This is a genomic window from Baaleninema simplex PCC 7105 (assembly GCF_000332355.1).
Taxonomy (GTDB): Bacteria; Cyanobacteriota; Cyanobacteriia; order Cyanobacteriales; family Geitlerinemataceae; genus Baaleninema; species Baaleninema simplex.
This window is the reverse complement of the sequence record NZ_KB235959.1, coordinates 564,021-611,526: the sequence shown is the minus strand read 5'-3', so window position 1 is coordinate 611,526 and position 47,506 is coordinate 564,021. Positions and strand designations below refer to the sequence as shown.

At 52.2% G+C, this 47,506-nt stretch carries 47 protein-coding genes; 20 read left to right on the top strand and 27 right to left on the bottom strand.

All coding sequences use genetic code 11. The annotated features are described in order from the left end of the window. The 4 genes from GEI7105_RS31945 to acsF form a co-directional block, all read right to left on the bottom strand. On the bottom strand, positions 1-1,189 hold a 1,189-nt coding region (locus GEI7105_RS31945), incomplete at its 3' end, for an RNA-guided endonuclease InsQ/TnpB family protein (protein WP_017662692.1). A 268-nt stretch (positions 1,190-1,457) separates the two neighbouring features. Further along, positions 1,458-1,952 carry a type I restriction-modification system subunit M N-terminal domain-containing protein gene (locus tag GEI7105_RS0122625; RefSeq protein ID WP_017662691.1) on the bottom strand — a complete coding sequence of 165 codons (495 nt, stop codon included), beginning with the start codon at positions 1,950-1,952 and terminating at the stop codon, positions 1,458-1,460. A gap of 75 nt (positions 1,953-2,027) precedes the next feature. Continuing rightward, positions 2,028-2,261, bottom strand: coding sequence for an Arc family DNA-binding protein (locus tag GEI7105_RS37750; RefSeq protein ID WP_144053988.1), 234 nt, complete (start codon positions 2,259-2,261; stop codon positions 2,028-2,030). Between the two features lie 307 nt (positions 2,262-2,568). Further along, positions 2,569-3,645: a magnesium-protoporphyrin IX monomethyl ester (oxidative) cyclase gene (acsF, locus tag GEI7105_RS0122615; protein ID WP_017662689.1), complete on the bottom strand. Its 1,077-nt coding sequence runs from the start codon at positions 3,643-3,645 to the stop codon at positions 2,569-2,571. A gap of 124 nt (positions 3,646-3,769) precedes the next feature. Between acsF and mnmL the strand changes: the two genes are divergently transcribed. Both mnmL and GEI7105_RS0122605 read left to right on the top strand, forming a co-directional pair. Then, positions 3,770-4,729 carry a tRNA modification radical SAM protein MnmL/YtqA gene (gene mnmL, locus GEI7105_RS0122610; protein ID WP_017662688.1) on the top strand — a complete coding sequence of 320 codons (960 nt, stop codon included), beginning with the start codon at positions 3,770-3,772 and terminating at the stop codon, positions 4,727-4,729. A gap of 80 nt (positions 4,730-4,809) precedes the next feature. Beyond that, positions 4,810-5,745, top strand: coding sequence for an undecaprenyl-diphosphate phosphatase (locus GEI7105_RS0122605; RefSeq protein WP_017662687.1), 936 nt, complete (start codon positions 4,810-4,812; stop codon positions 5,743-5,745). Between the two features lie 221 nt (positions 5,746-5,966). Here the strand turns inward: GEI7105_RS0122605 and GEI7105_RS0122600 are convergent, their stop codons facing one another. From GEI7105_RS0122600 to glcD, 4 genes are all read right to left on the bottom strand, one after another. Further along, entirely contained in the window at positions 5,967-7,349 is a 1,383-nt protein-coding gene (locus GEI7105_RS0122600; protein ID WP_017662686.1) for a DUF3086 domain-containing protein, read from the bottom strand. A gap of 44 nt (positions 7,350-7,393) precedes the next feature. Beyond that, on the bottom strand, positions 7,394-7,783 hold the full coding sequence (locus GEI7105_RS0122595; RefSeq protein ID WP_017662685.1) for a DUF3119 family protein: 390 nt from the start codon (positions 7,781-7,783) through the stop codon (positions 7,394-7,396). Positions 7,784-7,980: 197 nt separating this feature from the next. Then, the gene (locus GEI7105_RS31940; protein ID WP_017662684.1) at positions 7,981-9,048 is read right to left on the bottom strand and encodes a hypothetical protein; all 1,068 of its coding nucleotides are present in this window, start codon (positions 9,046-9,048) and stop codon (positions 7,981-7,983) included. A 133-nt stretch (positions 9,049-9,181) separates the two neighbouring features. Next, entirely contained in the window at positions 9,182-10,654 is a 1,473-nt protein-coding gene (gene glcD, locus GEI7105_RS0122585; protein ID WP_017662683.1) for a glycolate oxidase subunit GlcD, read from the bottom strand. Positions 10,655-10,937: 283 nt separating this feature from the next. On the opposite strand from glcD, the gene GEI7105_RS0122580 reads away from it, so the two are divergent. The 3 genes from GEI7105_RS0122580 to GEI7105_RS0122570 all read left to right on the top strand — a co-directional run bounded on the left by GEI7105_RS0122580 (position 10,938) and on the right by GEI7105_RS0122570 (position 13,285). Continuing rightward, the gene (locus GEI7105_RS0122580) at positions 10,938-12,041 is read left to right on the top strand and encodes an AAA family ATPase (protein WP_017662682.1); all 1,104 of its coding nucleotides are present in this window, start codon (positions 10,938-10,940) and stop codon (positions 12,039-12,041) included. Beyond that, positions 12,038-12,556, top strand: a complete 519-nt coding sequence (locus tag GEI7105_RS0122575; protein ID WP_017662681.1) for a hypothetical protein — start codon at positions 12,038-12,040, stop codon at positions 12,554-12,556. The genes GEI7105_RS0122580 and GEI7105_RS0122575 overlap by 4 nt, the downstream gene beginning before the upstream one ends. Before the next feature lie 114 nt (positions 12,557-12,670). Further along, positions 12,671-13,285 carry a Uma2 family endonuclease gene (locus GEI7105_RS0122570; protein ID WP_017662680.1) on the top strand — a complete coding sequence of 205 codons (615 nt, stop codon included), beginning with the start codon at positions 12,671-12,673 and terminating at the stop codon, positions 13,283-13,285. Between the two features lie 75 nt (positions 13,286-13,360). On the opposite strand, the gene GEI7105_RS0122565 is transcribed toward GEI7105_RS0122570, so the two are convergent. After that, positions 13,361-14,671, bottom strand: coding sequence for a homoserine dehydrogenase (locus GEI7105_RS0122565; protein WP_026097881.1), 1,311 nt, complete (start codon positions 14,669-14,671; stop codon positions 13,361-13,363). Between the two features lie 307 nt (positions 14,672-14,978). On the opposite strand from GEI7105_RS0122565, the gene upp reads away from it, so the two are divergent. Together upp and GEI7105_RS0122550 are read left to right on the top strand one after the other, a co-directional pair. Beyond that, positions 14,979-15,635 (top strand): uracil phosphoribosyltransferase, encoded by a 657-nt coding sequence (gene upp, locus GEI7105_RS0122555; protein WP_017662677.1) that lies wholly within the window; start codon positions 14,979-14,981, stop codon positions 15,633-15,635. A gap of 92 nt (positions 15,636-15,727) precedes the next feature. Next, complete coding sequence (locus GEI7105_RS0122550) at positions 15,728-16,051, top strand: ssl2009 family thylakoid membrane protein (protein ID WP_017662676.1); 324 nt, start codon at positions 15,728-15,730, stop codon at positions 16,049-16,051. Positions 16,052-16,095: 44 nt separating this feature from the next. On the opposite strand, the gene GEI7105_RS0122545 is transcribed toward GEI7105_RS0122550, so the two are convergent. Then, the gene (locus tag GEI7105_RS0122545) at positions 16,096-17,271 is read right to left on the bottom strand and encodes an RNA-guided endonuclease InsQ/TnpB family protein (protein WP_017662675.1); all 1,176 of its coding nucleotides are present in this window, start codon (positions 17,269-17,271) and stop codon (positions 16,096-16,098) included. Between the two features lie 210 nt (positions 17,272-17,481). On the opposite strand from GEI7105_RS0122545, the gene GEI7105_RS0122540 reads away from it, so the two are divergent. Then, a complete protein-coding gene (locus GEI7105_RS0122540; protein WP_017662674.1) occupies positions 17,482-17,760 on the top strand; it encodes a YggT family protein in 279 nt (92 codons plus the stop codon). Between the two features lie 234 nt (positions 17,761-17,994). Here GEI7105_RS0122540 and GEI7105_RS0122535 read toward each other — a convergent pair whose 3' ends face one another. Beyond that, on the bottom strand, positions 17,995-18,429 hold the full coding sequence (locus tag GEI7105_RS0122535; RefSeq protein WP_017662673.1) for a hypothetical protein: 435 nt from the start codon (positions 18,427-18,429) through the stop codon (positions 17,995-17,997). A 198-nt stretch (positions 18,430-18,627) separates the two neighbouring features. Here GEI7105_RS0122535 and GEI7105_RS0122530 point away from each other — a divergent pair, with 198 nt between their 5' ends. After that, positions 18,628-20,175, top strand: coding sequence for a bifunctional aminoglycoside phosphotransferase/ATP-binding protein (locus GEI7105_RS0122530; protein ID WP_026097879.1), 1,548 nt, complete (start codon positions 18,628-18,630; stop codon positions 20,173-20,175). 168 nt (positions 20,176-20,343) lie between these two features. Here GEI7105_RS0122530 and GEI7105_RS0122520 read toward each other — a convergent pair whose 3' ends face one another. After that, positions 20,344-20,607, bottom strand: coding sequence for a phage tail protein (locus GEI7105_RS0122520; protein WP_017662670.1), 264 nt, complete (start codon positions 20,605-20,607; stop codon positions 20,344-20,346). A 130-nt stretch (positions 20,608-20,737) separates the two neighbouring features. On the opposite strand from GEI7105_RS0122520, the gene GEI7105_RS0122515 reads away from it, so the two are divergent. Further along, positions 20,738-21,199 (top strand): hypothetical protein, encoded by a 462-nt coding sequence (locus GEI7105_RS0122515; RefSeq protein ID WP_144053987.1) that lies wholly within the window; start codon positions 20,738-20,740, stop codon positions 21,197-21,199. 253 nt (positions 21,200-21,452) lie between these two features. On the opposite strand, the gene GEI7105_RS0122510 is transcribed toward GEI7105_RS0122515, so the two are convergent. The 3 genes from GEI7105_RS0122510 to GEI7105_RS38750 form a co-directional block, all read right to left on the bottom strand. After that, the gene (locus tag GEI7105_RS0122510; protein ID WP_017662668.1) at positions 21,453-21,881 is read right to left on the bottom strand and encodes a secondary thiamine-phosphate synthase enzyme YjbQ; all 429 of its coding nucleotides are present in this window, start codon (positions 21,879-21,881) and stop codon (positions 21,453-21,455) included. Positions 21,882-21,922: 41 nt separating this feature from the next. Further along, positions 21,923-23,032, bottom strand: coding sequence for a hypothetical protein (locus GEI7105_RS0122505; RefSeq protein ID WP_017662667.1), 1,110 nt, complete (start codon positions 23,030-23,032; stop codon positions 21,923-21,925). A gap of 129 nt (positions 23,033-23,161) precedes the next feature. Further along, positions 23,162-23,326: a hypothetical protein gene (locus tag GEI7105_RS38750; RefSeq protein ID WP_017662666.1), complete on the bottom strand. Its 165-nt coding sequence runs from the start codon at positions 23,324-23,326 to the stop codon at positions 23,162-23,164. Positions 23,327-23,362: 36 nt separating this feature from the next. On the opposite strand from GEI7105_RS38750, the gene GEI7105_RS0122495 reads away from it, so the two are divergent. The 3 genes from GEI7105_RS0122495 (at position 23,363) to GEI7105_RS33850 (ending at position 26,686) form a co-directional block, all read left to right on the top strand. Further along, complete coding sequence (locus tag GEI7105_RS0122495) at positions 23,363-23,479, top strand: photosystem II reaction center protein I (RefSeq protein WP_017662665.1); 117 nt, start codon at positions 23,363-23,365, stop codon at positions 23,477-23,479. A 141-nt stretch (positions 23,480-23,620) separates the two neighbouring features. Next, the gene (locus tag GEI7105_RS0122490; RefSeq protein ID WP_017662664.1) at positions 23,621-26,125 is read left to right on the top strand and encodes a DUF3769 domain-containing protein; all 2,505 of its coding nucleotides are present in this window, start codon (positions 23,621-23,623) and stop codon (positions 26,123-26,125) included. Positions 26,126-26,185: 60 nt separating this feature from the next. Next, a complete protein-coding gene (locus GEI7105_RS33850; protein ID WP_017662663.1) occupies positions 26,186-26,686 on the top strand; it encodes a hypothetical protein in 501 nt (166 codons plus the stop codon). 166 nt (positions 26,687-26,852) lie between these two features. On the opposite strand, the gene GEI7105_RS0122480 is transcribed toward GEI7105_RS33850, so the two are convergent. Further along, complete coding sequence (locus tag GEI7105_RS0122480; RefSeq protein ID WP_035493839.1) at positions 26,853-28,556, bottom strand: iron uptake porin; 1,704 nt, start codon at positions 28,554-28,556, stop codon at positions 26,853-26,855. A gap of 496 nt (positions 28,557-29,052) precedes the next feature. Between GEI7105_RS0122480 and GEI7105_RS33845 the strand changes: the two genes are divergently transcribed. Continuing rightward, the gene (locus tag GEI7105_RS33845; protein ID WP_144053986.1) at positions 29,053-29,631 is read left to right on the top strand and encodes a DUF3122 domain-containing protein; all 579 of its coding nucleotides are present in this window, start codon (positions 29,053-29,055) and stop codon (positions 29,629-29,631) included. 44 nt (positions 29,632-29,675) lie between these two features. On the opposite strand, the gene GEI7105_RS39310 is transcribed toward GEI7105_RS33845, so the two are convergent. Together GEI7105_RS39310 and GEI7105_RS38745 are read right to left on the bottom strand one after the other, a co-directional pair. Continuing rightward, positions 29,676-30,641, bottom strand: coding sequence for a pentapeptide repeat-containing protein (locus tag GEI7105_RS39310; protein WP_017662660.1), 966 nt, complete (start codon positions 30,639-30,641; stop codon positions 29,676-29,678). 31 nt (positions 30,642-30,672) lie between these two features. Next, positions 30,673-31,743, bottom strand: a complete 1,071-nt coding sequence (locus GEI7105_RS38745; RefSeq protein ID WP_017662659.1) for a hypothetical protein — start codon at positions 31,741-31,743, stop codon at positions 30,673-30,675. Positions 31,744-32,193: 450 nt separating this feature from the next. On the opposite strand from GEI7105_RS38745, the gene GEI7105_RS0122455 reads away from it, so the two are divergent. Beyond that, on the top strand, positions 32,194-33,783 hold the full coding sequence (locus GEI7105_RS0122455) for a glycoside hydrolase family 57 protein (protein ID WP_026097876.1): 1,590 nt from the start codon (positions 32,194-32,196) through the stop codon (positions 33,781-33,783). 325 nt (positions 33,784-34,108) lie between these two features. On the opposite strand, the gene GEI7105_RS0122445 is transcribed toward GEI7105_RS0122455, so the two are convergent. Continuing rightward, the gene (locus tag GEI7105_RS0122445) at positions 34,109-35,563 is read right to left on the bottom strand and encodes an IS200/IS605 family accessory protein TnpB-related protein (RefSeq protein WP_017662655.1); all 1,455 of its coding nucleotides are present in this window, start codon (positions 35,561-35,563) and stop codon (positions 34,109-34,111) included. Between the two features lie 200 nt (positions 35,564-35,763). On the opposite strand from GEI7105_RS0122445, the gene GEI7105_RS0122440 reads away from it, so the two are divergent. Continuing rightward, entirely contained in the window at positions 35,764-36,447 is a 684-nt protein-coding gene (locus GEI7105_RS0122440) for a uridine kinase family protein (RefSeq protein ID WP_017662654.1), read from the top strand. On the opposite strand, the gene GEI7105_RS0122435 is transcribed toward GEI7105_RS0122440, so the two are convergent. Further along, on the bottom strand, positions 36,444-37,019 hold the full coding sequence (locus GEI7105_RS0122435) for a VOC family protein (protein WP_017662653.1): 576 nt from the start codon (positions 37,017-37,019) through the stop codon (positions 36,444-36,446). The two genes, GEI7105_RS0122440 and GEI7105_RS0122435, sit on opposite strands and share 4 nt — an antisense overlap. 278 nt (positions 37,020-37,297) lie before the next feature. Here GEI7105_RS0122435 and GEI7105_RS0122425 point away from each other — a divergent pair, with 278 nt between their 5' ends. Beyond that, positions 37,298-37,990 carry a hypothetical protein gene (locus tag GEI7105_RS0122425; RefSeq protein ID WP_017662651.1) on the top strand — a complete coding sequence of 231 codons (693 nt, stop codon included), beginning with the start codon at positions 37,298-37,300 and terminating at the stop codon, positions 37,988-37,990. Positions 37,991-38,059: 69 nt separating this feature from the next. Then, positions 38,060-39,076 (top strand): tetratricopeptide repeat protein, encoded by a 1,017-nt coding sequence (locus GEI7105_RS31915; protein ID WP_017662650.1) that lies wholly within the window; start codon positions 38,060-38,062, stop codon positions 39,074-39,076. A gap of 616 nt (positions 39,077-39,692) precedes the next feature. Here the strand turns inward: GEI7105_RS31915 and GEI7105_RS0122415 are convergent. The 3 genes from GEI7105_RS0122415 to GEI7105_RS0122400 all read right to left on the bottom strand — a co-directional run bounded on the left by GEI7105_RS0122415 (position 39,693) and on the right by GEI7105_RS0122400 (position 43,472). Continuing rightward, positions 39,693-41,396, bottom strand: a complete 1,704-nt coding sequence (locus tag GEI7105_RS0122415) for a GH3 auxin-responsive promoter family protein (protein WP_017662649.1) — start codon at positions 41,394-41,396, stop codon at positions 39,693-39,695. Positions 41,397-41,440: 44 nt separating this feature from the next. Further along, positions 41,441-42,664: an MFS transporter gene (locus GEI7105_RS0122410; protein ID WP_017662648.1), complete on the bottom strand. Its 1,224-nt coding sequence runs from the start codon at positions 42,662-42,664 to the stop codon at positions 41,441-41,443. A gap of 379 nt (positions 42,665-43,043) precedes the next feature. After that, complete coding sequence (locus tag GEI7105_RS0122400; protein WP_017662646.1) at positions 43,044-43,472, bottom strand: NUDIX hydrolase; 429 nt, start codon at positions 43,470-43,472, stop codon at positions 43,044-43,046. Between GEI7105_RS0122400 and GEI7105_RS38740 the strand changes: the two genes are divergently transcribed. Further along, positions 43,471-43,611 carry a hypothetical protein gene (locus GEI7105_RS38740; RefSeq protein ID WP_158413249.1) on the top strand — a complete coding sequence of 47 codons (141 nt, stop codon included), beginning with the start codon at positions 43,471-43,473 and terminating at the stop codon, positions 43,609-43,611. The genes GEI7105_RS0122400 and GEI7105_RS38740 overlap by 2 nt on opposite strands. Before the next feature lie 2 nt (positions 43,612-43,613). On the opposite strand, the gene GEI7105_RS0122395 is transcribed toward GEI7105_RS38740, so the two are convergent. From GEI7105_RS0122395 to GEI7105_RS0122380, 4 genes are all read right to left on the bottom strand, one after another. Further along, complete coding sequence (locus tag GEI7105_RS0122395; protein ID WP_017662645.1) at positions 43,614-44,063, bottom strand: DUF3531 family protein; 450 nt, start codon at positions 44,061-44,063, stop codon at positions 43,614-43,616. Positions 44,064-44,101: 38 nt separating this feature from the next. Continuing rightward, positions 44,102-45,103, bottom strand: a complete 1,002-nt coding sequence (locus GEI7105_RS0122390; protein WP_245555477.1) for a Sll0314/Alr1548 family TPR repeat-containing protein — start codon at positions 45,101-45,103, stop codon at positions 44,102-44,104. Positions 45,104-45,252: 149 nt separating this feature from the next. Then, entirely contained in the window at positions 45,253-46,332 is a 1,080-nt protein-coding gene (locus tag GEI7105_RS0122385; RefSeq protein ID WP_017662643.1) for a Fe(3+) ABC transporter substrate-binding protein, read from the bottom strand. A 224-nt stretch (positions 46,333-46,556) separates the two neighbouring features. Then, positions 46,557-46,949: an NDH complex assembly factor CRR9 gene (locus GEI7105_RS0122380; protein WP_017662642.1), complete on the bottom strand. Its 393-nt coding sequence runs from the start codon at positions 46,947-46,949 to the stop codon at positions 46,557-46,559. Between the two features lie 138 nt (positions 46,950-47,087). On the opposite strand from GEI7105_RS0122380, the gene GEI7105_RS31910 reads away from it, so the two are divergent. Continuing rightward, on the top strand, positions 47,088-47,506 hold a 419-nt coding region (locus tag GEI7105_RS31910), incomplete at its 3' end, for a helix-turn-helix domain-containing protein (RefSeq protein ID WP_017662641.1).

Below are 47,506 nucleotides of genomic sequence, written 5' to 3'. Positions count from 1 at the left end.
CGATTCCCCGTTGCCCACGGGTACAGATAACTTGTCCACTCGCCACATCACGGGGCTTTGTTGACCCGCAGTTGTGACAGTGATGGATTCGAGTTGAGAGATCTTTGCGAACCTCCACTCCACAGTCTGGGCATTCCTGAGAAGTGCCACGAGCATCCACCTTGCCGTAAAAGACATCACGCTTCCAGCACACCCAGGGAAGGATCTGATTCACAAATTGACCCAATCCAGCATCGAGGGTGTGTTTGCCCAACATCCCTTTGGCCATGATACGGAAGTCGAGATCTTCTACAAAAATCATCCCTGCACCATCACAGAGGTGATGAGCCAGCTTGAAATGCCAGTCTTTTCGCGTATCGGCAATACGTTGATGGACTCTGGCAATTTTCTTCTGGAGTTTCAGCCAGTTAGCTGACCCCTTCTGCTTTTTCTTAAGCCTGCGTTGCAGCAATCTCAGCTTGCGGTGCAGTTTGTTGAAGAAGCGAGGTCGCTCGACCTGTTCTCCATCAGACGTTGAAAGAAAGTACTCCAGTCCAACGTCAATCCCTACTGGATGTCCATGAGGGGCTACAGCAGGAAGATCGACGTCAGCCTGAAGGCTAAGCACGACAAAGTACCCGGATGCCTTGCGAACAATTCGAGCTTGCTTAACCTGGAATAAATCAGGAATTTTCCGCGACCAGCGCACCGTAACCCATCCCAGTTGCGGCAGCTTTATACCCTCATCAGACACACAGTTTTTGAGTCCTCGACTCCGCTCGGACTCAACGCTGAGCGGAGCCGAAGCGTTGAGCATCTGGGGGAAGACAAAGCTTCGCATCCGGTTGGGTTTTTTGAACCGTGGAAGACCCGAACGCTTTAACCGCCACGACTCCCAGGAGGCTTCCAGTTTTCGGATGACTTGTTGAAGAACCTGAGCGTTGACAGTCTTCAATCGGGGGTATTCAGCTTTGGCCGCAGTTAGGGACTTGCACTGCCGCGCATAGCTGGGAAATGGTGCATCCGCAGGCAAGATGTATTCCTGCACGATGGAACACGCATTCACGGGCGACTTTCGGGAATTTAGCCAATCCTTACGTTCCCGCAGGGCAAAATTCCAGACATTGCGGCACACATCCAAAATGTGTTCGATGTCTGAAACCTGCTCCGCCGTTGGCTCTAGCTTGAATTCCCACGTCATGTTTAGCATGAAATTATTATAGCCTATGAAATAAATATTTGTTTCCTAGGCTTAAGCGAACTAGGGCTTGCTGAAAAAGACGAACAGAGCGAATTCTGATGCCGTACAGCTTGCCCAATGGTCGTTTTGGACTCTAGCTTCCCCATTAAATCGGCCATCGCCGACGAAAATGCAAGGTTTTTGAGCGTCTCGATGGGAAAACCTTGCACTAGCGGGTCAAAAAAATCCTCAAAACTCTTTCCGGGTCTGCATTTCAGTTTTATACAGCAAGCCCGAACTACTCCCTCCCGTAGAGGTGAGACAGCTCGTGTTTCTCGTCCTGAGACTGAAACCGCAACTCGTCTACGTACTCCAACGCTTCGCGCAGACTGTAACCGCTTTGAAACTTGTTCTTAATTTCGCCGAAAATCTCGCCGATTTTATATTCGACGGTATCGGAACTGGCGGCGCGTTGCTTGAACCCTTGCAAATGGGGAAACAGAACCTCGTTGACGTAGGTGATGAGGTCGTCTCCCGTCTGGGCGCGATCGCGGTCGATTTCACCGTTGGGCTTTTTCGGAACCGCCCAGTACGACCAACGATAGGGTTCCTCGAGAATGAAGTCGTAGGACTCCCCCATTAATTCGGCTTTCTGCGATCGCTCTCGTTCGAGGTCGTCGAGATACTTCAAAAACAACAGCCAGGACGTTTGTTCGGTGTAGTCGAGTTCGGTGGCGCACCCGGCTTCTTTCCAGAGAACGTCGTCGATATTTTTAAACGTTTGCTCGAACATTGATGAATCGATAAAGACGGTTTGAGGCGTTACAGTGCGATCGCCCTACGGCATTCTAAAACGAAGGGCGATCGCTCAACTTTCCAGCAACCCCAACTGTCGCTCGATCCGTGAAACTCTGTCACTGAGAGACTTCGGTGAGGAAATCGAAAAATAATTAGCCAGCGCTTCCGTCACGATATCCGACATCGAACATCCCGTTTCAGTGGCGTGGAGTTCGAGGCGATCGCGCACCTCATCGGGGAGTCTTACGCTAAAAGGTTTCCTGGCCATACCGCACAGCGTTAACAGCGTATTGCATCGTACCACAGTATTACTGTAGCGGAAAACTTCACCCCCGAAAAGCGATCGATACAACTTGTTATCGTTTTCGTAAAAATACGCAAATTGGTAAATGAACCCTCTACCTTTCTCTCGCTTGAAATTTCATTGTTTTACGGGAATCGCCCGAAATTGTCACGTTGCTTTACAGTGCCGTTGCAAAGCGCTACAGTCTATCTCCACAGGCTCGATAAGAAAAAGACGCACCAAACGGCACGTCTTCCACGTCTCAAAAATTCAACTTGCTAGGATTCTTAGCAGTGCGATCGCAGCACAGAAACAAGCGAACTCAACCTTAACAAACCTGTCCGCGCGTCGCTTCAGCGTCGATGGGTTTAATCAAATACAACCGCACGAAATCTGTAAACATTCCAGCCATTAACGGGAACTTCCGCAAAGACTTCACAAATTTCGGCGCGTTACTGCTGTCGATTTCCTGCATTTTTTGATTGCGTTCGGCGCACTCGTGCAGGCGCTTGAAGAACTGGGGATGTTCGACGTTGAGAATCTCGGGAAACGCCCGCGCTGAGGTGTTGTTAGTTTGGCGAATGACTTCTTTATCGTATTCCACCGGATCGATTCCCAAAGATTGATAGAAATCCGACCGTTCCAACACCGTTAACGTATGGGTGAAGAACACCGACAGCAGGAAGAACCGCGCCCACAGACGACCTTTTAAACTCTTCCACATCGACTCTTGAGAGCGCAACAAAGCTTTGAAAATGTCACCGTGGCGGTTTTCGTCCTGACACCAGCTATCGAATTTCTTGAAGAGAGGATAGAACCGATGTTCGGGATGTTTCTCCAGATGGTTGAACACGGTGATATAACGCCAGTACCCGATTTTTTCAGAGAGGTACACGGCGTAAATAATGAATTCAGGCTTAAAGAACGTGTAGCTGCGATTCTTGGTGAGATACCCTAAGTCTAGGGAGATGTTGAAGTCCGCCATCGCCTTGTTGAGGAATCCGGCGTGACGCGCTTCGTCCCGAGCCATCAGGTGGAACATCTCAGCCAGAAGCGGATTGCGGTCTTTGAGCTTGCGAGATAGCTCTTTGAACAGCAGGAAACCGGAAAACTCGGAGGTACAAGACCGTTCGAGGAAGTCGATAAATGCTAGGCGCGTCTCTTCGTCGATGTGATCCCAGGATTGCTCGAACTCCTCGTCACGGACGAAGTGATGGCGGTTGTAGTCAGCCCGCATCTCGTCCAACATGGTCTGGAGTTCCGTTTCTTGGAGAGATAAGTCCATCTCCGCCACCGCGTCGAAGTCGGTGATGTAAAAGCGCGGCGTAAGGAGGGTTTCTTTGACAGGGGCTTTGACACCGGGTTTGAGTTCTTCGATCGCGGGTTTGGTCGCCGTGTTCGTCATATCCGTAAGTCTATTATCGGTTTGTTAATCGCCAGATGGTTATATTAAGTTATAACGGCTTGCCCGGTTTCGGCTAGAGGGGAAGGCAAAAATTGTAACAATGCTTCATGGGAGGGGACGCATAATGACGCTGTACACCTTTGGCAAATATTTAAAACAGACGTTTGGGAAGCCCGTTCGCAAAATCTCCATCGATGCGGGATTCACCTGTCCCAACCGCGACGGAACTGTCGCCAAACGGGGCTGTACCTTCTGCAACAACCGCAGTTTCAGCGAGGGAACCGCCTATCGCCGCCAGTCGGTACGCGAACAAATCGAAGCCGGGATCGATCGCCTCCGTCACAGTCGCCACAACACCGATGCGTTTTTGGCGTATTTTCAATCGTTCAGCAACACCTACGCCCCCGTCGACGTGTTAGAAAGCCTTTACGATGCAGCCCTCACCGTTGAGGGAGTGGTGGGGTTGGACATCGCCACCCGTCCCGATTGCGTTTCTGACGAAGTTTTGGATTTGCTGCAAGGGTACGCCCAAAAAACCCATCTCTGGCTGGAATTGGGACTCGAAAGCAGCCACGATAGCACGTTAAGCCGCATCAATCGCGGTCACACCTGGGCGCAGTTTGAAGATGCAGTGCGTCGCCTGTCGGGACGGGGGATTAACTTGTGCGTTCATCTGATTCTGGGACTTCCCGGTGAAACGCCGACGATGATGCGAGAAACCGCACAGCGACTCGGAGAGTTGATTTCACAGGTGGATTTACCGACGTTTGGCATTAAACTCCACCATCTCCATATCGTGAAGGGAACGGTACTCGCTTGGGAATACAAAGCGGGACGGGTGGAGACGCTGACGCCGCACGCTTACGTCTGTTTGGCGTGCGATGTCTTGGAACGACTTCCACGAAATACGGTGGTACAGCGGTTTGTGGGGGATACGTTGGGGGATACGCTGATTGCGCCTCGCTGGGAGGTGACGAAATCGGAAATTTTACAGGCGATCGCAACGGAATTTGAAGCCAGAAATACTTATCCAGGGGCGTTGATGGAAAATCGCAGTCTTTTGACCGCCAGCAGCCAACTGTAGAACCCCTTTCTCCCTTGTCCTCCCCGTTTCCCAACAGCTCGCTTTAAGATGGGAAAGCCTTTTATGTTGTTCGAACGCCGATGACCAAACTTCAAACGCTTCTGTTCGTCAGTACGGTTTCTCTGTGCGTGGCGATCGCTCTTCCCCTCAACGCTACAGACGCCACGTCCGAACTCGTCACCTGGACGCCTGACGTATTTCAAGCGGCGGTGTTGGGAATGGTGCAAGGATTGACGGAATTTATCCCCATCAGCAGTACCGCCCATCTGAAAGTGGTTCCCGAACTGTTGGGATGGGGCGATCCCGGTTCGGCGTTTTCGGCGGTGATTCAACTCGGTAGTATCGTGGCGGTGTTCGGCTATTTCTGGCAGGATCTCGTACAAGTCGTCGGCGGTTCGATACGGGCGATTTCAGAATCGGATTACGACAGCCCCGAGTTTCGGATTGCGTTAGGAATTGCTATCGGAACGTTGCCGATTGTGGGGGTTGGTTTGTTGGTAAAATTCGTGTTTCGAGAGTTTTACGAAGCCAACGTTCGCAGTTTGGCGGTCATTGCGATCGTGTCGATCGTGATGGGTGTTTTACTCGGTTTGGCGGAAAAATTATGTCGTCACAAACGGGGGTTTCAAACGCTTTCTGCGAAAGATGGAATTCTCATGGGATTGGCTCAAACTTTGGCATTAGTTCCCGGTGTTTCCCGTTCGGGTTCTACGATTACGGCGGGTTTGTTTATGGGTTTGGAACGGGCGACCGCCGCTAGATTTTCGTTTTTGTTGGGACTTCCGGCGATTACGTTGGCGGGTTTGGTGGAATTAAAGGATGTATTTGAAACCAGCAGCGAAGTGGGTTGGATGCCGTTAGCGTCTGGTTTACTCTCGGCGGGAGTGTTTTCTTATCTGGCGATCGCTTGGTTGATTCGCTTTTTACAAACTAGAAGCACTTGGGTTTTTGTTTGGTATCGCGTAATTTTTGGAATTTTTATTTTAGTGTTTATGCGAAATAATTTATCATCGTAAATTTTTTAATCTGTAGGTTGGGTGAAGCTTGCGAAATCCAACGAATACCTATGTTTGGAAAATGCGATCGCCCTTCGATGAAGCGGGTTTGAAAATATTTTCACCACAGAGACACAGAGAACACAGAGAGGTTTTTGCAGGGAGATGAGAATGGAATAGAAACCCTAAATCCAGAAACCCGGCTTTTTCCAAAAAACCGGGTTTCTCATCTCAACATCTCATTACCACTCTCGAACGAAGGCTGAATCGGGATCGGGAGCAAACGCCAACCAGAGGGGGAATTGCAACAGAGATAGATTCAGTTGGCTTTCCGACTCGTCTACGATTACGAGGGGCATCAATCCCGATCGCGCCAGGCGATCGGCTCGTTGCGCTAGGGGTTCGGGTGCTTCAAACAACGCCACACCGCGATCGGGACCGAAATCGGTGCGCGTAATTCCCAAACAGTCTTGTAAGCCGCGACGCCATTCTCCGAGGCGTTCGGGAGTGTTAGCTAAAACTAACGTTCTCAGCCGTTTTCCGTAGAGTACGTGCAGAATCGAAATAATCGCTGAGGCGATGAGGATGTTTTGCAAACGGCTGTTGGTGGATTTCAGCGCACCTCGTCCCCCTTGGGTGAAGAACCAGTTGGAGACGCGCTCGGCGTGAACTGGCTCGAAGGTGCGGCGAAGTTGCCACGGGGGGCCGTAGTAATCTGGGTTGTTGCGATATTGTTCGAGAAGTCGCCGGATGGCGCGACGCTGTTCTTGGAAGCCGCGATCGGAAAATTGAGGGGAAGCGGCGGCGGGTTCTGCGGATTCCCGTTTCGGCTGTGGCGGTGGGGGTGCGGGTTCGGGAGGCGCGAGTTCGAGTTGTTCGGCGGCGACGGACAAGTCTTGCAGGCTTCCGACGAGGTACTCTTTGAAGCCTTGCAGCCGAATGGCTAAGTCTTGGGAGGCTCCGGCGAAGGTCGATCGCATTTCTTGGCGAATGCGATCTTGGCGGCGTTCGAGTTTTTCGATCGATACCTTAAGCTGTTGTTTGCGCTTTTCGAGTTCGCTGAGTCCTTCTTGAATCAGTCGTCCCAAATCCGCTTGTAATTGCGCCTGAGAGTTCAGCAGTTCGGCTCTGGAGGCTTCGAGTGCTGAAATGTCTCGGCGCAGTTCTTCGGCTCGTTGTTCGAGGCGATCGACTTCTGCGGCGACAGTCTCGCGATCGGGTGCGATCGGTGTCGGTTCCAGATTCACCACGGGATTCGCCGCTGCTGCGGTTTCCTCTGAAGGGGTTTCGGCGGCTTCGGCTTCCATTTCCGGTTCGCGTTCCGGTTCGATCGTGGCTTCGATCGCTTCGCTTTCAACCGATGATTCAGCTTCGACCGATTCCGCCTCGATGGGTTCTGCTGCGACGGGTTCGGCTTCAATTGCAGCCTCGTCAGAAGACGCCTCGAGGTCGATTTCCGTAGCGGCTGGGGGTTCCTCTACCGCGTTCTCGTCCGACTCCACTGAAGAAGAAGTCGGTGCGATCGCAGGCGAGTCAGTCTCAGTATCCGACGGTTCGATCGGATCGTCGTCAAAGGGATCGGGAATTGCTGGAGATTCGGGAGTTTGATTTTCTTCGGGATTCATCGAAGCGTTTGTTCAAATAACAACAGCACCGCATCAGAACGCCGCTAAGCCTTGGGACAGCGTTGTTCGAGACAGGCGCGTAACGTACTGGCGTCGAAGAGAACGGGCAGGAAGTGGATGCTCTTCACTTCGCGAAAATAGAACAGAATGGGGACGGGTTGCCAGAAGATTTTCCAATTGAGCCATTCGCGATAGGGAAATCGGCGAATCCGCTCGTTCGATCGATAGACATCGAGATCCGTTTCGGTGAATCTCAGTCGAATCGTCGCCGCCTGCACCATCAGAAACAGTCCGAATAACGCCACCACAGACGCCACCCACACCTGGACGAGTAACAGGGGAATCGCCGCTAACACCAAAACCGCTGGAATGGCGTAACTTGGCGAGAGTTCGACAACTTGCGTCGGTTGGATTTGGGGAGAAGAGACCGTCACGATTCGAGTACCTCTGGCTGAGCTTCTGGAGCAGGGAAGAGGGGGAGAGAGGGAGAGGGGGAGAGGGGGAGACACTGTTCCCTATTCCCTGTTCCCTGTAAAAGCGGAGCAGGGGGAGAAATTGTCAATTATCAATTGTCTCATCTCCCCATCATCTGCAATCGCTCTCATTGTAATGGTCAATCTCGATCGCCTGCTTAGGCTTTCGGCTGTACCCAGACGCGCAAACCTTCGACGCGCAGGGATTTACCCCGGCTTCCACAAAACTGTCCGTCAGCGTAAACGGGGGTATCTCCCATGTTCTGAACGTGGGCGGAGTAGCACACGCTGTATTTGCTGGCTTCGGCACCGACTAACCGAACGGCGAACCCTTCGAGTTGGCGGTTTTCGTTCCGGGTTCCTAGATATTGCCCTGCTGACATCCAGGGGGTATCGCCGACACCGGCTAAGTGCGCCATGTACTCGATGTTCAATCCGGCGACGGGAGAGGCGAAACTGAGTTGCAATCCTTCGATCGCCTTCGATTGACCCCGCGTTCCGGCGAATTCTCGCGCCCCGAACTGGCGATCGCCCAAGCCTTGGATATGAACCAAAACGTTGAGAGGAACGGTTCCACCGGGTTGGTTTTCAATTCCCAGACTCTTGGCACCGAAGACAATTAACGGTTCGTCGTCGGAGGGTTCGGCGGAAGGTTGGGCGGCTTTTTCCGTGGCGTCGCCCCACATCAGTAAGTCTTCGTTGGGGGAAGCGGGTTTAGGGGTCGCTGCGGCTGGGGTGGCGGCGGGTTGGGGTTGGCGGGTGGCGACGTAGAGTTTACCTCGCGAGGCGGCGATGGAAACTGCTTGACCGAAGACTTTCACCAGGACGCTTTGTAAACTCGACCATTGGGCGTCGGTGAGGTTGTCCCCTTCGTCGATCGCCTTGAGGAGTTGACTGACGGGATGTTTGCCCGTTAGCAATTGGTTGACATCGGCGGGTAAGTCGGTTTCGGAGGCGTTTTCGACTTGGGTGCGAAACTGGCGCACCTGCTGTTTGTATTGGGCCAGGGGCGGAAATCCCGGTTGGTCTTGATGGTCTAACGCCAAGAAGCGATCGAGAAGGGCGATCGCCGAGGTTTTGGGATCGCGGGCTGCGGTAGCCTGTTGTTGTTGCAGCAGGGTTTTCAACGCCCCTAACGTAGTGCTGTCGGTGACGTTACCGAGTTGGGCGAGTTCGGATTCGAGGGCTGTTAGGCGATCGAGTAACGCTTTGGGATCGGGTTTCATCGTTAAAAATATCCAGAAGATTTCTAGAAGTTTGGAGAATGCTGTCCGCCGGGACGGTCGCCGCTGTCAGAAAAACGCTTAAAAACGTTCGTGACAAGCTATTTTATCCCGTCGCCGACCGTCTCCAACCGCTCTAAAACTGCGGAACGCCCGGATACGCCTTCGCCTTCGGGTGAACGCCTTCGCCACAAGTGCGCGGCGTCGGGAAAATCTTTCCAGGGTTCGCCAGTCCTTTGGGATTGAGAGCGTCTCGCACCCATTTCATGGTTTCGAGATCGGCGTCCGTAAACATTTCCGGCATATAACAGCGTTTGTCCGCCCCGATTCCGTGTTCTCCAGAAATCGACCCTCCGGCTTTCACGCAGAGTTTCAAAATTTCGCCGCCGACTTCTTCGACTTCTTCGAGTTGTCCTTCTACGGCGTTGTCGTACAGTACCAACGGGTGTAAGTTGCCGTCTCCGGCGTGGAAGACGTTGGCGATTTTGTAGCCGCTACGCTGGCTGAGGGCTTCGATTTCTTTGAGAACTCCGGCTAACTGGGTGCGGGGAATTACGCCATCTTGGACGTAATAATCGGGACTCATGTGTCCGGCGGCGGCAAAGGCGGCTTTTCGTCCTTTCCAGAGTTTGGCACGGGTTTCGGCGTCGCGGGCAGAGGTGATGTTTCGCGCCCCGTTTTTTCGACAAATTTCGGCAACGCGGCGTTTGTTTTCGGCGACTTCTACGTCTAAGCCGTCGAGTTCTACCAGTAGAATCGCTTCGGCGTCGCGGGGATAGCAACCTGTCGCCACTACGTCTTCGACGGCGTTGATGCTGAGGTTGTCCATCATTTCCATTCCCGCCGGGATAATGCCGGAACTGGTGATGTCTTCGACGGCACTTCCGGCGGCTTCGATGCTGGTGAAGTCGGCGAGAACGACGCAGATGGCTTCGGGGGTTTTGAGGATTTTTAGGGTAATTTCGGTGGCGATGCCGATGGTGCCTTCGGAACCGACAAACAAGCCGGTGAGGTCGTATCCGGGCATTTCGGGGATTTCGCCGCCGAGTTGAGAAATCGAGCCGTCGGGAAGCACGACGGTTAAGCCGAGGACGTGGTTGGTGGTGACGCCGTATTTCAAGCAGTGGACGCCGCCGGAGTTTTCGGCCACGTTTCCGCCGATCGAACAGATAATTTGACTGGAGGGATCGGGAGCGTAGTAAAATCCGCCGCCGCTGACGGCTTGCGTCACCCAGTTGTTGATGACGCCGGGTTGGACGACGACTCGTTGGTTCTCGTAGTCGATGTTAAGGATTTTTCGCATCAGGGCGGTGACGATGAGAACGCAGTCTTCGACGGGTAGCGCACCGCCGGAAAGTCCGGTTCCGGCACCTCGGGCAATCCAGGGCAGGTTGTAGCGATCGCAGAGTTTGACGGCTTCGGCGACTTGTTCGGTGGTGCGGGGAAGCACGACGAGGGCGGGTTTTTGGCGGTAGCTGGCTAAGCCGTCGCATTCGTAAGTCAGCAGTTCTTCTTTTCGTTGGACGACGCTGTTTTTACCGAGGATTTCTTCAAAGGCTTTGGCGATGCGTTTCCAGTCGTTTTTTGAGGAGGATTTGAGGGAGAACATGGTTTTTTATGGGGACTTCACCACAGAGACACAGAGAGGTTATTTTGTGGGATTTTAAAGTTTCGCTCGAGTCGATATTTTTGTATTTTATGATGAATTTCTCGTTTTGGGCAGTGTCGGCGTCGGAGGATGAGAGCGATCGGGGCGATCGCCAACCGACTTTTGGCAGACTATCCTAAGTTTTTTAAATTAACTTATTTCTCTCTTGAGAAAAATGATATGATATAAAATTAGAACTGTTTTGGCTCGATTGATAGCTTTTTATTTTAGAATTTATCTCGATATGCTAAACAGGATTTACGTCAACAATTTTCGCTGCTTTGAAAATTTCGAGCTTAAGCTTATCGACTGTCATGCCGCTTTGCTGATTGGAAAAAATGGCTCGGGAAAATCGACGGTTATGAGCGTTCTCGAGATTTTTCAAAAAATCGGGCGCGGCACGAATCGGGTTAAAGAGATTGTAGACGTAAAAGATGCCTCGTATTATCGAACTTCGATTCCAATTCGCTTTGAAATCGAAGTTGAAATAGACGATCGAATCTATGAATATCATTTGGCCTTCGAGCGTTCCGAAAATTTTAGTGAATATCGAGTCCTTGAAGAAGCGCTAAAGGTGGACGGGGAAGCACTCTACTCTCGAGAACTCGCACAGGTGACACTTACTCGGGATGAAAGGGAAGTTCAATTTTTAGTAGATTGGCATTTAATTGCCTTGCCGATTATTCAAGAACAATCTTCATCCGATCCGCTTCGCATCTGGAAAGATTGGCTTTCACGTATTATTTTATTGTCTCCAGTTCCGCATTTAATGTTGTCAGAATCGAGTGGAGAAACGCTATATCCTAATCTTTACGCAGAGAATATCAGTAATTGGCTGACGGGTTTGTTGTCTCGTTATCCGGCATCCTATTCGGTTTTCGAGCAGTATTTGAGACAAGTCATTCCGGATTTGCGAGAATTTCGATACGAGCCGACGGGTAAATACTCTAAAGAATTAAAAGTAACTTTTGAGGGACGATCGACCTTTGAATTAAGTTTTGAAGACTTGTCAAGTGGCGAAAAATGCTTTTTTGTCGGTGCAGCCGTATTAGCTGCAAACCGAGCTTATCGTTCTCTGTTCTGTTTTTGGGACGAACCCGACAACCATTTATCTTTATCGGAAGTCGGACATTTCATAGTGTCCTTGAGAAAATCGTTTCAACAAAGTGAAAGTCAAATTTTAGTTACGTCTCACAATCCCGAGGCGATTCAAAGATTTTCTCGAGAAAATATCTTCGTGTTAGATCGAAAAAGCCATCTGGAACCGACGCTCGTTCGATTGGCAGAAGAACTCAATCTTTCGGAAGATATTATTACTTCGCTAGTTTGTGGAGATATCGAGCTTTGAGTCCGAACAAATTTAGCCCTCATCTCTTAATTTTACCAGAGGACGAAGCCACAAAAGATATTGCAAACGGCTTTCACAACAGTCTGAACGTCAATACTAGATCGCTCCAAATTTTACCATTTGCCAAAGGCACAAAAGACGTTTTTGAAAAATTTGAACACGACCATATTTCTAAAATGCGTCAGTTTCGGCAGAGACGAATTCTGCTGTTGATTGATTTTGATGATGAATTTTTTGTCAACGATCCCGATCGCTCGAACATCCAAAGACGATTGGATTATATTGACAGTCGAATTCCTTCCGATCTTAAAGAGAGAACGTTTGTTCTTGGCGTGCGAGACGAACCGGAAACTTTACGTTCGACTGTCAAGATGAGTTTCGAGACGATCGGGAACGAACTTGCTCGAGATTGTCCCCATTCTCAAAGTGAGTTGTGGAATCACGAAATGCTTCGACATAACGATCGAGAACGAGAACGGTTGATGCGATCGTGTGGAGAGTTTTTATTTGTTTAATTCAATAAGACTTTTTTGAAGAATTTAGATTTCAGAAAATGCTATATTTAAAATATATTTTCCTGGGATCGATCGATTGCTGTTTGTTGTTGAAATTAGCACGGAAGAAACGTCATGGTTGTTCGAGTTGGCCAACGTTACTACAGTCCTCAAGAGTATTTAGAACTCGAAGCACAGGCAGATTTTCGCAGTGAATATCGCGATGGGGATATCGTGCCGATGGCAGGGGGAACAACCAACCACAACGAGATCGTGACGAACTTGTGTGTGGCACTCAAGCCACAGCTTCGTACTCGGGGCTATCGGCTGTTTACGGAAAACGTGCGAATATGGATCGAACGCTATCGGATTTATACTTATCCAGATGTGATGGTGATTCCTGGGGAACCGATTTATCACGGGGCAGGTACTAGCACCGTGATAAATCCTATCCTAATCGTGGAAGTTGCGTCGAAATCCACGAAGAACTACGATCGCGGCGATAAGTTTGATTACTATTGTTCTTTACCCAGTTTTCAGGAATATCTACTCGTAGAACAGTCTCGCTGGCGGGTGTTACAGCACTTACGACAGGAAGGCGATCGATGGCTCTTGAGCGACTATGAAACTCAAAATGATGTAATAACGTTGGCTTCGCTGAATTTGCCCCTGGCGTCGAGCGATATTTACGCCGGAGTGGACTTCACCTTGTTGGAAGAAGGAACGAATATCAGTGCGGAAAATACGTGAAGAGTCGGGTGAATTTCCAGATCCCCGGCATCTTGGAGATGCCGGGGATCTCGCACTTTCCTTTTAATAAAACCCCTACCAAACGCGAATGACGCTAGGAATTTCCTTCACGTCGTCGAGTTTGGAAATGCTGTCGAGAGCTTCGCGGAAATTGCCCTCGCGAACGTGGTGGGTGACGAGAACGATTTCGGCGAGGTTGTCTCTCATCCCAGTTTGAACCACAGACTCGAGACTGACGCCGCGATCGCCGAAACAGGTTCCCAAACTTCCGATAACGCCGGGGGAATCCTGACTTAACACCCGCACGTAAAACCGACTCACCGACTCTTCAATCGGCGCGATCGCACAGTAATGTTGGTGCGTGCTACTCAACAACGGATGGGGAATCGGTTCGGTTTCTGTCTTCAAAATCGCCGCGATGTTCATCATATCCGCAACGACGGCACTGGCGGTCGCTCCTTCCCCAGCACCGGGTCCGAAAAACATCACCTGTCCGAGGGGTTCTCCTTCGACTAAAATAGCGTTGAAGACGCCATCGACACTGGCCAACGGATGGGATTTCGGCAGCAGCGTCGGATGGACTTTCAAGGCTAACTGTTGCGGCGTGTCGGTGCTGGGATCTTCGGTTACGTCTTCTTGGGCGATCGCCAACAGCTTGATGACGAAATCCAGTTTCTCCGCGTAGGCGATATCGGCGGCGGTGACGTGGCGAATTCCCTCACAGAAGACTTCTTCGAGTTTAATGCGTCCGCCAAAGGCGATCGAGGCGAGAATGGCAATTTTATCGGCGGCGTCTAATCCCTCTACGTCGGCGGTGGGATCGGCTTCGGCGTATCCCAGCTTTTGCGCGTCGGCGAGAACCGCCTCGAAATCTGCTCCCTCGTTCTTCATCCGCGTCAGGATGTAGTTCGTCGTTCCGTTGACGATTCCCGTGACGCGCTTGATGCGGTTGACGCCGAGGGCTTGTTTGAGGGGAGAAATTACGGGAATTCCACCGCCTACCGCCGCCTCTAGCATCACGTACACGCCTTTTTCGTTGGCGGCGGCGAAGATTTCGTCGCCGTGGCGAGACATTACTGCTTTGTTGGCGGTGACGATGTGTTTTCCGTGGGCGATCGCTTTGAGAATCCACGATCGCGCGGGTTCCACGCCGCCAATCAACTCGGCTACGATGTCGATTTCTGGATGGGTGACGATCTCGTCGAAATCAGTGGTGAGAACGGAGGGCGGAAACTGAATGGCGCGGGGCTTCTCGAGGCTTCTCACGCCCACTTTCGCGATTTCTAATTCCCGCATGAGGGGATGGCGTCCCTCTGGAGCGGTTAAAATTTTTGCCGTTCCCGTGCCAACTGTGCCTAATCCAAGTAAACCGACTTTATATGTCACTGTTCGCTGAAACGCCTCAATTCGACTAATTCGACTCACTCGTCATTTCGAGATGAAGATTTCCCGTTCGATGGGATTCGAACCGGGTCGAAACTGGAACGACTCGTGGCGGGTGTGGGAAAGTTCGCACTCGATCGCTCGTCGTGAGTCTGCAAGAATTCTACCCCAATATTGGGGTGTTGGTCGCCCGCCTCGCCGCGATCGCGCCCGATTTGGCGTACTGTTCGACTAGAGATCTCGCGCTGACTCGTTAGGCTGCAAGTTAGAATAATTCGGCGTTCTTTGTCGTTTACGCTCCACTTAAATAATGTCCGAGACTTCTAAACTTCGCGTTTACGTTCCCCCCCATCCTCTAATTCAAAACTGGCTCACCCTCTCGCGGGAAGCTTCGACACCGACGCCGCTGTTTCGCACGGCGATGAAGGAATTGGGACGTTGGCTTACTTACGAAGCGATTCGGGAATGGCTCCCGGTGCAGCAAGTGACGGTAAACACGCCGTTAGCTCCCTGTGAGGGAACGATGGTGCGATCGGATGTTCCGTTGGCGATCGTACCCGTTTTGCGGGCGGGTTTGGCGCTCCTCGACGGGATGCAAGAGGTGTTACCGGCGTCGTCGGTATATCACTTCGGAATGGTACGCGATGAGGAAACTTTGGAGGCTCACTGTTATCTCAACAAACTCCCCGAACGGTTTCCCAATAACACTCACGTCGTCATCAGCGAACCGATGTTGGCGACGGGGGGAACGATGACGGAAACGATGGCGCAGTTGACGAAACGGGGAATCGCCATCGAACGGGTGCGCGTGGTATCTGTCGTCGCCGCACCGCCTGCGTTACAGCGTTTGAACGAAGCTTATCCGGGGTTGGTGGTGTATACGGCTACGATCGATCCGGCGATCGACGATCGCGGGTTTATCGTTCCGGGGTTGGGGGATGCGGGCGATCGCACGTTTGGAACTTGACAACTGCAATTTGAGGGCGCAACCCGTTGAATCGCTACGAGCCCCGCGCGACACGGTACTCTAGAAATAGATGGAACTGGAGAGATAAGGTCATGAGCGATCGCAGTGGTTTTACAGGTGGTTTTTTGGCTGGAGCCGTCTTTGGTGGCGTTATCGGCGGTGTTGTTGGGGCGTTGCTGGCGTCTCGCCAATCCTCGAATACAACGTTAAACGACGACGATCGCCGCACCCTTCCCGCTGAGGGAACGCGGGGGGAACGTCTGGCGGGAAGTGAGGGTATGGAGTCGGCTCGACGTACCCTCGAAGATAAAATCGCGCAACTCAACGAAACCATCGACGACGTGCGCGAACAACTTCACGTCGTCAACGGCAATGCCAGAGGCGATCGCGAACCGTCACAACTCGAAGAACGTTAGCGGTTGCTCGCCGGTGGCGGTGGGTAAACTACCATTCATCATCGCTAAGCGATAGATAAATGGCTTTCCGTAGCCCTGAGACTGCAAAACAGCCCCGAACCTCCGGGCCGGTTTACGGCGACCCCAATCAATTCGATAACCTTGGAACCATTGTCGTCAGCATCGCCAAGCCAGCCACAATTCCCGCATCGAAACGTCTTACCCTGACGATAGGACTTTCCTTTGACCGGATGGATATGCAGGCAGTGATGGCACGTTTGGCTGCTATAAGCAGGCGGCACGGCAAGCACCAACACGCCTTCAGTTATTCCCTTGTAAGACAGAAATTGCCGCAACTGATAAAACGCCCAGCTATTCGAGCGGCGGCGTTCGGTTTGGTTGCGAGGCTGTTGGTTGGTTCGCTCTCGAATCCCGGAAAGGTCTTCGATGGCAATAAATAGGCCTTGCTGTTTCGCAAAATCGACGATCTGACGACTGATATTATGATTTAGCCATTGTTGGTAGCGTCGCTCCTTGCCCGACAGCCGTTTCAAGACCTGTCTCGCCCGACGGCGAGTTGACCTTGTGCCTTTCGAGGCTTTTTTTTGGAGCGACGCCCGAACGCGAGCGTACTTGTCTCGCTTTTCCTGAATGTCTTTGCCGTTCCAGCGCTGCCCTTTTGACGTTACGGCAATGTCGCGGCGTCCCAGATCCACACCCACAGCACTTTGCGAATCGCACATTTCTGGCGCTGACCTTTTGACCTGGATGTGGAGATAATACAGACCGTCGCGATGCTTGCACAGTTGCGCCGAAGTCGGCTTTTGTTCGCTCAGTTTCCCTTTCTGGTAAGGGGCGGCAACGATGGGGACTCGAACCCGCCCACTCGTTGTAGAAAGGCTAACCGTCCAATCGTCTTCCCGGAATGAAAACACTCTCGCATCGTAATCGACACTGGTGGGTTTGAATGCGTTGACTTCGCGCCCTTTTGCCTTTGCCGTTTTTCGGTTTGCGGCGACTCGCGCACAGGCCCGAACCGCAAGATTGGCACTCAGTCCGAAGGATTCTCGCAGTTGCCGATAGACCAACGACTGAATTGTTGTTTTGCTGGTCACAGCCGGACGAACGACAGAGTTTGTAAGGTTACAGGCTGCGGCAAATGCTTGTGCAACTCGCAAGAGGGCGGCACTTTGCTCGGCGGTGGCCTTTAACTGGCAAACGACAGTCAGGATTTGTTCCATGCGATAATTGTACTATTATTTGAGGGTTGCCGCGCAAGTCTTAAAGTTGCTGTCCCGGCATTCCTCCCGCGCTTCAATCAGAGATTAGAAGCGGAGCATCCTGCCGGGGTTTGGTGAACCGAACCTCTTACTTGAGTGGCGATCGAGTACACTGGATAAAGTGAATTGCGAACTTCACCCTGTCCAGACGCGAGTTCAACCTTTAAGATTATGTCTTCGATCGTTCTGTTGCTGACGCAAACGTTGGTTACGTTCTTAAATATTTATTTTGCTCTGCTGATTATTCGGATTCTGTTGAGCTGGTTTCCCAACGTCAACTGGTACGATCCGCCGTTCTCGATTCTCTCTCAATTAACCGATCCCTACCTCAATCTGTTTCGATCGATTATTCCTCCCTTGGGCGGTTTGGACTTTTCCCCGATTATCGCTATCTTACTGCTTCAAGTGGTTCAATCCCTGGTTCCTTCTGTCTTGATGCAGTTGGTTTAATCGGCGCTTTAATTCAGGTTGAGAAGTTTTTCCGGTTCGATCGAGGCGGCGTCTCGGTTCCGCCTCTTCTTTTTAGTTGGATTTTTATGAATATTGTTGATGATTAAAAAATCAAGTATATGGACGAGATAGGCCATATAATTATACTTATATTCTAGCGCCGAAAACGGGACGGGTCAACCCCCATCGACCGAAGCCCGATGAAGGTCGAACAAAAAAATCAAAACAATTGAATTAACGGCGAACGCGCCCCGTAAAGCCAGAAGCTTTAAACTGCTCGAATTGAAGGGGGAGCGGTTGGTTTGCGGCGACTGTAATCTGTAACTCAAAATCACTGACGCCGGGGGGAACCTCATCGATCGCCCCGAGTCGCGTGCGGTTGGGGAAAACGTTGTTATGGTTGGCGTCGTAGATGCGTCCGAAAATATCGGCGTTGACGACGGGTTTTCCCGATTTATTTTCCGCCTTTCCCGTGACGATAAAACAGTTCGCTGCTTGCATCGAACCGCTCACTACCGCCCCTTCTGAGAGGGCTGGCGGACATTCGTGATAAGAGAGATCGGAGAGTTCGACGGGAACCAAGGCGAAGGCGGTTGGCGTCCACAGCCAAGACAACACGACGATCGCACAAGTCGCGGCGATCGCTTTTAACTTTTGGAAGTTACCCATAGAAAATAACGTGAAGATACCGTGCGATCGTCAGTGTATCGCGAATCTGGAGGTGAGGTGATGAAAACAGTCACCAGTCACCAGTCACCAGTCATCAGTGATAATGAGATGATGAGATGAGGAGAACTCCCCACTCTTCACTCTTCTCTCTTTCCTCTTCACTGAAAAAGCTTCCTTGCTCCCTCTCCATCAACAACTATGTCAGCCTCTCTCCCTCCTCTCGTCCAGCAAATGCTGAAACCGGAGTTTTACCCCCATCCGGTAACGCAGGCGATCGAATTGATTCAAACTCACGTCTCCTTCGTGTTGCTGACAGGAGAGTTCGTCTACAAACTCAAGAAACCTGTCGATTTCGGCTTTCTCGATTACTCGACGCTGGAGAAACGCCGACATTTCTGTCGCGAGGAACTTCGGATGAACCGACGGGGTGCGCCAGGAATCTATTTAGACGTACTTCCAATCGTTCAAAAGGGCGATCGCTTCGTTTTGGGAGACGCATCGGGAGACGACGATGACATTGTTGAATATGCGTTGAAGATGAAGCAGTTTCCCCCGAACTGTCTGTTTGTAGATTTGCTCGATCGCGGGGAACTCACAGAACGCTTAATGGAACAGTTGGGGCGCATCGTCGCAGATTACCACGCTAACGCTCCGGTTAACGAGGAAATTCTCGAATTCGGAACGGTCGAACAAATTCGCGAAGCCATCGACGACAACTATCGCTATACGGAAAACTATATCGGGCGAGTTCAGACCCAGCAACAGTTCGACGAAACCAAAGCTTACACCGATCGCACGTTCGATCGCCATCGGGATTGGTTCGAGTCGCGGGTTCGCCAGCGCAAGATTCGCGAGTGTCACGGCGACTTACACCTTCGCAACATCGCCCTCGACGGCGATCGCATTTTACTGTTCGATTGCATCGAGTTCAACAAACCCTTTCGCTTCGTCGATGTTATGTACGACGTGGCGTTTACGGTGATGGATTGCGAAGCCAGGGGAAGGCGAGATCTCGGAAACGCGTTTCTCAACACTTACATCGAACGCACGGGCGACTGGGATGGCTTGCGAGTGTTACCGTTGTACCTGAGCCGTCAGGCTTACGTGCGAGCGAAAGTGACGTCGTTTCTCCTCGATGACGAGGCGGTATCGGAGGAGGAGAAAGCGAAAGCGGCGAAAACGGCGTCTGAGTATTATCGGTTGGCGTGGGAGTACACGCGATCGCATTCGGGGAAAATGTTCGTGATGTCGGGGTTGTCGGGTTCGGGGAAAAGTACCACAGCTCGTCAACTGGCGCGCCGTTTGGGGGCGATACAAGTGCGATCGGACGCGGTTCGCAAGCATTTAGCGGGAATTCCCCTAGACGAACGGGGAAGCGACGAGATTTATACGTTCGAGATGAGTCGCCGCACTTACGATCGCCTGGCGGAGTTGGGGGCGATGTTGGCGAAGTTGGGATGGACGGTTATTTTAGACGCGAAGTACGATCGCCGAGAGTGGCGAAAGATGGCGTGCGATCGCGCCGAAGCCGCTTCGATTCCGGTGCAGATTCTCCACTGTACCGCACCGATGTCCGTGTTGCGCGATCGACTCGATCGCCGAACGGGAGATATCGCCGACGCCACCGCCGATTTACTCGCCAGTCAACAGGCGAAAGCGGAGGGGTTTACGGAAGACGAACTCTCGAGAGTTGTGGAAATCGACACGACACAAAATCTCGAGATGCAGTTGACGTCTGTTGGCTGAACCTTTTGAGGAATTTCTCGATGAGACTTTCCTAGATCGACTTTTTCCGATCGCGTTTCAGTTAACGGTTTACAATGCGATCGGATAGAGATCTGAACCTCCCAGGTTTGAGAATTCCTGGGAAGTTCGAGGATTCGATCGATGTTTAAGCTCAGCTTAAACGCTTAATCAGGATCTGCAGGGATACCATCCATTCATACAGATAATATAGTTGAGATCGTCGTAAGTCGCCCCGGTTTCTGCCCCCAGGACTGGCGCGATCTTGGGTAAGGCGAAAGTCGTGCGACCATCACCACCGTACTTGTTCCCAAGAATACTAAACAGCGCTACATTTTGATTGATTTCTAATACTTGTCCGTTGCAAAATTCCCAATCTCTTGGCGCAAAGGTTCCCGCAAAAAGTCGAATTTCTCCAATTGTGCCTTCGTTCATACTTAATGCTCCTGAAATTGTGAAGTTTGATACAGCGAGCTTAGCTCGAGCTTCAAAAATTACGCACGATTTTTAAGGAATATTTAACACTTTCGCAAAATATTGCTGTACCTCAAAAAAAATACATAATTTGAAACAAATAAAAAAGAAAAATATAGATCGATATATTTTTCTTAATCAACTTGAAACTCAAAAAATAATGTCAAAACACGATTTAACTCTAGCAATTCAGTTTGGTTCGGCGTTTCTCATCATTTTTCTGCTGCTGGGATACGATCCGTTATTGAGTATTGTGTTAGCGATCGCCGGTGGAATTGCGGGAAGCGTTACGGTTTCTGGTTGGAACGATAAAACTGAACCAAACGAACTCAAACCTAAAATTTTTACTGAAGATAAGCTCTCTAAAACACGATGGAGTCACCCCACTCCTCTAGACAAACGTAAAACTCGTTATTTAGAAAAGCAGTACAAACATCATCGAGGTCGTCCGACGACATTCTGGGAGCGAGCTAAAAGTTGGTTGGGTTTAGAAGAAAGTGGTGAAAGTCGTAAAGCAGCATCTGAAGAAGAAAGTGAAGAAAGTCAGGAATAAAAATTTTTAGCAATCCCAATTGACTTACGGAAAGAATCACAGGCTGGAAGCCTGTACGACGCGGGGCGGGGTTTGACAGGTCTGAGATTTCGCAACTGATTTAGGATTGCTATACTTTGGAAGTGCAAAAAAACAACATAATGTTGTTCGATAAAAAATTTGGTATGAAAGATCTCCAATCCGTTGAATTTACATCGAGAAACGCCTGTAAAAAAGGTGGGCGTAGCCCACACTAATACATCTAAGAATTTATCTAACTCCCACTAATATGAACCACGAGTTCGCGAGCGTGAGAAAAGCTGCGATGTTCCCAAATGTAAATTCCCTGCCAAGTTCCTAAAACTAAACGCCCTCTAGAAACTGGAATTTGTTCGGAAGTGTGAGTAATCGCCGTGCGGATGTGGGCGGGCATATCGTCGGGACCTTCAGTGCTGTGAATGTAATGTCCGCTTTCAGGAACCAGTTTTGAGAAAAAGTTTTCTAAATCTCGTAAAACATCGGGATCGGCGTTTTCTTGGATAATCAAACTTGCTGAAGTATGGCGTAAAAACAAGGTACACAGCCCTGTTTCGATTCCCGATTCTTTAACGATATTTTGAACTTGTGAGGTGATTTTTTGTAGAGATTTTCCAGAAGTTTGAATGCGTAGAGACTTTTGATAATGTTGAGTGACAGTTGGCATGATGATTTCAGGGTTCGGCTAAGTTTGGACTTATTTTAAGGTTATGCCTGTTTCTCGAAATATTCAACAACCGCACGGGCAATCGTTTCGTTGCCGTCTTTGGCAAAGCGATGTGGAGTTTTGGGCGGTTTGAGGGGCTGTCGTAAAAAGTCCCAGTTCCCAGCAAGAAATTCCTCGTGAGAGATAATTTGATGGGGGGCGCGGTTTTGTAAGCCGTCGAGAAGCAGTTGCGCTTCGGCGAATCCTTCGCGAGTCAGGGAGACGACTGGAACCTCGAGGCGCATGGCTTCGGCGAAGGTGCTGAAACCGGGTTTAGAGACGACGCGATCGCACAGAGGCATGACATCCACTGGACGAATCCGCTGCGATCGCTCCATCCGACGTTCGATATCGAGCAGTTTGACGAGATTCGGTAAATCTGGAGCGTTGGCGTCGAACGTGAGAAACAGCCAGTCGGGAAAATGTTCGAGGACGCGGTAGGGAATTTTTTGCAGTCCCAAACCGCCGAAACTCAGTAATGCCGTGCGATCGCGCGGTGCGGTAATTCCGAGTAACTGCTGTAGTTCGTCGATGCTATAGCGAGGAGTTCCGCCAGTTAGTCCCGTGTCGGTAACGTGGGGAAAGGCGGCGAGGGGTTCGTGCATCGGGAGGCGAAACAGGCGATCGCACTGCTGAAAACATTCGCGAATCCAGTCGGCAATCTCGAGGAATTCGCCCCCCCAGTCGCGATAAATGAAGTCCCAACCGAAGTTACTCATCATCCACCCCGGAACCCCTGCAACCCGAGCGATCTTGGCGGCGAGAGGGGGAATGTCGGCGAGAACGAGTTTGACGTTGTTGAGGCGGATGAAGTTGACTTCAGCGGCAATCAGGTCGTTTTGGCGACGTCGGATGTCCTGTAGTTTCTCGAGGGTGGCGTCTCGGTCGATGTTGAGGCTGTCGGATTGAACGACTCCCACATCGAGGGCGCGAGGGCGGTAGAGAAAGTCTCCTTCGATATAGGATTCGAGCAACCAGCGGGGGGCGGTCGTCACCATCGCCACGAGAACGTCCGGGTTGAGGCGTTGGATTTCAGCGACGACGGAAGCGACACGGACGGCATGACCGAAACCGTGGTTGGTAACGGCAACGTAAAGAACGGGACGCGACATAGATTGACCCTTGGTTCGATCTCTTCACAAGACCCTTTGTGCATCGTATCGCAACGAGAAAGGTTTCAGTCGCATTCTACCGATCCCCCGTCAGAAAGGAAGTAGAGATAATGGTAGAATCGAGAGGACTTAGCTGTCGCTCGCATGGTAAAGCGAACGGCTTGCCAAGCGAAACCCTTCGATCGCCAGGTTCGAGAATTTTCTAAAATCGCCTTGGATTTGCTGGAATAAAATGCCAGAATATTGAATCGGTTGGGTTTTGCGATCGCGACCGCCTGCGACCGTGGCAGACAAATTGAAGCTTTTTTCAACAGACTGGAGTAATCGAGAATGTTAGCCCTTAAAATCACCGTTTACATCGTTGTTGCCTTTTTCGTCCTGCTGTTTATCTTCGGATTTTTGTCTAACGACCCGTCTCGGAACCCCGGTCGTCGGGATTTCGAGTAACGTCGAATTCGGCACCACTCGAACGAAAACTAGGCGGGGGGCGGTTTGCCGTACCCCCGCTTGCTATGTGGGGTCGGTGGCGAGTACCATGCTCGATCGCATCTCGTCTCACCTTATCCGTCGCTCCTATTCCCTTAAACGATGACCTACCCGGTGCAGCCTCCCGAACCGCCGCCGATCGTGAAGGTGGTTCCGTCGAAGCAATTGGCGGAACCCGAGTTTGAGTTTTCCTCGCATCGCAGCGATCGCGCGATCGATTCGCCGGAAACCGGTCAACCGCTGTCTGTAAGCCAGCCAGAGACGATCGATCCGTGGTCGGGTGTTCGCCCCGATCCCCTCGCCCCCGAGGTGAGTTGGGTCGAACCGAGTGCGAACGAACTGCTTCCACCGCAACGCTTACCCGATAAATCGGCGGTGTTGTCGGCGATGGAATCGACTGAAGACAGTGTTACGCCCCGCGACGAACCGGCCTCTTTTCCCGCGATCGAGTTTGAAGAACGGGTTCCCGATCGCGAAATTGAAGATTCCGAACTTGACGAGATCGAAAACGGCGATCGCGAAATTGAAGATTCCGAACTTGACGAGATCGAAAACGGCGATCGCGAAATTGAAGATTCCGAACTCGACGAGATCGAAAACGGCGATCGCGAAATTGAAGATTCCGAACTTGACGAGATCGAAAACGGCGATCGCGTAACGGACGACACTTCCCCAGACAAACAACCCAACGCCCCAACAGTAGACGGTTCGAGTTTGCAAGAACCCCTCGAACTCGAAACCCCCATCGAAGTAACCGCAGACTATCAAGAATTCGACGACGATCGCCAAATTTTCACGGCGACGGGAAACGTGGTCATGCGCTACCGAGACGCCGTCATCGATGCCGACTGGCTGCAAGTCAACTTACTCACGCGCATGGCTCGAGCCGAAGGAAACGTCGCCCTAACGCAACCCGGACAGGTCTTGCGCGGCGAGTTATTTCGCTACAACTTCGTTCAAGAAATCGGAACCATCGACCAGGCGCGAGGGGAAATCAGCAGTTTGACGCGAGTACAGACCGCAACGCCCCAAAACGCCCCGACCGCCGTACCGTCAGTCAATACCCTACTACCCGTCGATATCGCCGCGCGAGGGCTGTCTGACGCCCCCCAGAGCGATCGTATTGCCCGAGAACAGCCTCTCAACGTCGCTCGCGGGGGAGAAGTCCAAATCGGTGTCGGTGCCGGCCGCGGCTACCAAGACGCCGAAGGCGGGGGAACCATCAACAGCTTCCGCTTCGAGGCCGAACAGGTCGAATTTACCCCCGACGGTTGGGTCGGAACGGAAGTTCGCATCACCAACGATCCGTTTTCACCGCCCGAATTAGAAATCCGAGCCGATCGCGCCACGCTGACGCCGATCGATCCCCTCCGAGACGAGTTGCTGTTGAGTCGTCCTCGTTTGGTGTTCGACGGCGGGTTTTCCCTTCCCATTCTCAAGCGCCGTTACGTTATCGATCGCCGGGAACGCCAGCAACCGTTTTTAGAATTCGGATTCGATCGCGAAGATCGCGGCGGTTTCTTTATCCAGCGTTCCTTTACCGTCATCGACACCCCTCGTTTCTCCCTGCGCGTCGCCCCTCAATATTTCGTGCAGCAGGGGTACGACGAGCGGGATTTACTAGACTTAGACCAGTTCGGCAGTCTGTTTCGCCTCCAGTCGCTCCTCTCGCCGACGACGACCTTGCGAGCCGAAGGAAGTCTCACGAGTTTGGATTTCGGCAATTTCGACGCCGACGACGACCTACGAGCCAGCGTCCGCTTGTCCCAAAAAGTCGCCAACCACACCCTGACAGGCGAGTACAGTTTCCGCAACCGTCTGTTTAACGGTTCTCTCGGCTTTCAAACCGTTCACAGTAGCATTGGTGCCGTTTTGACATCGCCTCGGTTGATGTTAGGACGAACGGGCATCAATCTCGAATATCAGTTAGGAGTGAACCGAGTCGAGGCGGATACGGACGATTTAGACTTACTCGAGCCGATTCGAGACAACAACCGGGCGACCTTGACGCGATTTCAAGGCAGTTTCGTGGCGCGTCGCGGTTTTACACTGTGGCAGGGCGAAGCACTTCCGGCCACGGCTGAGGAAGGGTTGCGGTTTTCTCCGATTCCCGTGGTTCCTTTCGTGCGCTTTTATTTAGGAGGGCGAGGGATCGGCAGTTTTTACAGCAACGGCGATTCAGAGATTTCGTTACGAGGGACAGCGGGATTCGAGGCGCAGTTCGGGCATTTTTCGCGAAATTTCCTCGATTACACGGCATTTAACCTCGAGTATTCGGAAACGTTGCAAGAAGGCGAGTCGCCCTTTTTCTTCGATCGCACCGCCGATCGCCGCGTGTTGCGGTTTGGCTTTACTCAACAGCTCGTCGGACCGTTCCGCTTTGGGGTTCAAGCCTCGTTGAACCTGGATTCGGGCGAAAACTTCAGTACGAATTTAGTACTGGAGTACAGTCGCCGCACGCACGGTATTACGTTATTGGTCAACCCGGAACGGGAAATCGGCTCGCTGACGTTTCGGATTAGCGATTTCGACTGGAACGGCAACACGGGGGCGTTTAGCGATACGGAAACCTGTGAAGTTATGGGTGGACTGCGCTGCGTAAGATAATATCGAACGTGCGTGGGGTGCGCGATCTCTCGGGAAATCGTACATCGTCTTTGGAACAATATGACGCGCGATACAGCGGCGATCGAGGCGATTGCTTTATTGAAGTACTACAGTTTCGACCTCGGGGGGGAAACCGCCGAGGAGTTCGTCGATCGCTGGCTCGGCGGCGTTCCGGCCGCTTGGCTGCGCTTGTCGGTGTTAGAAGCCCTCTATCAAGGGCGTTATAAAGGAATTTCCGTCGAACACTTACTGCAACTGTGGCTGCGGCGGGAGAGTCCGTTTCAACATTACAGTTACGAATTCGAGCGCTTGGTGTGCGATCGCCTCCCTGGAATGCCCGCCCCCCCTCTAGAAGAGGTTCCCGAGATTCCCACGGCTGAAGAAGTCGAGACCGCAGACCAACCTGAAGAGAAAGCCCCCTCTCTGACGCCTCAGCCTCAAATCGATCGCTTTACGCCGTCGCTAGATAGTTCTCAACTTCACTCGAAATTAAAAAACTTTGCCCATCGCGATGAGGTGTCTGACTCTCGCGAGGAGAATGCTGAAGAGGAGCTAAGCTAGTTGCCCCATATCACATTTATGCAATTTTGTCAACTAAAATGTGGTGATTTCCGAAGTGGGGGCGATCGCAAACCTCCACGATCGCAAAAGGGAGAGCTGTGATAAGCCCTCCCTTTTATCGAACTCGAGCGATCGAATTCTAGAGAATCGTATTAAACCCTAATTCCTAGAACTTGAAGGTCGTCCGAAGAGTTGCCACCCAATGGGCATCGTTTTCGTCGTTGTGTTCCGGCGAAGTCACGACAAAGAAGCCCGGCGTGATGGCGATGTTGTCGGTGAGTTGGTAACGATAGAAGGCTTCGATGTGCAGGGACGTATCGTCGTCTTCTTCCCCGATCAGGGTCGAGCTAGAACGCTCGATGCGAGTCGCTTGCGGGGGAACGCCGACGATCACACCAGCCAAGTTCCCTTCACCACCGAGATCGGGTACCGACAGCGCCAGAGCGTAGTTGATCACGTCTGCTTTGTCGTCTTCTTCAAAGCCGTCGCCATCGCTCTCGGCACGCGCCCAAGTGAAACCGAACCAACCGGAGAGGTCGACCGGACCGAGACCCACCAAGAACTGACCGCCGACGGAGTCAGAGGAGGTAGCCACGAGGTCGCCAAACGGACTTTGGGCGCTCAAGCTACCAGTGCTTCCGGTCAAGTTAACCGTACCGCCAGGAGCGTAATAGTGTTGGTAGAATACGCCCACTTCGATGTCGTCGTTGACGGCGTAACTGGCGTTAGCAAACGCACCGTATTCGCCGTTAAACAGACCTTCTTTGCGTTCGGGGCTGTTGGCGACGTTGGCCAAGTAACCGACATCGAATTGGAAGGCGTCGAATTTCGCTTGGATGCCGATCCCTTCGCCACTGTCAGACTGACGCATGATCGGGTTGAGGCGACCGAAGCGAGACACCGCACCGCTACCACTGCTTACCAGAGGCGTCACTTCGTTGATGAAGTCGCGAGCTTCAAAGCTGTTAGCAGCCAAGAAGACGTTGACGTTATCGCCGACGGGGAAGCGGTAGAACAAATCGTCGATTTGGACATCGCTACCGGAGTCGCCGTCGAAGCCGAGACGGGTCATGTCGGTGCCGGTGACGCCGTCGTCGAACGGAACCGTGCTGCGAGCTTGCAGGCGAGTCCGCAGTAAGTCGCGTCCGGTGAAGCTAGTATCGAAGTTCAGACGAGCGCGGTAAGCAAACTGAGTTTGCGTGGGATCGTCGCCGTCGTTGTCGTCGTCGAAGTCGACTTCTTCGCCAAAGCTGTCGTTGATCGAGAAGATGACTTCACCACCGAGTTTGGTGGTCGTCGAGAACTGGTTGGCTTCGAGTTCGGCCACGCGAGCTTCTAAGCCGTCAACCCGTCCGCGCAGGGCGGCCAGTTCAGCAGCGAATTCTTCTTGCAAGCGGCGGATCGTTATTAAGTCTTCCGGGTCGATGGCTTCTCCACCACCGATGAGGGCGACGATTTGATCCAAACAAGCGTTCACACCCGCAGCGAATTCGTAACGGGTCATGAAGCTGTTACCGCGATAGGTACCGTCGGGATAACCGGCGATACAACCGTAACGTTCGACCAGCGATTGCAGTGCCTGGAACGCCCAGTCCGTCGGCTGAACGTCGGACAGTTGGGACACTGAGGTCACTTGGTCGAGGTTCTCGGTCAGTTCGTAGGCCGACAGTTCGTCGACGGAAACGTTCTGTGCCAGTTGTTGCGGGGTCTCGAGGCTGCTGACTTCACTGAGACCTTTAGAAGTCGACAGAACCTGAGCGGATTTTTGGCTTTGGGTTGCTGTCGCTTCTTTGGCCGAGGCATCGGTTGCCCAAGCCAGAGAGACGAGTCCTACGAGTAGAGGGGAGACTCGCAGGAGGGATCTCAACATTGTTTGATTCGTTCGTTCTTTCACTCTCACACCTGTGAACGTTCTGCAAAAGTTAACAAATTCTCGAAGGCCAACTCTTTTGCGGACTCTAGGCAACAGTTCTAAACGGAACCAAAATATGGAACCTAGCTGTACTCAGGGTACGCTCAGAGTATCACCGGCAGGTTAACGGAATGTTATCTCTGCCAGAGGCGAGAATTATCTCGCGTAGGTCGCGTCGAGCGAGCGGGGAATTGCCGCGCGTCTACCTTCTCGAGTTTTGCAGGAGTATCCTACTATTTTACTACGATCGACTCGGTCTGTGTGGATCGAGCGCAGTGAAAATCGAGCGATCGCTTTGGGTCATCGTACGGTCTTCCTCCGAATAGATAACCGATCTCGAACGCGAGTGTCAAGAGACGATCGCATCTCTAAAGCTCTTGCAAACTGGGGGTTTGGCGCGATATTCCGAGAAGCGCTCCCGTTCCAAATAAAATACAACGATATCCGTAACGCCATGCTTGACTTTCGACCGATGTTTCGAGGGTTCGACGTTTCTCGCCGTCCTTCTCCCTGGCAAGTGCTTCTATTACTGTTGTGCTGTTGGGGTCTGTGGTGGGGGAGTGGATTGCCCGCACGGGCAGCGATCGAGACGTATCCCGACCCGGCTCGCGGCGAGATCGTGGTGCGATCGCTGCAAAGCCTCAGAGATATCCGCGATGGCAGTTGGCAGCTCGTTTTGTTCGAGCGTCGGACTCCCACGGAGCTTCAGGGGATCTTCTTGCGAGTGGTGGGATTTCCCGGTCGGAGGATCGATCGCGACGTTCCGTTACAGGTCGATGCAGCCACCGGTCGATCTTGGCAAGTCCGCGATCGCTCGGCCTCGGCATCGACCGACGAGCCGTTGCCGTCCAACATCGTCCAGTACGACTTCGAGGCGATCGCGCGGCAGCTCTCGACCGATACAGCACTACGGCTGTCGTTTTCCGTTCTCGGCGATCGTCGTCCCGTCGAAATTCCCGTTCCTCCCTTCGTTGTGCGCGAATGGCGCACTCTGCTGTTCGAGATCGCTCCCTCCGTCGATCCTCAGTTTTAACGACGTGATTTAACGACCTCAACGACCGACGAAAATCGGGTTTCTCAGACCCGTTGCGCGATCGCCACGGCTGTTGGCATTTCCGTCCCCACTTGCCGCGTTCGATAAAAGTTGGCGTTGTCCAGTTTGGCCCCTTGCAGCTTGGCGTGAGTGAGGTCGGCGTAGGCGAGATCGGCATTTTGCAAATCGGCTCTCTCGAGATTCGCCCCGCGCAGGTTCGCCCCTCGTAAGTTCGCATCGACCAATTTCGCCTCCGTCAGATCGGCGTGGGCGAGGTTGGCGTTGTCCAGTTTCACCCCTCGAAGGTTCGATCGCGCCAACGTCGCCTCTCCCAAATTCATCGCCGTCAACACAGCATCTTCGAGGTTCGCCTCGCTAAAATCGATCCCGTCGAGATAGATTTCCGGTTCCGTCAAATCCACCCCAGCCAAATCGATTCCCACGAACGATCGCACGCCCGACTCGTACTGTTGCCAAAACTGGTTCGCGCGATCGCCGGCTGCGCCGTCGCCGGGTAACGGCAGAATTTCAGTCGCCCCGTTACTGCCGTTGGCGTCAACCAGGTGTCGACCGCTCTGGGCGGCGATCGCGGCAATTTGGGCGGCCAAATCCTTCATTTGCCCTTCCAGACTTGACACAGCCGCCATCGGTCGCTCCACGTTGGCTTGTAACGCTTGCACTTGCGTTTCCAACGGGGCGATATCGAAAGACGCCATCGCCATCGGAGTCGCCGTGTTCGAGAGGGTTTCCTCGCGCAAATCTTGCACTTGTAACTCAACTTGACGTTCGACTGCGAGCCGAGACTCAGCAATGCGCGCGATCGTCTGTTGCTGCATCCGATCTTGGTGACGTTGTCGATTGACGAAATTCATCACCAAAGCCAGCGTCACCGGGGCAGCAACATACGTTATCTGTTGAAACGCGAACCCCGCTCCCGTTCCCAAAACTGCCCCCACGAGGGACAATCCTTCCACCGTATCGAGCCAATGGTCAGAACGTTTTTCACTCATAAACTTCTCTCGCGAACGTCGGTCAAAACCGTTACTGTGCTTGTTGTTGTGCGTAATCTAGATTTTTTTGATAGTCTAGAGCCTTTTGCTGAGCGACCTCGTATTGCGGATGGTCTTGCGGCACGGCGTTCATGCGATCGATCGCCGTTTGCCAGTTGTTCGCCACTTGTTGCCACTGCTCCGGGGTCGAAGCCGTTTGTGCGCTCTCGGCCGCACTCATCGCCGCGTTGACCGCCGTTGCGAACGGATCGGGAGTTTCGGGAGTCGTCGCGTCGGGAGCGTCCTCCGTTGGCGTCGTCGGCGTTTCTGAAGGCGTCGTTTCGTCACCCGTTTCGCCGCCTAAATTTAAGAAGGGAAGGTTCGAGAACAGTTCCGGTCGGGTGGTGTAGAGGTAATAGCCGCCGCCAGCGAGAACAACCAGCACCAGCAGGACGAGCAACCCCACTAAAGAGGATTTTTGCTTCGGTTTGGAAGGGGGTTCGTCCTCGTCCTCGTCGTCCTCTTCTTCGAGTTCTTCGTCGTAGCCTTGCCCCTCGTCGTCCTCTTCTTCGAGTTCTTCGTCGTAGTCTTGCCCCTCGTCGTCCTCTTCTTCGAGTTCTTCGTCGTAGTCTTGCTCCTCGTCGTTGAGGAACGACTCTGCCTCGGGGGGAACTTCGGGAAAGTCTTCCGAAGCTTCTAGCGTCTCGCCGTCTTCGTTGTAATACCCTTCGAGAAGGTCGTCGGGTAGGAGGCTTTCGTCAGCCAGTTCGTCGAGGGGAACCGCTCGATGGGAAAGTTCGGGAGGAGTCGAAGGCGGAGGGGCTTCTTTGAGGACGATTTCGTCTTGCCAAACGGGAGTCTCGCGACCGACTTGACGGCCGTAGACGCGCACGCGATCGATCGATGCGATATCGAGCTTGAGCATTCCCTCTCGCACGAAGCCAACGCTTTTGGTTTGGCTCGGGGCGTTTTCCCCTTCGAGAAGAACTTGCAAGCACCGGTCGTTGAGGGAGGCTTTGACCGAAATGCCTTTCGGTTGCGTCGAACGGTTCATCAGTGCGGCGATCGCTTTTGGATCGCCCTGTTTCGCCTGATCGAGTAACTGATTGGGGGTAGGACTCATAACGATCCAACAGCAAGAACGAAGGGTCAACGCCAAAAGAGGCGTGCGTTCGAGGACTTCACACCTAAACAGACGCGATCGCGTTCCAACTGTGCCGTCGTGCGATCTCGTTCGTCAGGCCGAGTTTGTCTTCATCATACTCTTTTCTTTCCAAGACGCGATCGCACGGTAGACCGAGAGGGATATTACATGAATTGCGCGATCGCGCCATCGCGACTTGGGTAATTCCATCAATTCAAGGTCTTCTGTGAAATTGACTGCGACGAACGAACAAGAACGCGAATTAAGCGGTATAGTTCTAACCAAGATCGATCCTTAAGCAATTTTTAAAGTGCTGGGATCGCCTTGCTACAGTTGTATCGAAGCTCTCGTTGTCGAGCGCTCTCGTTGTCGAGCGCCCTCGGTGCGATCTCCCGTCGCGTTCGCTGTCAACCCACAGGTTCTCAAATTATGGCTATTGGCTATGTCGCTCTGGTGCTGCACGCACACCTACCCTTCGTCAGACACCCCGAAAGCGATTACGTACTAGAAGAGGAATGGCTGTACGAAGCAATTACAGAAACCTACATTCCCCTCCTGCGCGTTTTTGAGGGCTTGAAACAGGACGGGGTAGACTTCAAAATGACGATGAGCATGACGCCGCCGCTGGTGTCGATGCTTCGAGATCCCCTCCTGCAAGAGCGGTACGACGCCCACCTCACCAAGCTCGAAGAGCTAGTCGCCCAAGAAATCGAGCATAACGAACACAACGGACACCTGCGGTATCTAGCCGAACACTACGCGACGGAATTCCAGCATACTCGCAAGGTGTGGGAACGTTACAACGGCGACCTCGTAACCGCGTTCAAGCAATTTCTCGACAGCAACAACTTAGATATCATCACCTGCGGGGCAACTCACGGCTACCTGCCGTTAATGAAGATGTATCCCCAAGCGGTGTGGGCGCAGTTGCGCGTGGCGGCAGAACACTACGAAGAGAACTTCGGCCAGCCGCCTAAAGGCATTTGGTTGCCTGAGTGCGCCTACTACGAAGGCTTAGAACGTCAAATCGCCGATGCGGGACTGCGCTACTTTCTCACAGACGGTCACGGAATTCTCTACGCGCGTCCCCGTCCCCGTTTCGGGACTTACGCGCCGATTTTCACCGAAACCGGCGTGGGCGTTTTCGCGCGGGATCACGAATCGTCTCAACAGGTGTGGTCGTCAGAAGTGGGATATCCCGGTGCGCCGGAATACCGAGAGTTTTACAAGGATTTGGGCTGGGAGGCTGAATACGAGTACATTAAGCCGTATATTATGCCCAACGGTCAGCGCAAAAATACGGGAATTAAGTATCACAAGATTACCGGGCGCGGGTTGGATTTGAGCCAAAAAGCGCTTTACGATCCCTATTGGGCGCGGGAGAAAGCCGCCGAACACGCCTCGAACTTCATGTTCAACCGCGAGCGTCAAGTCGAACACCTCCACGGGATTATGGGACGTCCGCCGATCGTGGTTTCTCCCTACGACGCGGAACTCTTCGGTCACTGGTGGTACGAGGGACCGTGGTTTATCGATTATTTGTTCCGCAAGTCTTGGTACGACCAGAACACTTATGAGATGACTCATTTAGCGGACTACCTGCGGACGAACCCGACGCAGCAGGTGTGTAAGCCGTCTCAGTCGAGTTGGGGCTTTAAGGGGTTTCACGAGTATTGGTTGAACGAGACGAACGCCTGGGTGTATCCCCATTTGCACAAAGCCACCGAACGCACGATTGAATTGAGCAAACGGGAACCAGCCGACGAGTTAGAGTGGCGAGCGCTCAATCAAGCGGCGCGGGAGTTGCTGTTGGCACAGTCGTCAGACTGGGCGTTTATCATGCGAACGGGGACGATGGTGCCGTATGCGGTACGTCGGACGCGATCGCACTTGATGCGGTTACACAAGATTTACGACGATATCAACGCGGGTAAAATCGATTCGGGTTGGCTCGAGAAGGTCGAAGCGATCGATAATATTTTCCCGAGCATCGACTATCGCGTGTATCGACCCCTCTAGGGATGATGAGATGACGAGGTGAAAACGGTCTTCACTGCTCACTGCTCACTGCTCACTGCTACATGAGCCACACCGATCGAATTTACTGTTTTCGAGCCGAATCTGTGCGATCGCACTTCGACGAGACTCAGCTTCCCGATTGGTTAGAGGTTCGTGCGAACTGGCAAGGCTAACGCGTTGCGACGCAGCCTTGGGTGGCGGACGTGGCGCGGGAAATCGGGCTGCTGGCGGGTGACGATACCCCGGACGATTGGATTCGTCATCTCGAAAGTTTGGGACATGAAGCTCACCCCACCTGCTAGGGCGCGAGGTGGGGGTGTCGGTGCTAACCTGGAACTGTGCTAGTCCACAGATCACACAGACAAGCCCAGCTTCTAGGCGAGCGTCCAGAACTTTGGCGGGAACGCTCCTCACTGTCATTTCTGCAAGTGAGCTTAAGAATGCCTCGGGCAGCAATGTTCAGCGCCCCATTGAGGTCTGCGTTGTACCGCTTGCCCGAAGAAAATTTGGCCAGTGTATAGTTTTTGGAGTCCCGTCGCACCACTCCACTCCCGTCATAAGCCAGCTTTGAGGTATAAGCGGCAACGACATCAACAACCTTACCGCCAATTTCAAGCCACTTCATTTCAGTAAAATCTCGAATCATCCCTTTGAGCCAACCATGAAAGCGCTGGCGCAGGTTAGACCGTTTTCGTCCACCTTTAGCTTTCCATCCTTTCAGGTTCTCAAAGACAATGGCATCGGCTTTGAATTGTCTGGCAATCTGGACAATACGCTTCGAGACTAAATGCCCGATTTGACGGTTGATATTACGGCATTTGCGATAGGTATGGTAGCAGAAGCCTTTTTGGAGACTTCCACCTTTCCCCATCGTCTTACTGGCTCGTTTCGATACCGATTTCAGTCGCTTATCCCGACGGTCGATGTCTCTTCCAGGGTGAACGAACTCCCGATGGATTACAGTGCCGTCAAAATTCACGACTGCAACGGTTGCGGTGGTATTGATACCGAGGTCAACACTCACTACATTGCCATCTACCTCCCGTTGGGGTGGATGACACTCAAACGGAACTGAGAGGTGACAGACCTTCTTCTCCTCATTAAAAATGAGTGAGGGTGACAGTAGTTTGTTGCTGTCTACCGTATGCCGTTCCCGTAGACCTGTAATCTGAACGGTTGTCCAAATCCAATCTGTTCCGTTAAATACTTTGATTTCGATGCGATCGTACCCGTGCAGTTTGTAGCACTGACCTTTGTACAAGGTGGGATAGCATCCGGTATTCGCATTCAGGACGGGTGGCTTGGCCTTGCGATGTTGGCGAATGCCACTCTGCCATTCCCGATACCGGGTCATGTAGCTACTGACTTGTCCGGCGGCGAAGACAATAGCGGCTCTTCGGTAGTAGCTGGGGAATTTGTAAAAGGTCGAGTCGAACTGAGGATATTTAGGGTGGGGATTCTGTTCGGTTTGGTGAATCAGTTTTTCAACCGCCAGTACCCGTTTTTGGCTGGACAACCCCGCCAGAGAAGACCAATGGGTAAATAGAATTCCGACCAAGTGCCGACACACACGACGATAGACCTTAACCGTCTCGTGAAACAGTCGTCGCTGTTCTTTTGTGGGGTTAAGACTCCATTTATCGGTGCGAACGATCTGGCCAGGTTTCTGGATTACCATAACGGTATGATAACTCAAGGCTTTGAGTGGTGCGGCTCCTTGACCCCCACCTGCGTCCCGCGAGGTGGGGGAGTGCGTCGCGATCTTGTTCAAGAGATTCACCAAATTTCCTGCGAGGATTATTATGAGGAAACCTTGTTTTGGTGATTCCTATACCACACAAGCTATTGTTTGTCAATATTAATTTTTCATCCCCCTCGCCTCTTCAAGAGACTGGGGGGCTTTTTGAGTTCTCTTGAGTTCGACAAAACCCGGTTTCTGTGTAAGTCCTATCCTTTTCAGGTTTCTGCACCACCAAGGCCATGAACCTAACGATCGACATTGACCGAGCTAGTGAAATCATCACCAATCAACGAGCTGTGTTGACTGAGAAAAAAGCTTTACTCGTGGCAATTTCAGGAATTGATGGTTCGGGGAAGGGCTATATCACTAGCAAAATTGCTAACTTGCTCGAGCAACGGGATTTGAAAATCGCAACTCTTAACATTGATGGCTGGCTCGATCTACCTGAAAAACGGTTTAGCCCAACCAATCCAGCGAAGCATTTCTATCAGAATGCAATTCGCTTTGATGAATTATTTACTCAATTGGTGTTCCCGCTTCGCGATCGCGGCTCTATTTATCTTGAAGCCAATTATGCCGAAGAAACAGCAACAGCTTTCCGCAAGCACACCTATCAATTTGATAAAATTGATGTCATTTTGCTCGAAGGAATTTACTTATTGAAACGTCAGTTTCAGAGTTATTATGACGTTTCGTTTTGGATTCAGTGCAGTTTTGAAACCGCGTTAGAGCGGGCGATCGCTCGTTCTCAAGAAGGCTTATCCCCAGCCGAAACCGTTGCCGCTTATGAGACGATTTACTTTCGGGGGCAGGAAATTCACTTCAATCTCGATCGCCCTCAAGCCGCCGTTACGGCCATCATCAATAACGATCCGAGATTAAACGAGTCGAAGCGATCGCATCAAACGTCCAAAACTGTTTAACTGTTGGCTTCGACCATCTCGATGACGTGGCCTTGAAGGTCTTTAACCAAGAAATTCAGGGGTTTCTCGCTACGAATTTTATACTTCGTCCCGTAACTTTGAGCGCGAAGTAACACTTCTTCGAGGCAGTCGCGATCGAAACAGACGTGACGCTGTCGGTGTTTCTGACCCAAACTCGCACCACTAATCACGTGTAATTGCGCGTTTTTCTTGAGTTGATACCACAGCCCGTCTGGAGCATCGTTGCGACGAGGAACGCCGATATCTGCCGAAAGATACAGCGGATCGACCGTGGCAGCTCCCAAGGTTTGCTCGTAGTTGTAATAGTAGTGAAGTGGAACGTCGGCGGCGGGAAGTTGCAACTCTCCTTCGTAAAACTGTCGTGCGATCTCGAGGTCGGACACCATCACCGTATGAACTTTAGGCGCGCTGGTCAAAAACATCCACATGGCGACTGCATAAGCCGCCAGCAGCATGACCATAATGCCTTGGGTCGAGAATAAGGTATCGACTAACGGTAAGGCTGCGACAACAACGCTGTCAGTCGAGAGAGTAAAACCTGTGTGAACCATCGATTAAAACAGACAGTCTATTTCTATAGTGTATCTAATTGTATCGAAAACCTCGCTCTCGCATTCGTTTCCCGATTTGTACAGGCGGGCCGCGATCGAGGCGATCCATCGAACGGATGCCGAACTCGTGCCGAACTTGCAAATTGTCGTGCGATCGCCCTATACGGTTAACAGGAAACAGATATCCTAGAGGGAGGTATTGCCCCGCAGGGGAAACAATCTCATACGGGTGTCTCCTTGGTATTCTAGTTACAAACTTTGCCGACTGCCGAACAACCGTGCAAATCCCCACGTTTCCCGAAGCGAATCACCCGATCGTCAAATCGCTGTTTCATCACAGCGATCGAGAGTTGCTGACTCTGTACCAACGACACCCAGACGAAGGTAAATACTTCACGGCTCTCTTTTGCCGTTACAGCGCGATCGTTTACACCTTAGTTCGCCATTCGGCGAAGTCCCCCGTCCGAGCCGATTATCTCTTCGCCTTGATTTGGCAGCGCATTTTTCACGAAATGCGAACCCTCGATCTCAATCCCAGCTTAGAAGCCAACAACGACCAAACGGGGGAAGTGACGTTACAAAACTGGCTGATCGAACTGACGGCGATGTCGATCGACAACGCACAGCTGCCTCCGGTCGAATCGATTCAATACTCCATCGAAGCAGCCCCCCCGCCGTTGTGGTGTTACCTCCAACAAGCCCTCGACACCCTTTCTCCTCTGATTCGATTGATGGTGGTGATGTCGCAAACGTTTAAATGGAGCGAAACGCGCATTGCGGCGTATTTACAAGCAGAAGGGGAAACGGTGACGCCGGCCGACGTTGCCCGAGAGCTTCCCAAGGGATACCGACAACTGGAGGAGTCGCTACCTGAAGATATTCGCACGATTTATCTTTACGGGTACGAAGCACTCGATCGCGATCGCCCGAGATCGTCGTTTCCTTCGCCCAACAACGGAACGCCTTCTTGAATCACGCCCGATCCCTCGATCGACCGTCCGTGTTTCTCGTCTTGGAATTTCTGTCCCCAGTCACCTCTCATGAAACCCTACCTTAGCGCCCTCAGTCTCTCGGTCTGTTTGGGATGGGCAACCCCCACACTGGCTCAAACGATCGCTCAAACGACGGACGCCCCGTTTCAAAATTCTCAACCCCAACCGTCGCGAGACGACGCGGACGAGTTGTTGCAGTTGGGACGCCAGCAGCAAAACGCGGGAGATTGGGAAGCCGCGATCGCAGCGTGGGAAACGGCCCTCGAGATCTATACGGACTATTACGATTGGGAGGGCATGGGACGCGCCTATAATCTTTTGGGATTGGCCTACGCTCGCTTAGAGGATTTCGCTACCGCCGAACAGATGTTTGCGGCGCGGGTATCGATGGCGCGACGGCGGGACGATTTGCAGGGGTTGATGGCGGGATCGAACAATTTTGGGACGGCGTTGTTACGACGGGGAAAATTTGCCGAGGCGCAGGCGGCGTTTGGCGAGGCGTTGATGTTAGCCGAACGCACGAACTCGACGTTAATGCGGGGACTCTCGACGAGTAATTTGGGGTTAGTGGAAGCCTCGCGGGGGAATTACGAGGAGGCGATCGCTTTTTACGAGGCGGCGCTTCCGTTGCGGATGCGGGCGAACGATACAGCGGGGGAAGCTAATACGCTGAACAATCTCGGCGATGCGTACTGGGCGTTGAACGATTACGATAACGCCATTGGTACTTACGGTTCGGCGTTGCGGTTGGCGCGGCTGAACGAGGATATTGAAAATTGGTTGAGAGCGATCGACGGGTTAGTGGAAGCGCATCGCAGTGTGGGACGGTTTTTGCGATCGCAGGAGTTATTGGAGGAACGGTTAGAACTGTCGCGGGAACTGGGGAGTTTGCGTCAGGAGATGAGGACGTTAACGGAGTTCGCCCAGTTGTATTTGGCGGCGGGACAGACTGAGGAAGCGATTCGGTTTTATCGAGGGGCGATCGCGATCGCCCAGGAACTCGACGACACGCGAACGGCGTCTCGACTTTCGACGGAGTTGAGCCAAATTTTGGGCGATCGGTAAACCACAAAAACGCCTTAACGCTGAGTTATAGCAACCCTAAATCAGTTGAGTAACAAAATTGAGAAAAAAAGGGAACGGGGAACGGGGAACAGGGAGCGGGGAATCGGATTTTTTCTGAGGTTTTGATTTTTGACGACTCATTTGGGACTGCTATAGGGGTGCATCTCAAAAATGTAAATCTATACGAGAGAATAAGGATTTCAGCCTCCAATTCTCATGTTTTTGCAAAATTGAGATGCACCCTGCTATAGTTTCAAATTGACAAAAGACAGCCCTAAAATCAGTATGGGATAAAAGTGACGAACTGTTGGTTAGTTTGATATAAAAAAAAGGCTCTTCCGATTTTGCTATGCAAGAAATCGCTGAACCCCTTACAGAGTAAAGCTTTTCGCTTAAACTTATAAAAAGAGAGCTGAAATTGCGAAATCCCTTTCCAGAGTTCGACTACAGGCATTTACCCTACATACCAGGGTCGGAAGAGCCGGAAATTAAACGATCGCCAATCCTCCAAACTGTTCCCTGTTCCCAGATCTGCTGTTCCCTTCCTTTACCAACCGTCTTTTTCAGCAAGCCCTAAATATTCTTACTCATTGCAAAACTGGTATGCACCCCAGGGTTAAGACTTAAAGAACGAAGAACAGTTGACTGAAAGATATACTTCTTGTTCGATCGCGACGCCGGTTAAAAATTGGCGATCTTCGCTGATGTGGGGAAATTTGAGATGGTGTTCGGGAATTCCTCTCTGGAGTAATCGCTGGCGCACGCGATCGAAACTTCCCGAGGCCAAAACGCGCAGACGGGGCGGTGGGATTTGGTTGCGTTGGCGTTTGAAAGCGTAAGAGGTGTGAATTTCTTGTAAGTGGCGATCGAACTGTTCGAGGAAGGTGTCAGGATTTGATAAAGTTTGCCCAGAAACCAGTTCGATATTGACTAAATAAGACGGTGGCGTTTCGTTTTCTGAAAGGGTAATGCAGAAGTTGGTTAAAGCAATATCGAAGTCTTGCTGCAATTGTTTCATTACTTGTATGGCGTGGAATTCTGTCGTTTTCTCGCTCGTCGACGAGAGCAATCCTCCTCGGCGATGGCGAAATGTAATAACGGGGGTTTTGTGACAGAATCCCACCACTTCCACCACATCGCCGATGTCGTAGCGATATAAGCCGTTGTAGTTGGTGATGAGGATGCGATAGTGTTGTCCGATTTGGACTTCTTCGGCGAGGAGAGTCGTCGGTTGTTCGACGTTCCATTGGGAGGAAGGGACGAACTCGAAAAATCCCGATTCGATCGCGAGGATACTTCCGCTGTCGTTGAAGTCGCGGTAAATTCCGAAGGCTGTTTCGGAGGAAGAATAAATTCCGCCAAACACGGGGATGTCGCCAAAGTATTCGGGAAATCGCTGTAAGTAGAAATCGGAGGTTCCCCCCAACGCTGTCGTAATGAGGGAGAGATCCGGCCAGGCTAAAATCGGGGTGAGACGTCCGGTGCGATCGCGAATTTGGCGGAGTTGGCGAGCGCGTTGGGGAGTCGGAGAGAGCTGACGTTCTAGGCGCGATCGCAAGTGGGGTTCGAGATTCAGCCAAGGGGCGATCGTACCGCGTTCTAAGTCGTCGATTAAGGAGTCAGCATAGGCTTCGAGATATTGTGCCAGTTGCAACGCTAATACGGGAAAGTTCGCCCCGATAAAGCGGGTGTTGGGGTTGTTCAGAGCAAACAGCAGGCAAACGTAGTGACGTGCTAAGTTATCGCTGGGCGCGAGAGCGTCGTAAGGGTGGGCGAACAAGTGTCGTTCGAGAGCGTCGGCGTTTCGCAGGTGGTTCGCGCTGACGGGACCGTAAGGAATGCCTCCCTCGGTTTCGCCGAACCATTCCATCGCACTGGTGACTAGAATTTTCCCGAGCGATCGCCCGGTTGTCCGAAGGGCTTCGAGACCGAAACACAGTCCGGTACGATGGGCTTTGTTTCGCATTCGCTGCGATCGCGCGGTGACGGGAATGAGTTTTTTCTGACCCGTCGAACCGCTCGTCATGTTCATGTAGACAACGAGATCGCTGGTAAGGACGTTCGACTCGCCTCGGGCGATTTTTTCGGTGTACGGTTGATGGTCTCGGTAAGACAGAACCGGTACTCGCGCTAAAAACTCCTCGACGCTACGAATTTGGTTGAATTGATACCGACGACCGAATTCGGTGCTTTGGTGACGCCGCACCAGCGACAATAAAAACGCCCGTTGTACGCGGTTCGCCTGCTGGGTTTTTCGCAAAAACTGCCCCGTTATCGATCGCGCGTAGGGGCTGACGAGCGTTTGAAGAATACTGGACATAGACGTTGCTTCTGTCAGAACGAGGTGAAGGTAAACGGTAAAAGTTAGCGGTGGAACTTACTGCTGGCGAGTTGCAGCAAAGCGCTGGCAATGGCGATTTCGGCTGCGACGACAAAAACATCGGTATATCCGCTCTTCCAAATTCCCCCGAGGAGAATCGGCGCGAAAAACTGCCCCAGGGAGGCAAACCCCGTCCCCAACGCCAGCAGGGTCGATCGATTGTTCTCGGAGACGAGATCGAGGAGGAGGTTATACAGGTTAGGCATCACCAAACCGAAGCCGACACCGAAGCCGAACGCCGCCACCAGTGCCAGCCACAGGCTATCGACGACGGGAATCGTCGCCACGGTGAGCGCGATCGCTCCAAATCCCAACGCGACAGCCGCGATCGATCCGAACCGCCGCGCCACGGTATGGGTTCCGACGGCGGCGATAATGGCGGCACCGATGGCGCGAGTGGCTAAAATGATGCCGTTGGTGGGGGAATCGGCACCGATCGCCTCTTGGAAGTATTGCGGCGCGTAGGCGATGACGGTGTAGAACACGATGGAGGTTGCAGCGAGGTTGACGAACAGAACTAGCATTTTCCACTGCCGCAAATCTCGCCCCACGGAGGCCAGGGATACGTCGCCGAGAGTGCCGCCGTTGCTGCTGCGTTTGGGTTCTTTGACAATCCATAGGGTGGCGATCGCTACGGGAAGAGCGAGTCCGTAGAGGCTAAAGGCGTATTGCCAACCGATCGCGCCGAGTCCCCCTGCAATGAGGGGAACGACGGTCGTTGTCAGGGAAATGGCGCTGGTGGTGTATCCGATGAGGCGCGATCGCGTTTCGCCGTCGAACCAACTGGCCACCAATCCCAAACTCGCCGCTGAAATGCCGCCGTTGGCGACGCCGACGAGTCCCCGCACTACTAACAACGGCGTGAAGGTTCGTAGGAGTCCCCCCATCATTCCGAAGATGGCAAATCCGAGGAGGGACGAGACGAGAACGCGTCGTTTTCCGATGCGATCGGCCAGCAAGCCTAAAATTGGACTGGCGAGGGCGATGGTCAGTCTGGGAGCGCTCACTAGCAGTCCCGCCCAGCGAGGGTCGAGAGCGAGTCGGTCTACCATATCGGGAAACACTGGTGCGATCGCCGCTCCCGTTAGGGTGGTAATGCACGCCGCCACCATCAATACGGCTAAAACGGGCTTTTGTTCGGGGGAAACTCCCGATGTTCTGGGTTTTTCTGTGGATCGGACGCGATCGAGTTGGGTAGAATCCGGCATGGAGAGAGAGGGAGAGGGGGAGAGGGGGAGAGAGGGAGGGGGAGAGCAGGGGAGACAAGGGAGCGGTACGCGATCGATCGGTATCACGTTCGCGGAAGCGGTGCGTAGCACTTTCGACACCCTATTTTTCAAGTGACGCACCCTACCACTCTTCCCTCTTCACTGAAAAGGATGCGATCGGTTATATTACCATTTAGTTATCAAAATTGCCGCCACGTTGTACCGTTTGGCATCAAAAGAACCCCAGTATCTTAACGATACGGGGGACTCGGTGCGTTTCGGGCCGGCTTCGACCCCTAAAAAATCTCTCCTACCTTGTCTTGACAAATTAGACTTTTCGTGTATTAAAACCGGAGGAGAAGCGATCGCACTTGAGAAATTACAGGAATTTTGAAAAGCCTTCAGGGTATAAAATTAATTCGTTCGATCGAAATTTTTCAATGTCGATCCACATGGCTTCTTTTTTGCGTTTTCCTTCCGAAAAAGGAATGCGAGCGATGTCATACAACTTCAGATCGACAAAGTCGCAACGATACAGTTGAATGAGTTCGTGTCCTGTTTTTCCTTTATATTGAAAGATATTCTCGAGGCAGCCCAGATATTCAATATTTTGTAAATCGGCTTGAATTTCTTCTTGAAATTCTCGTTGTAGTGCGTCGATACTCAGTTCTCCAAAATCGACTCCACCCCCCAAAGCGCGATAGAATGTTTGCTTTTTTACGCGATCGAATCCTTCTCCTACAAACAATCGATCGCCGTCGCGAATTAATCCCAATGCTAAGACGCGAATCGAATTGTATTTACCCATGAAAACTGAAAGCGAACTGCAAGCTGAAAATACTTTTACGACTTACGCAATTTCAACGGAAATTTCGATAAACGTTCGGTCGGTGGACGTTATCCACCCGAGGTTCTCCGTTCCATCGTCGCGATCGATGCCGAACTGAGGTTAATTATAATCGGCAAATTGCGCTTCGTGAGACTCGGGAATCGGCCAGTCTTCGTTTTGTCCGCCGATAATCAACCGCTCGATCGAAACGTAATCGAGACTCAGTTGACGCAGCGAGTTCGCCAAAACATCGAGGGCGATCGCGTCGCTGGTTCCCAAATCGAACCAACACCGCCCCCAATTGGCACAATACTCGAACTCTCCCATATTGTGCATCAACGCCAACATGGAATCGTCCGCGACTCGCTCGCTATAGTCCATATAGCCGATTTCTAAGCCTTCTTCTTGCACTTGCAAGTTTTCGGCGTTGAACCCTCCTAGTTTTCCGATGAAAAACCACGAGTCGAAGAGTTCTTCAATATACTGCTGTTCCTGTGGCGACGGCGTGGTGCTGAATTCGATCCAAAACCAAACGTCGAAGGGATTGAATTCGCGAAACTGGACTTGCATACTTGACGGGCGCACGAGTTGAGCTTTCCTAGGATACCTCACGACGCCTCGGGTGCGTCACCGTTTTCCTCCACTTCCCGCTGGGCTTTGTTGCGTTCCCGTTCGATCTGACGGACTAAATCGTCGAGTAGTTGTTCTCGCATCGCCAAGGCGCGATCGAACCAGGCCAAGCTTTCGGCGTGTTGACCTTTTTCGACGTAAATCTGACCTTTAAGATACATAACTTCCGGGTTGTTCGGCGTCAGTTCCAAGGTGCGATCGACGGCTTCCATCGCTTCGTCGAGACGCTCTAAATCGCGATATCCCACGGCTAACCCCCGTTGCGCCAAATATTCCGGGGCGGCGTGTTCTCGCAAGCGTTCGATGGGGCGATCGGGATTGGCGAAGGGAAGCGACACCGCTAACATCAAATCCATATAGCCTTTGATGATGTTGAGTTCGGGATCGGTGGCGTCGATATCGGCGGCGCGATCGAGATGTTGAAAGACTAATTGCAACTTCTGTAATGCTTTGGGAACGCCACGCACCACCCCTTCTGTTTTGAGGATATACCCCCCTTCTAAAAAGTGACCCACCGCCAGATAAATATTCCCTCGCAGGGGATCGTTTTCCAGTAAAGCGTCAGCAGCGGCGAGAGTCGCGGCGGCGTACTCTTGAAATTCCGCCTCGAGTTCGTCGGGTTCTTCGAGGTAGAGTAGTGAGGCTTTCATCGCCGGAACGATGGGATCGTCGGCTTCGCTCTCGAGTGCGTCGTCGAGGTAGGCTTCTGCGTTGGGATAGTGGCTGTCTTTGAAAAACGCCTCGAACGCCTTTTCTGTTTTATCGCCGATGTCGTGGGGATTTTCGCTGCGAAACGGATCGCCGGCGATCGCCACAGACGCCAGCGAACTTACCGCCAGCATCAGCGCACTGGTTCCGCCGACGAGGAGCGATCGCACCGAAGCCGAGAGGCGATCGTCTCCGAAAATCCCTTGCGTCATCATGGTTTCAGGAACTCCCACAACTCCATTTCCGTAAGTATAGTTCAGGGATTTCCGCATTGCCCACTCTGTCGCCAGAGAGAGTGGTAGGGTGCTGTGACGCGGCCGAAGAATGGCGCCGAAATCCGGTCAATGGACTGTTACCGCGTCACGCACCGCCCCCATCATCCCCTCATCCCTCATCATCCCATCACCTCATCATCTCCCCATCACTTCCAACCGGCGCGATCCATAATCATGAGGGCTTCAGCGTTGTTTTTCCCGAAAATTCCCGCGTTGAGGGAATCCTCTTTGAAACCACTGTATTTTTCCAAAAACGGATTGTCTAATTCGGCGTCTTCCACCACGGGAAATTCGTTATTTCCCTTTGCAAACACCGTCTGCGCCTCGGGACTCACGAGATATTCGATAAACTTCACCGCGTTCTCGGGATGGGGCGCGTTGGCGACGACTCCCGCACCGCTGATATTGACGTGAGTTCCCCGTCCGTCTTGGTTGGGGAAGAACATATCGATTTTTTCGGCGATCGCTCGATCTTCAGGATCGTCAGAGTTCGCCAACCGCGCCACGTAATAACTGTTGGCCACGGCGATATCGGCCAAACCGTCCGCTACCGCGCGAATTTGCGCCGTATCGTTTCCTTCGGGGGGACGCGCGAAGTTTTCAACCACCCCTTTAACCCATTCTTCGGTGGCTTCTTCTCCGTCGGCGGCTAAAAGGGAACCGACTAAAGATTGGTTGTAAATGTTGTTCGACGATCGAATCACCAATCTCCCTTCCCATTTGGGATCGGCCAAATCTTCATACGTCGAAAGTTCGTTGGGATCGACGGCGTCTTTGTTATAAACGATGACGCGAGCGCGTTTGGAGAGTCCAAACCAGTGACCTTGGGGATCGCGCAGGTTCTCGGGAACTTTGCTTTCGAGGATTTCCGACTCGACGGGTTGTAAAATTTCCGCTTCTTGCGCTCGCCACAACATCCCCGCATCGACGGTAATATAAACGTCTGCTGGGCTGTTGACGCCTTCGCTCTTGATGCGTTCGATGAGTTCGTCTCCTTTGGCTTCGACGAGGTTCACTTCGATTCCGGTTTGTTCGGTAAAGTTCTCGTAGAGGCTGCGATCGGTGTCGTAGTGGCGGGACGAGTATAGGTTGACCACCTGTTCGCCGTTTCCGGTGTCGGTGGCGGCTGAGGGAGTCTCGGGAACGTCGGGTTGAGCGGTGCAGCCGACGACGATCGCCACGACTGCGCTCGCGATACCCATCCAAAAATATTTGAATCGTTTCATGAGTGGGTCAGTTTTAGTCTGTAATTTTTATCAGTTGTAAGATGGGTCGATCGCGCGATCGACCTCGACATAATAAGGATCGAAACAGAAATCTACTTTATCGTTCAATCTTGTCTATTGCAATAGTCTCTCAACAAAACTGTCCCGAACGCTCGCAATAAAAACGATTCCACTCCTTTGAGGCGAGGGAATCGCGGTTGTATCGACAGAAAAACAAGGAGGCTTTAGGTTTCGACGCGCCGCTTGGCTTCTCGTTCGAACCACTCGAGAACTTGCTCGATGGTAATGTCGGCGATGGGTTTTCCACTTTCGGCGGAAATCTGACGCAGGGGCTTGAGGGATGAGACGATAAGGTTGCTGAAAAAGGTAACGAAGCTTGCATCCATATCCACCTGCTGGTGAATGTTGCGATCGCGTTGTACCCACTCCGCCACGAGATCGGGGGTAATCTCTTCGATATCGATTCCCCGTTCGGCGGAAATTTGACCGAGCGATCGCAGTGCGTAAATCGTCACCCGCGCCAAAAACTTTTCTTGAGACGACAAAAGCGCCGCATCGACTTTCGCCGCTTCTTCGGGGTTGAGAAATTCAACAGTAATCGGTCGGTCTGCTGTCATGATAAGGAATCGCGCGTTTCCAACTTATCCTATCCCAGATTCTTCGCAGTACTCCAGCCATAGCTGAAAGCTTGGCTGGTGGTGTAGCGAAGCGCGACCGAGGGGAGTAACCTACAAAAGATTTGCTACAGTTTAGATATGCTAAACATGGCGTGGGAATTTAAGCTAGAGCCAACGGCGGAGCAGGTTTCAGAGATCGAACACATTCTTGATGTGTGCCGCCATGTCTGGAATTTTGCTCTGCGGGAACGTAAAGACTGGCTAAAATCCCGCAAGTCACCCGTGAATGCGTGCTCGATTCGGCAGGAATTTATCTTGCCAGCAGATGCACCCTTCCCGAACTACCACGTTCAGGCTAAGCGTTTGACCGCTGCCAAGACTGAATTTCCTCAGCTCAAGACGGTCAACGCTCAGGTTCTTCAGCAAGTCCTTAGAAAACTTGAGGCTTCTTGGGAGTCATGGCGGTTAAAACGTTCGGGTCTTCCACGATTCAAAAAGCCGAATCGAATGCGGTCGTCGGTCTTCCCCCAGATGCTCAAAAACTGCATCCCCCCTTC

What these genes read in the sequence shown, in the direction of transcription:
- GEI7105_RS0122625 (WP_017662691.1), bottom strand. Translation starts at nt 1,952, where the DNA reads ATGTTCGAGCAAACGTTTAAAAATATCGACGACGTTCTCTGGAAAGAA.
- acsF (WP_017662689.1), bottom strand. Translation starts at nt 3,645, where the DNA reads ATGACGAACACGGCGACCAAACCCGCGATCGAAGAACTCAAACCCGGT.
- mnmL (WP_017662688.1), top strand. Translation starts at nt 3,770, where the DNA reads ATGACGCTGTACACCTTTGGCAAATATTTAAAACAGACGTTTGGGAAG.
- GEI7105_RS0122605 (WP_017662687.1), top strand. Translation starts at nt 4,810, where the DNA reads ATGACCAAACTTCAAACGCTTCTGTTCGTCAGTACGGTTTCTCTGTGC.
- GEI7105_RS0122600 (WP_017662686.1), bottom strand. Translation starts at nt 7,349, where the DNA reads ATGAATCCCGAAGAAAATCAAACTCCCGAATCTCCAGCAATTCCCGAT.
- GEI7105_RS31940 (WP_017662684.1), bottom strand. Translation starts at nt 9,048, where the DNA reads ATGAAACCCGATCCCAAAGCGTTACTCGATCGCCTAACAGCCCTCGAA.
- glcD (WP_017662683.1), bottom strand. Translation starts at nt 10,654, where the DNA reads ATGTTCTCCCTCAAATCCTCCTCAAAAAACGACTGGAAACGCATCGCC.
- GEI7105_RS0122580 (WP_017662682.1), top strand. Translation starts at nt 10,938, where the DNA reads ATGCTAAACAGGATTTACGTCAACAATTTTCGCTGCTTTGAAAATTTC.
- GEI7105_RS0122570 (WP_017662680.1), top strand. Translation starts at nt 12,671, where the DNA reads ATGGTTGTTCGAGTTGGCCAACGTTACTACAGTCCTCAAGAGTATTTA.
- upp (WP_017662677.1), top strand. Translation starts at nt 14,979, where the DNA reads ATGTCCGAGACTTCTAAACTTCGCGTTTACGTTCCCCCCCATCCTCTA.
- GEI7105_RS0122550 (WP_017662676.1), top strand. Translation starts at nt 15,728, where the DNA reads ATGAGCGATCGCAGTGGTTTTACAGGTGGTTTTTTGGCTGGAGCCGTC.
- GEI7105_RS0122545 (WP_017662675.1), bottom strand. Translation starts at nt 17,271, where the DNA reads ATGGAACAAATCCTGACTGTCGTTTGCCAGTTAAAGGCCACCGCCGAG.
- GEI7105_RS0122540 (WP_017662674.1), top strand. Translation starts at nt 17,482, where the DNA reads ATGTCTTCGATCGTTCTGTTGCTGACGCAAACGTTGGTTACGTTCTTA.
- GEI7105_RS0122535 (WP_017662673.1), bottom strand. Translation starts at nt 18,429, where the DNA reads ATGGGTAACTTCCAAAAGTTAAAAGCGATCGCCGCGACTTGTGCGATC.
- GEI7105_RS0122530 (WP_026097879.1), top strand. Translation starts at nt 18,628, where the DNA reads ATGTCAGCCTCTCTCCCTCCTCTCGTCCAGCAAATGCTGAAACCGGAG.
- GEI7105_RS0122520 (WP_017662670.1), bottom strand. Translation starts at nt 20,607, where the DNA reads ATGAACGAAGGCACAATTGGAGAAATTCGACTTTTTGCGGGAACCTTT.
- GEI7105_RS0122510 (WP_017662668.1), bottom strand. Translation starts at nt 21,881, where the DNA reads ATGCCAACTGTCACTCAACATTATCAAAAGTCTCTACGCATTCAAACT.
- GEI7105_RS0122505 (WP_017662667.1), bottom strand. Translation starts at nt 23,032, where the DNA reads ATGTCGCGTCCCGTTCTTTACGTTGCCGTTACCAACCACGGTTTCGGT.
- GEI7105_RS0122495 (WP_017662665.1), top strand. Translation starts at nt 23,363, where the DNA reads ATGTTAGCCCTTAAAATCACCGTTTACATCGTTGTTGCCTTTTTCGTC.
- GEI7105_RS0122490 (WP_017662664.1), top strand. Translation starts at nt 23,621, where the DNA reads ATGACCTACCCGGTGCAGCCTCCCGAACCGCCGCCGATCGTGAAGGTG.
- GEI7105_RS33850 (WP_017662663.1), top strand. Translation starts at nt 26,186, where the DNA reads ATGACGCGCGATACAGCGGCGATCGAGGCGATTGCTTTATTGAAGTAC.
- GEI7105_RS0122480 (WP_035493839.1), bottom strand. Translation starts at nt 28,556, where the DNA reads ATGTTGAGATCCCTCCTGCGAGTCTCCCCTCTACTCGTAGGACTCGTC.
- GEI7105_RS33845 (WP_144053986.1), top strand. Translation starts at nt 29,053, where the DNA reads ATGCTTGACTTTCGACCGATGTTTCGAGGGTTCGACGTTTCTCGCCGT.
- GEI7105_RS39310 (WP_017662660.1), bottom strand. Translation starts at nt 30,641, where the DNA reads ATGAGTGAAAAACGTTCTGACCATTGGCTCGATACGGTGGAAGGATTG.
- GEI7105_RS38745 (WP_017662659.1), bottom strand. Translation starts at nt 31,743, where the DNA reads ATGAGTCCTACCCCCAATCAGTTACTCGATCAGGCGAAACAGGGCGAT.
- GEI7105_RS0122455 (WP_026097876.1), top strand. Translation starts at nt 32,194, where the DNA reads ATGGCTATTGGCTATGTCGCTCTGGTGCTGCACGCACACCTACCCTTC.
- GEI7105_RS0122440 (WP_017662654.1), top strand. Translation starts at nt 35,764, where the DNA reads ATGAACCTAACGATCGACATTGACCGAGCTAGTGAAATCATCACCAAT.
- GEI7105_RS0122435 (WP_017662653.1), bottom strand. Translation starts at nt 37,019, where the DNA reads ATGGTTCACACAGGTTTTACTCTCTCGACTGACAGCGTTGTTGTCGCA.
- GEI7105_RS31915 (WP_017662650.1), top strand. Translation starts at nt 38,060, where the DNA reads ATGAAACCCTACCTTAGCGCCCTCAGTCTCTCGGTCTGTTTGGGATGG.
- GEI7105_RS0122415 (WP_017662649.1), bottom strand. Translation starts at nt 41,396, where the DNA reads ATGTCCAGTATTCTTCAAACGCTCGTCAGCCCCTACGCGCGATCGATA.
- GEI7105_RS0122410 (WP_017662648.1), bottom strand. Translation starts at nt 42,664, where the DNA reads ATGCCGGATTCTACCCAACTCGATCGCGTCCGATCCACAGAAAAACCC.
- GEI7105_RS38740 (WP_158413249.1), top strand. Translation starts at nt 43,471, where the DNA reads ATGAAAACTGAAAGCGAACTGCAAGCTGAAAATACTTTTACGACTTAC.
- GEI7105_RS0122400 (WP_017662646.1), bottom strand. Translation starts at nt 43,472, where the DNA reads ATGGGTAAATACAATTCGATTCGCGTCTTAGCATTGGGATTAATTCGC.
- GEI7105_RS0122395 (WP_017662645.1), bottom strand. Translation starts at nt 44,063, where the DNA reads ATGCAAGTCCAGTTTCGCGAATTCAATCCCTTCGACGTTTGGTTTTGG.
- GEI7105_RS0122390 (WP_245555477.1), bottom strand. Translation starts at nt 45,103, where the DNA reads ATGCGGAAATCCCTGAACTATACTTACGGAAATGGAGTTGTGGGAGTT.
- GEI7105_RS0122385 (WP_017662643.1), bottom strand. Translation starts at nt 46,332, where the DNA reads ATGAAACGATTCAAATATTTTTGGATGGGTATCGCGAGCGCAGTCGTG.
- GEI7105_RS0122380 (WP_017662642.1), bottom strand. Translation starts at nt 46,949, where the DNA reads ATGACAGCAGACCGACCGATTACTGTTGAATTTCTCAACCCCGAAGAA.